The sequence below is a fragment of the Methylobacterium sp. JK268 genome, from assembly GCF_054052225.1.
This window is the reverse complement of record NZ_JBSVZN010000013.1, coordinates 55,622-112,579: the sequence shown is the minus strand read 5'-3', so window position 1 is coordinate 112,579 and position 56,958 is coordinate 55,622. Positions and strand designations below refer to the sequence as shown.

At 72.7% G+C, this 56,958-nt stretch carries 46 protein-coding genes and 1 pseudogene (2 of these 47 only partly in view); 29 read left to right on the top strand and 18 right to left on the bottom strand.

Annotated features, from left to right (window positions below; genetic code table 11):
• From ACW9J6_RS16110 to ACW9J6_RS16095, 4 genes and pseudogenes are all read right to left on the bottom strand, one after another.
• On the bottom strand, positions 1–881 hold the 5' portion of the coding sequence (locus ACW9J6_RS16110; RefSeq protein ID WP_457117496.1) for a hypothetical protein. The gene continues 271 nt to the left of window position 1, outside the view; 881 of the gene's 1,152 nt are visible here — the first part of the coding sequence; the start codon lies at positions 879–881; its stop codon lies beyond the left edge, outside the window.
• Complete coding sequence (locus tag ACW9J6_RS16105) at positions 871–4,575, bottom strand: hypothetical protein (protein WP_457117495.1); 3,705 nt, start codon at positions 4,573–4,575, stop codon at positions 871–873. The genes ACW9J6_RS16110 and ACW9J6_RS16105 overlap by 11 nt, the downstream gene beginning before the upstream one ends.
• Before the next feature lie 86 nt (positions 4,576–4,661).
• Positions 4,662–4,907, bottom strand: coding sequence for a hypothetical protein (locus tag ACW9J6_RS16100; RefSeq protein ID WP_457117494.1), 246 nt, complete (start codon positions 4,905–4,907; stop codon positions 4,662–4,664).
• A 394-nt stretch (positions 4,908–5,301) separates the two neighbouring features.
• Positions 5,302–5,679, bottom strand: a pseudogene (locus tag ACW9J6_RS16095) (IS6 family transposase); the annotation flags it as partial.
• Positions 5,680–5,975: 296 nt separating this feature from the next.
• Between ACW9J6_RS16095 and ACW9J6_RS16090 the strand changes: the two are divergent.
• Positions 5,976–9,284: a molybdopterin-dependent oxidoreductase gene (locus ACW9J6_RS16090; RefSeq protein ID WP_457117493.1), complete on the top strand. Its 3,309-nt coding sequence runs from the start codon at positions 5,976–5,978 to the stop codon at positions 9,282–9,284.
• 88 nt (positions 9,285–9,372) lie between these two features.
• On the opposite strand, the gene ACW9J6_RS16085 is transcribed toward ACW9J6_RS16090, so the two are convergent.
• On the bottom strand, positions 9,373–9,966 hold the full coding sequence (locus ACW9J6_RS16085) for a helix-turn-helix domain-containing protein (RefSeq protein ID WP_457117492.1): 594 nt from the start codon (positions 9,964–9,966) through the stop codon (positions 9,373–9,375).
• A gap of 106 nt (positions 9,967–10,072) precedes the next feature.
• On the opposite strand from ACW9J6_RS16085, the gene ACW9J6_RS16080 reads away from it, so the two are divergent.
• The 17 genes from ACW9J6_RS16080 (at position 10,073) to ACW9J6_RS16000 (ending at position 30,313) form a co-directional block, all read left to right on the top strand.
• On the top strand, positions 10,073–12,118 hold the full coding sequence (locus ACW9J6_RS16080; protein ID WP_457117491.1) for a hydantoinase/oxoprolinase family protein: 2,046 nt from the start codon (positions 10,073–10,075) through the stop codon (positions 12,116–12,118).
• Positions 12,115–13,788 (top strand): hydantoinase B/oxoprolinase family protein, encoded by a 1,674-nt coding sequence (locus ACW9J6_RS16075; protein WP_457117490.1) that lies wholly within the window; start codon positions 12,115–12,117, stop codon positions 13,786–13,788. The genes ACW9J6_RS16080 and ACW9J6_RS16075 overlap by 4 nt, the downstream gene beginning before the upstream one ends.
• A 6-nt stretch (positions 13,789–13,794) precedes the next feature.
• The gene (locus ACW9J6_RS16070) at positions 13,795–15,087 is read left to right on the top strand and encodes an NAD(P)/FAD-dependent oxidoreductase (protein ID WP_457117489.1); all 1,293 of its coding nucleotides are present in this window, start codon (positions 13,795–13,797) and stop codon (positions 15,085–15,087) included.
• A complete protein-coding gene (locus ACW9J6_RS16065; protein WP_457117488.1) occupies positions 15,084–16,226 on the top strand; it encodes an NADH:flavin oxidoreductase/NADH oxidase in 1,143 nt (380 codons plus the stop codon). Before ACW9J6_RS16070 ends, ACW9J6_RS16065 begins: the two co-directional genes overlap by 4 nt.
• 19 nt (positions 16,227–16,245) lie before the next feature.
• A complete protein-coding gene (locus ACW9J6_RS16060; RefSeq protein WP_457117487.1) occupies positions 16,246–17,460 on the top strand; it encodes an ABC transporter substrate-binding protein in 1,215 nt (404 codons plus the stop codon).
• A gap of 19 nt (positions 17,461–17,479) precedes the next feature.
• A complete protein-coding gene (locus ACW9J6_RS16055) occupies positions 17,480–18,343 on the top strand; it encodes a branched-chain amino acid ABC transporter permease (protein ID WP_457117486.1) in 864 nt (287 codons plus the stop codon).
• Positions 18,343–19,296: a branched-chain amino acid ABC transporter permease gene (locus tag ACW9J6_RS16050; RefSeq protein WP_457117485.1), complete on the top strand. Its 954-nt coding sequence runs from the start codon at positions 18,343–18,345 to the stop codon at positions 19,294–19,296. Before ACW9J6_RS16055 ends, ACW9J6_RS16050 begins: the two co-directional genes overlap by 1 nt.
• Positions 19,289–20,041 (top strand): ABC transporter ATP-binding protein, encoded by a 753-nt coding sequence (locus tag ACW9J6_RS16045; protein WP_457117484.1) that lies wholly within the window; start codon positions 19,289–19,291, stop codon positions 20,039–20,041. The genes ACW9J6_RS16050 and ACW9J6_RS16045 overlap by 8 nt, the downstream gene beginning before the upstream one ends.
• The gene (locus ACW9J6_RS16040; protein WP_457117483.1) at positions 20,038–20,751 is read left to right on the top strand and encodes an ABC transporter ATP-binding protein; all 714 of its coding nucleotides are present in this window, start codon (positions 20,038–20,040) and stop codon (positions 20,749–20,751) included. The genes ACW9J6_RS16045 and ACW9J6_RS16040 overlap by 4 nt, the downstream gene beginning before the upstream one ends.
• 270 nt (positions 20,752–21,021) lie before the next feature.
• Positions 21,022–21,924: a LysR substrate-binding domain-containing protein gene (locus ACW9J6_RS16035; protein WP_457117482.1), complete on the top strand. Its 903-nt coding sequence runs from the start codon at positions 21,022–21,024 to the stop codon at positions 21,922–21,924.
• A gap of 226 nt (positions 21,925–22,150) precedes the next feature.
• Positions 22,151–23,701, top strand: coding sequence for an FAD-dependent oxidoreductase (locus ACW9J6_RS16030; RefSeq protein WP_457117481.1), 1,551 nt, complete (start codon positions 22,151–22,153; stop codon positions 23,699–23,701).
• Complete coding sequence (locus ACW9J6_RS16025; protein ID WP_457117480.1) at positions 23,698–24,531, top strand: transporter substrate-binding domain-containing protein; 834 nt, start codon at positions 23,698–23,700, stop codon at positions 24,529–24,531. Before ACW9J6_RS16030 ends, ACW9J6_RS16025 begins: the two co-directional genes overlap by 4 nt.
• Positions 24,532–24,574: 43 nt before the next feature.
• The gene (locus ACW9J6_RS16020) at positions 24,575–25,321 is read left to right on the top strand and encodes an amino acid ABC transporter permease (RefSeq protein ID WP_457117479.1); all 747 of its coding nucleotides are present in this window, start codon (positions 24,575–24,577) and stop codon (positions 25,319–25,321) included.
• A complete protein-coding gene (locus ACW9J6_RS16015) occupies positions 25,318–26,154 on the top strand; it encodes an amino acid ABC transporter permease (RefSeq protein WP_457117478.1) in 837 nt (278 codons plus the stop codon). Before ACW9J6_RS16020 ends, ACW9J6_RS16015 begins: the two co-directional genes overlap by 4 nt.
• Positions 26,141–26,923 carry an amino acid ABC transporter ATP-binding protein gene (locus tag ACW9J6_RS16010; protein WP_457117477.1) on the top strand — a complete coding sequence of 261 codons (783 nt, stop codon included), beginning with the start codon at positions 26,141–26,143 and terminating at the stop codon, positions 26,921–26,923. Before ACW9J6_RS16015 ends, ACW9J6_RS16010 begins: the two co-directional genes overlap by 14 nt.
• Before the next feature lie 448 nt (positions 26,924–27,371).
• A complete protein-coding gene (locus tag ACW9J6_RS16005; RefSeq protein WP_457117476.1) occupies positions 27,372–28,262 on the top strand; it encodes a pyrroline-5-carboxylate reductase family protein in 891 nt (296 codons plus the stop codon).
• Complete coding sequence (locus ACW9J6_RS16000) at positions 28,253–30,313, top strand: oxidoreductase (RefSeq protein ID WP_457117475.1); 2,061 nt, start codon at positions 28,253–28,255, stop codon at positions 30,311–30,313. The genes ACW9J6_RS16005 and ACW9J6_RS16000 overlap by 10 nt, the downstream gene beginning before the upstream one ends.
• Before the next feature lie 492 nt (positions 30,314–30,805).
• On the opposite strand, the gene ACW9J6_RS15995 is transcribed toward ACW9J6_RS16000, so the two are convergent.
• The 7 genes from ACW9J6_RS15995 to ACW9J6_RS15965 all read right to left on the bottom strand — a co-directional run bounded on the left by ACW9J6_RS15995 (position 30,806) and on the right by ACW9J6_RS15965 (position 38,168).
• Positions 30,806–31,555, bottom strand: a complete 750-nt coding sequence (locus ACW9J6_RS15995; protein ID WP_457117474.1) for an HAD-IA family hydrolase — start codon at positions 31,553–31,555, stop codon at positions 30,806–30,808.
• A gap of 104 nt (positions 31,556–31,659) precedes the next feature.
• Positions 31,660–32,607 (bottom strand): LysR family transcriptional regulator, encoded by a 948-nt coding sequence (locus ACW9J6_RS15990; protein WP_457117473.1) that lies wholly within the window; start codon positions 32,605–32,607, stop codon positions 31,660–31,662.
• Between the two features lie 277 nt (positions 32,608–32,884).
• Complete coding sequence (locus ACW9J6_RS15985) at positions 32,885–33,946, bottom strand: alcohol dehydrogenase (RefSeq protein WP_457117472.1); 1,062 nt, start codon at positions 33,944–33,946, stop codon at positions 32,885–32,887.
• 42 nt (positions 33,947–33,988) lie between these two features.
• On the bottom strand, positions 33,989–35,212 hold the full coding sequence (locus tag ACW9J6_RS15980) for an ABC transporter substrate-binding protein (RefSeq protein WP_457117471.1): 1,224 nt from the start codon (positions 35,210–35,212) through the stop codon (positions 33,989–33,991).
• A gap of 60 nt (positions 35,213–35,272) precedes the next feature.
• Positions 35,273–36,508, bottom strand: a complete 1,236-nt coding sequence (locus tag ACW9J6_RS15975) for a CaiB/BaiF CoA transferase family protein (protein ID WP_457117470.1) — start codon at positions 36,506–36,508, stop codon at positions 35,273–35,275.
• Positions 36,505–37,338: an FAS1-like dehydratase domain-containing protein gene (locus ACW9J6_RS15970; protein ID WP_457117469.1), complete on the bottom strand. Its 834-nt coding sequence runs from the start codon at positions 37,336–37,338 to the stop codon at positions 36,505–36,507. Before ACW9J6_RS15970 ends, ACW9J6_RS15975 begins: the two co-directional genes overlap by 4 nt.
• The gene (locus ACW9J6_RS15965; RefSeq protein WP_457117468.1) at positions 37,335–38,168 is read right to left on the bottom strand and encodes an IclR family transcriptional regulator; all 834 of its coding nucleotides are present in this window, start codon (positions 38,166–38,168) and stop codon (positions 37,335–37,337) included. The genes ACW9J6_RS15970 and ACW9J6_RS15965 overlap by 4 nt, the downstream gene beginning before the upstream one ends.
• A gap of 359 nt (positions 38,169–38,527) precedes the next feature.
• Between ACW9J6_RS15965 and ACW9J6_RS15960 the strand changes: the two genes are divergently transcribed.
• From ACW9J6_RS15960 to ACW9J6_RS15930, 7 genes are read left to right on the top strand one after another with little or no spacing between them, the layout of a single operon-like run.
• Positions 38,528–39,688: an ABC transporter substrate-binding protein gene (locus ACW9J6_RS15960; RefSeq protein WP_457117467.1), complete on the top strand. Its 1,161-nt coding sequence runs from the start codon at positions 38,528–38,530 to the stop codon at positions 39,686–39,688.
• A 10-nt stretch (positions 39,689–39,698) separates the two neighbouring features.
• Positions 39,699–41,798 (top strand): acetate--CoA ligase family protein, encoded by a 2,100-nt coding sequence (locus ACW9J6_RS15955; RefSeq protein ID WP_457117466.1) that lies wholly within the window; start codon positions 39,699–39,701, stop codon positions 41,796–41,798.
• The gene (locus ACW9J6_RS15950; protein WP_457117465.1) at positions 41,795–43,318 is read left to right on the top strand and encodes an acetyl-CoA acetyltransferase; all 1,524 of its coding nucleotides are present in this window, start codon (positions 41,795–41,797) and stop codon (positions 43,316–43,318) included. The genes ACW9J6_RS15955 and ACW9J6_RS15950 overlap by 4 nt, the downstream gene beginning before the upstream one ends.
• Positions 43,318–44,112, top strand: coding sequence for an enoyl-CoA hydratase-related protein (locus ACW9J6_RS15945; protein ID WP_457117464.1), 795 nt, complete (start codon positions 43,318–43,320; stop codon positions 44,110–44,112). The genes ACW9J6_RS15950 and ACW9J6_RS15945 overlap by 1 nt, the downstream gene beginning before the upstream one ends.
• Positions 44,113–44,135: 23 nt before the next feature.
• Positions 44,136–45,044: an SDR family oxidoreductase gene (locus ACW9J6_RS15940; RefSeq protein WP_457117463.1), complete on the top strand. Its 909-nt coding sequence runs from the start codon at positions 44,136–44,138 to the stop codon at positions 45,042–45,044.
• 3 nt (positions 45,045–45,047) lie between these two features.
• A complete protein-coding gene (locus ACW9J6_RS15935; protein WP_457117462.1) occupies positions 45,048–46,214 on the top strand; it encodes a thiolase domain-containing protein in 1,167 nt (388 codons plus the stop codon).
• A 3-nt stretch (positions 46,215–46,217) separates the two neighbouring features.
• Complete coding sequence (locus tag ACW9J6_RS15930) at positions 46,218–46,625, top strand: Zn-ribbon domain-containing OB-fold protein (protein WP_457117461.1); 408 nt, start codon at positions 46,218–46,220, stop codon at positions 46,623–46,625.
• 173 nt (positions 46,626–46,798) lie between these two features.
• Here the strand turns inward: ACW9J6_RS15930 and ACW9J6_RS15925 are convergent, their stop codons facing one another.
• Positions 46,799–47,419: a DsbA family protein gene (locus ACW9J6_RS15925; protein ID WP_457117460.1), complete on the bottom strand. Its 621-nt coding sequence runs from the start codon at positions 47,417–47,419 to the stop codon at positions 46,799–46,801.
• Positions 47,420–47,445: 26 nt separating this feature from the next.
• On the opposite strand from ACW9J6_RS15925, the gene ACW9J6_RS15920 reads away from it, so the two are divergent.
• From ACW9J6_RS15920 to ACW9J6_RS15910, 3 genes are all read left to right on the top strand, one after another.
• On the top strand, positions 47,446–48,912 hold the full coding sequence (locus ACW9J6_RS15920) for an FAD/NAD(P)-binding protein (RefSeq protein ID WP_457117459.1): 1,467 nt from the start codon (positions 47,446–47,448) through the stop codon (positions 48,910–48,912).
• Positions 48,913–49,232: 320 nt separating this feature from the next.
• Positions 49,233–49,442: a type II toxin-antitoxin system HicA family toxin gene (locus ACW9J6_RS15915; protein ID WP_457117458.1), complete on the top strand. Its 210-nt coding sequence runs from the start codon at positions 49,233–49,235 to the stop codon at positions 49,440–49,442.
• A 12-nt stretch (positions 49,443–49,454) separates the two neighbouring features.
• Positions 49,455–50,000, top strand: a complete 546-nt coding sequence (locus ACW9J6_RS15910; protein ID WP_457117457.1) for a type II toxin-antitoxin system HicB family antitoxin — start codon at positions 49,455–49,457, stop codon at positions 49,998–50,000.
• Positions 50,001–50,163: 163 nt separating this feature from the next.
• Here the strand turns inward: ACW9J6_RS15910 and ACW9J6_RS15905 are convergent, their stop codons facing one another.
• The 5 genes from ACW9J6_RS15905 to ACW9J6_RS15885 are packed head-to-tail and all read right to left on the bottom strand — an operon-like array spanning position 50,164 to position 56,088.
• Complete coding sequence (locus ACW9J6_RS15905; RefSeq protein ID WP_457117456.1) at positions 50,164–50,961, bottom strand: VOC family protein; 798 nt, start codon at positions 50,959–50,961, stop codon at positions 50,164–50,166.
• A gap of 25 nt (positions 50,962–50,986) precedes the next feature.
• Complete coding sequence (locus tag ACW9J6_RS15900) at positions 50,987–52,648, bottom strand: ABC transporter ATP-binding protein (protein WP_457117455.1); 1,662 nt, start codon at positions 52,646–52,648, stop codon at positions 50,987–50,989.
• Positions 52,645–53,496, bottom strand: coding sequence for an ABC transporter permease (locus ACW9J6_RS15895; protein ID WP_457117454.1), 852 nt, complete (start codon positions 53,494–53,496; stop codon positions 52,645–52,647). The genes ACW9J6_RS15900 and ACW9J6_RS15895 overlap by 4 nt, the downstream gene beginning before the upstream one ends.
• Positions 53,497–53,498: 2 nt before the next feature.
• Complete coding sequence (locus ACW9J6_RS15890; RefSeq protein WP_457117453.1) at positions 53,499–54,476, bottom strand: ABC transporter permease; 978 nt, start codon at positions 54,474–54,476, stop codon at positions 53,499–53,501.
• Between the two features lie 13 nt (positions 54,477–54,489).
• Positions 54,490–56,088: an ABC transporter substrate-binding protein gene (locus ACW9J6_RS15885; protein ID WP_457117452.1), complete on the bottom strand. Its 1,599-nt coding sequence runs from the start codon at positions 56,086–56,088 to the stop codon at positions 54,490–54,492.
• Between the two features lie 284 nt (positions 56,089–56,372).
• Here ACW9J6_RS15885 and ACW9J6_RS15880 point away from each other — a divergent pair, with 284 nt between their 5' ends.
• Positions 56,373–56,958: the 5' portion of an SDR family oxidoreductase gene (locus ACW9J6_RS15880; RefSeq protein ID WP_457117451.1), read on the top strand. Its footprint extends 164 nt past the window's final position; the window shows 586 of its 750 coding nt (coding positions 1–586); the start codon lies at positions 56,373–56,375; its stop codon lies beyond the right edge, outside the window.

The following is a 56,958-nucleotide window of genomic DNA, read 5'->3' as shown; positions in this document are numbered from 1 at the left end:
ATTTCTATGACGGAATGGTAGGGGTGGCGGTGATTGCTCGTAAAACCGGCGCTGATGCCGAGGCTGTTCGGGGTGATTTGACCGGCGAACCAACTCGCAAATGTGAAAGTTCGACTTGCAATGGTCGAGTTATAGTTGTCTGACAGCGTTCGATGGGAGCCATGATGCGGCACACTCAACGTGTAGGTATTCTTCATGCGACCCAGACGATCTCGCATTTTGTAAAGTCCATAAATCGTGCAAGATGTCATGTCGCCGGGCAGCAGTAGAACATTGTATGTATCGTTGTTTTCCACCCAAAAAACACCAATGAGCAGTGAGACCGTGTTCGCGACGATGTCTGGTTTGTTCGCAACCGCCGGAACGTTGCCGATCACGGGCTGGAACGTGATTTCCGGATTGTTCGCGGGGAATTGCGCGAGAGGGGCTTGCGGGTTATTCGCCGCATAGGCGGAGATCTCGGTCGCCGGCAGCAGGATGCGGCCGGCTGCAGGCGCCAGACCCCACAACTGGTTGACGGCGGCTTTCGCGCCCTCGCTGTAATTGGCGAAGTTGCCACCGAACGTCACGGTGCCGATCCGCAGTTGCGGATTGCTGTTGGCGAACCGAGCGATCAGACTCGGGAACAGGCTCCAGTGGTCGTTATCCTGGTGCGACACGACCACCAGGTCGAGATCGGGCCCTGGTTTGTTGGCCGCTCGGTTACCCCGAATATACCGCTCCATGAAATCGACGGACTCTTTCGTCAGCGACGACTGGGCGGTGCCGAAGTCGATCAGCGCCGAGAACTGGATCGCGTTCTGGCCGCGGTTGGTGATGCTGACCAGGTTGCCCATGCCCTGATCGGTGAACAGCATCGTGTAGTAGAGGTCATAGGCCACGGCGCGGCGTCCTGATGCGGCGGCGGAGAGCGGCGCGGCCGGTCGGCCCGCCGCCGTCCTCCGCGTAGCCGGCGAACCAGCCCAGCTTCGTCGGACCGCCGGCGCCGGGGGCTCCGGTGATCAGCACGTTGATATGCCCGGAAGGGAAGGTCTGGCCGATCAGGTGCAGGCCGAAGTCGCGCAGCCGCATCAGGTAGCCAACGCCGCCGTCCGAGGCCGGGTAGGTGTCGATCTGCACCGCTCCGAACCCGAGGCGCAGCACCCCCTGCAGGGCCAATTCGTATCCCGACGCGCCCGCACCCGGCAGCTTGATCCCGAGAAACACCGGCGCGACCTCCGCGTCGGGGTCGATGCCCCAGGCGGCCAGCAGCGTCACGGGGATCCCGGCCGAGCCCCCGAGGTTTCCGAGCGTCCCGAGGTCCAACCGGTATTCCAGCCCGTACCACGGGCCGGAGAGGGAGGCCTGCTGGACTTCGCAGATCACGGGGACGTAGCCCATGTCCTTCGGCGATTGGCCGGAGGCACCGCCCTTGAGGAAGCGCGCTGGCACGGCCGGGAAACGGTTGGCGAGACCGTCGCGACGCGGCGTGCTGGCGGCGGGATCGAAGGCGGCGTCCTCGCTGAACGCGCCGAACACCGGCTTGGGATCCGGCTGGTTCATGTCGAAGGTCATCCGCACGACGAGGCCCCGGTAGGCGAGGGCGCTGACCGGGACGTCCGCGTCGGTGGCCGTGACGTCGGCGGCGCGGCGCGCCTCCTTGGCGGCTCGCGCGGCGCGGACATCCTCGACGTGCCCGATCACGCGCGCCGGGCCGAAGGGCGTGTCGGCCCAGAGCGGCGGTGCGGCGGCGGGAGGTGGGGCCGGCGCCGGCGCCGGCGCGGGTCCGTAGCTGAACATGTCGAAGCCCGTCGCGGCCTGGAACTGGAACGCCCCCGCGAGCGTGAAGTCGGAGACCAGGACGTTGCCGATCGAGAGAGCGTCGTTCAGGGTGAGGGAGGTCGATGTCACGCTCACGAGGGCGAGGGCGCAGCCGGCGAGCTGGAAGTCGCTCTCCTGCGTCGTACCGAACCGGTACCCAACCCGCAGAACGCCGTCGTCGCCCGCCTCCATCACCTTGACGCCGTCGAGGATCAGGTTGTTGCCGCGCTGGGTCGGGTACTTCCGGGCGACGGCGTCGAAGAGTCGGCCCACGCACAACTCGACCTGGCTCGAGAACGTCGTCAGCCGTGATCGCGCGAAGCCCGCGGTCAGATGCAACGCCTTGAACTGGAAGTCGACCGGATTGCCGGGATCGGCCGTCAAGTCGGCGGTGTCCTCGTAGTCGATCACGCCGAAGATGCGGTCGGGGGTCAGCGCGAGGGCGTCGCCGTCGAGCCCGACCAGGCCGGGCTCGAAGCCGATGTGGTGCGCGTAGAACAGCTCCGGCTTCAGGCCGGCGCGGATCACCCGCAGGTCGTCCGGGAGCGCATCGAGCGGCACGGCCGCGTTGAGCACCAGCGTCCCGACCCAGGTCGGCTCGATCAGCACGGTTCCGAGGAAATGCGCGTAGGGGCTGTTGGCCGGGTCCCTCGAGGCCGCGTAGCGGGCCTGGGCGGTCGCCACGACCTGCCGCAGGACGTCGGCCGTGTCGTTCAGCGTGCCGCCCGGCAGGACCGCCGCGGCCGGCCAGGCGGAGTTCTCCAGCTGATCGATCCACTCCCGGAGCGCCACGGTGCGATCAAGCTTGATGATCATGAGACCGTGGCGCGTCTCGGCCTGCCCGTCGCCGGTCTCGCTCGCTGGTGCCGGCGGCCACGTGCGCGGCGCGAGATCGAACCTCCAATCGTCGAGGGTGACCCGCATCTGCCCGGCCAGCCGGCGCAGCAGGTCGAGCCGGTCGCGGAGCGGTTCCGGGCCGGTGCCGAGGAGCGGTTCGACCGCCGCGTCGAACGCCGCCTCGTCGGGGAAGGTGGTGCCGGCCAAGGCCGACAGGGCGCTCCACTCCGCGAAGCCGGAGAAGCAGGCCGGCGGGCTGGCCCGAAGCGCATCGACGGCGGGCCCGCTCAGCCGGTAGGGCACCGTGGCACTCGCCAGAACGATGTCGGGATCGGCCAGCACGACGAAGGGGGCGGCCGCCTGCATCGCTTGCCGGAACGGCGACCCGACCCGGTCGAAGGTGATGTCCGGCCGGCTCGTGCCCTCGACGTTGGCGACGCCCATCCATTGCCAGTCGCCGAGGCTCTTGGGGTCGAAGCCGACCACGAGGCCCTGGGGCGTCAGCCCCCATTCCGGCAGGGGCTGCGGCGGTCCGGCAACCGGTACGGCGGCGAGCAGGGCAGCGCGCGCGGGCCCGAGGATCCTCTGCTCAACGGAGACCGCGGCCTCCATGGCGGCCGCGTCCTCGAGCCCGGCGTGGCCGAGCATCGGGATGGCGGCGAGCGCTGCCGGAATGACGGCGGCCGGCACGTCGATCAGACCCAGGTAGCCGGACGCCGTGGCGTCGCCGTAGAAGGGCGCCGCTTCGGGTTGAGCGCAGTAGACCGCTCCGCCGCCGCCGGAGCCGCCCGGCACCGCGTAGGCGGTGGTGGCCAAGCCCGACAACGCCGCTCCCGGGCTGTCGAGGAAGGCCGGACCGAGCGAGAAGGAGAGCCGGTCCGCGGGCGCGCCGGTGACGTGTTCCATCACTCCGAGGCCGCAGACGATCCGAGGGGCCGGCGCCGCGCCACCACCGGCCGTCACCGCGAAATCGCCGTCCGGGGTGAGGTAAGTGGTGAACGGCGCGTCAGAGACCGTGGACGACGACAGCGGCTGACGAGCCAGAACGAGGCCGCCGGCCCGGTCCCCTGTTCCGATCGGGGTGAGCATCACGGCCCGACCCTCGCAGGTCACGTAGCTCGAAGCGAGGACCGGGCCGGGTGCCGCGCTTGAGTCCGGCGCGAGGAAGGAGAGCCGTCCGAGCGGCGGGGTCGCTCGATCGAAGGGCGCCAGCACGCCCCACAGCCACGTCGTGCCAGCCGGCTGTGCGAGGGTCGGCACGGTGTGGAACGCGACCCGCACGCCGTCGGCGCGCCAGCCGTAGCGCACGCCGATGTCGAGCCGCCGGAAGTCGCTCGGCCGCCCGTCGGTGCCGTCGTTGACCAGGGCGAGGCAGAAGGAGAGGCTTCCGGCTCGCGCCCCCGCCACCGGGATCGTGACAACGTCCCGGACGACCTCGTAGCTCTCCGGACGACTGCCCGAGCGGGCGAACAGGCTCGGACCCGAGATCTCCAGGGCATCGCCCGTCGGCGTCGGAGCGAGACCCGCCCCGATCGGCAGATCGAGGCCGTAGCCTCGGAAATCGAGGTTCAGCGAAGCGGTCAGGAGGCTCGCGCCGGCGGCCGTCGGCTGAGAGGCGACGAGCGGGATCACCGCCGCCGGCGTCGCGCCGTCATCCGCGAGATCGACCCACAAGAGGCGCAGACCACCCCCCGGATCGGGGCTCTCCGCCAGCCACTGGCGCAGGTTTCTCTCAATTTGCGGCCAGTTGGCGGCCGCCGTCGGGGCGGACAGGTTGAAGAAGACGCCAGAGGGATCCAGCGACCAGAGGTCCGCCAGGGTCGCGGTGGCGCCGCTCATCGCCGAGGCCAGGAAGCCGAACGGCCTCGGGGACGCCGCGTCGGCGGACACGTAGAGTCGAGGCTGACCAGCCACTTGGCTGAACACAGCTGCGCCCACGGCTTGCCTCCCGCTCAAGAGCGTGACCGGTCGCGCAAGGTGGAGCGTCCAGGCTGCCGTATCTGATCTGTCTAATCAGATCAAAGTCAAGCGCGTTTTACAATTTTGTTCCTACTCACATGGACATTCCGGGTCGATTGCCGGCCATTGATAAACCACACAGGCTCGAAAATCCCGAAAGTTGCGCAGATGAAACGATCAAAATTTGCTTCTGTTTCGCCATATTGATCCGCTGGCGTCCCAACAACTATATAAATGCAAGGCTTTTTGCTTAAAATAATTCGAATGATAAAATTTCCTAAAGCGCTGGCGATCACCGCTCTGCGGTTCACTTGCCTCTCAGTGCGTATTGTAGCTGGAGAGGATTTCCACCCGGGCGACCGGTCGAATCGGCTCGATCAGTCTGCCAGGCTAGGCTTGTCGCAACCTCGGATGCGCCGCCGTTCACGTGTCGTCAGCCGTGCCTGCCCGGCTTGCCGCCTCCGCCTCGGAGCTGGCCCCTGATCCTCAACGCCCTCGCCCTTAATCTGAAGAGACAGGCTCAAGGCGACTGCCGGGGCCGGCACGTCGCGGCCAGCCTGATCGTGCAGGCCGTCTCCTGGTGCCTGCGCCACGCCCTCAGCGACCGCGGCCTCGAGGAGATGCTCCTGGAGAGGGGCATGGAGGTCGACCACTCCACCATCAACCGGTGGGTGCCGACCTACGCGCCTGCCATCGAGCGGCGCCTGCGTCGGTGTCGCGCTGTGCGGTGAGCAGGACGTCGACCGCCGCGCCGTGCTTGTCGATGGCCCGGTAGAGATACCGCCACTGGCCACGCACCTTGATGGAGGTCTCGTCGATCCGGACCGAGCCGCACTGGGGCCGACGGAACTGCCGCAGGCGCTTCTCGATCAGCGGCGCGTAGGCGAGCACCCAGCGGTTCAGGGTGGAGTGGTCAACCCTCAGACCCGGTTCCAGGAACAGCTCCTCGATATCGCGATAGCTCAGCGGGTAGCGCGGGTACCAGGCGACCGCCTGCACGATGAGTGCCGCCTCGACGTGCCGGCCTCTGAAGTCGGCCTTGGCGCGCTGCTTGAGCTTGGCGGCGATGGCGGACAGGATCATGGGCCGGCTCCAAGGCGGAGGCGGCAGGCTGGGCAGGTGTGGTTAACGATCCTTGAGCGGGGATCCGTTCGCGTTTGCGACAGGCCCGGCCTTGTCGCACCATCGTGCGACAGTGGTGCATCCCACTACGCGTGCCGAGGTTCGGTGGCCGACCGGTCGATGCGCCGGCCCCTCGCGCGCCCCCATCCCGCACGACCGCACCGCGCGCTAAGGTGCTGCGTGCGCGGGGCCGAAGCGGCGGATCCGCGCCGCCCCGGACCCTTCCTGGCCCTTCGACCTGAGAGAGCATGCGGACGATGGCGGTTCGAGAGAAGGTCGGCTTCTGCACGCTGTGCCGCTCGCGGTGCGGGACGGTGAATCACGTCGAGGATGGCCGCCTCGTCGCCGTGCATCCGAACCCTGCCCACCCGACCGGACAGGCGATCTGCGCCAAGGGGCGGGCCGCCCCCGAGATCGTCCACTCGGCCCGCCGTCTCGCAACGCCCCTGCGGCGGACCGCGCCGAAAGGCGCCGCCGATCCGCTCTTCGTGCCCATCGGCTGGACCGAGGCGCTCGACGCGATCGCCGACCGGCTCGACGCGATCCGGCGCGAGAACGGGCCGGAGGCCGTCGCCTTCGCGGTCACGTCAGGTTCCTCGTCCTCTCTGTCGGACGGCATCGACTGGATCCAGCGCTTCATCCGCGGCTTCGGCAGTCCGAACACCTGCTACTCGACCGAGATCTGCAACTGGCACAAGGATCACGCCCACGCCTTCACGTTCGGCTGTGGCATTCCCACGCCCGATTACCGCAACGCGGACCTGATCCTGCTCTGGGGCCACAACCCGGCGACGTCCTGGCTGGCCCAGGCGGAAGCCATCGGGGCGGCCCGGGCGAGGGGGGCGCGCCTGATCGTGATCGATCCCCGGGGCGCGGGCCTCGCGGCCGGCGCCGACCTCTGGCTCCGGGTGCGGCCCGGAACGGACGCGGCGCTCGCGATGGCGCTCGCCCGCCTCATGATCCGGAACGGCACGATCGACACCGACTTCGTCGCCCGATTCAGCAACGGCCCGCTCCTGGTGCGCGACGACACCGGCCGGTTCCTGCGCGGCCGCGACCTCGGCTGGCGTGACGCTCCGGACGCCTACGCGATGGCCTCGGATGCTGGGCTGACGCCGGTGCGGCCGGGCGAGGCTGGGCGGCTGGCGCGAGAGCCAATCACGGCCGGCGGACCGCACGGACCCGTGGCCTGCCGGACGGCGTTCCAGCGTTTCGCCGAAGCCGTCGAACCCTACGACCCAGCGACGGCCGCCCGCCTCACGGGCGTGCCGGCCGAAGCGATCGAGGCCGCGGCCGCGATGCTCGGCCGGGCGGGGGCGATCGCGTATTACTGCTGGACCGGGGTCGGGCAGCACGCGAACGCGGTGCAGACCGACCGCGCCATCGCGACGCTCACCGCGCTGACCGGCGCGTTCGACCGCCGCGGCGGCAACGTCCGCCTGCCGACCCAGCCCGTCCCGGCCCTCCACGCCGTGACGATGATCCCGCCGGAGATCAGGGCCAAAGCGCTCGGTCTCGCCGAGCGGCCCCTCGGGCCGGCGACGGACGGATGGATCACCCCGACCGCGCTCTACGATGCGGTCCTCGACGGCACGCCCTACCGCGTGCGGGCGCTCGTGGGGTTCGGGTCGAACCTCCTCGTCTCGCATCCCGGCGAGGCGCGCGGCCGGCGGGCGCTCGAAGCCCTCGAGTTCCAGGTCCATTGCGACCTGTTCCCGAACCCGACCTCCGCCACCGCCGACATCCTGCTCCCCGTCAGCAGTGCCTGGGAGAACGAGGGGCTGCGGATCGGCTTCGACGTCTCCCTCGAAGGGCAGGAACTGGTGCAGCTGCGCCAGCCGATCGTCCCGCCGGTGGCCGACGGCCGCTCCGACACCTGGATCGTGTTCCAGCTCGCGCGGCGGCTCGGGATGGGGGACCTCTTCTTCGACGGCGACGTGGAGGCGGGTCTCGGCCACCTCCTGGCACCCCTCGGCCTCGATCTCGCGACGCTGCGGGCGCACCCGGAAGGGATCCGGCGGCCGCTCGACCTGCGCTACGAGAAGTACCGGGACACGGGCTTCGCCACGCAGACCGGGCGGGTCGAACTCTACTCGGAACTGTTCCTGCGCCACGGGCAGCCGCCGCTGCCGACCTTCACCGCGTCCGACGCGGAGCCGGACGACGCCTATCCGCTGGTCCTGTTCTCGGCCAACACCGCCCCCTTCTGCCACAGCCAGCATCGCGGCATCGCGTCCCTCCGGCGGCGGCGCCCCGCGCCCCTCGTGGCGCTGAACCCTGAGGCGGCGGCGCGGCGCGGCATCCGGGAGGGCGACCGGGTCGCGGTCCGGACGCGCGAGGGACGGATCGAACTCGTGGCGACCGTCGACGACACCCTGGCCCCCGACACCGCGGCCGCCGATTACGGCTGGTGGCAGGGGGCGCCGGATCTCGGGCTGCCGGACCACCGGCCGGCCGGCGACGCGCCCGGCGCCAATTTCAACCAGCTCGTCGGCGAGCGCCTCCGCGACCCGGTGAGCGGCGCGCTGCCGCTGCGCTCGACGGCGTGCGAGGTCGACCTCGTCCACGCGGCCCGGGCGGACGACTGGCTCACCCTGTGCGTCGTGGCGCGCCGCGACGCGGCGGAGGGCGTCGTGGCGCTGGAACTGGCCGCCGCGGATGGCGGAGTGCTGCCCGGCTTCGCGGCCGGCCAGTTCGTCACGCTCGACCTCGACGGGCAGGCGCGCTCCTATTCGCTGACCGGTCCCGCCTCCCCGGCCCCGCGGCGCTATCGACTCGGCATCGGCCGGGTCGAGGGCGGATCGGTCTCGCCGCTCCTCCACGCGGGCCTGACGGTCGGCGACCGGGTGCGCGCACGCGCGCCGGCCGGTCACTTCCTGATCCCCGCCCGCAACGCCTTCCCGATCGTGCTCATCGCGGCCGGGATCGGCATCACGCCGTTCCTGTCCGCTCTCGAAGGGTTGACGGGTGCGCCGGGCGAGCCGGAGGTGATCCTGCACTACGCCTGCCGGGACGCGGCGCGCCGGCCCTTCCTCGACCGGATCCAGGAGATCGCCGCGCGCTGCGCGACCCTGCGCGTCGTCGCCCATCTCAGCCGGCCGGCTCCGGGCGACGCCTGCGACCACGCGGGCCGCTTCCGGGCGGAGACCCTGCCGGAGGCGCTGATCCGGCGGCGCCCGCGCTTCTACCTCTGCGCCCCCGCGCGCATGATGGACGAGGTCACGGAGGACCTGCGCGCGCGGGGTGTCCCGGCCTTCGAGATCTTCCGGGAGCGCTTCGTCTCGCCGCGACCGCTCCCCGCCGGGCCGCTCGCGCCCCGAAGCGTCACCTACGCGCGCTCGGGGCGGAGCCTCGCCTGGGAGCCGGCATCGGGCTCCCTCCTCGCGCTCGCCGAGGCGGCCGGCCTGCGACCGCCGAGCGGCTGCCGGGTCGGCCTCTGCGAGAGCTGCGCCGTCCGGGTTCTCGAGGGGGAGGTCGCCCATCTCGGTCCGGTGCCCGACCTCGACCCGGGGACCTGCCTGACCTGCCTGGCGGTCCCGCATTCCGACGTGGTGCTCGACGCGTGAGCCGGAGGCGGGCCGGGCGCCTGGAGCGTCCGCCGGCCTCGACGGAACGCTCTCGCGGTCACGCCCACGCGGTGCGAGGGCGTACCGTTCAGTAGACCGCCGGAGCGACCACCCAGAGGAAGTCCACCGGCTCCTCGCCGACGCACCAGTAGCGGTGGAGCGTCGTCGCCTCGAAGGCGAAGGAATCCCCAGCCTGGATGAGGTGCACGGTCCCGGCCAGTTCGAGCGCCAGCACGCCCGACAACACGGTCCCGCACTTGGCGCCGGCCTCGTTGCGCATGGCCTCGCCCAGCCCGCCGCCCGGCCGGATCGTCATGCGCATCATCTGGATGCCCGAGACCGCGTCGGGCGACATCAGCTCCTTGCGCAGGCCCTTCGGGCCGAGGTCGAGCGTGCGGCGCGCCGAGGCGCGCACCACCACGTCGTCGTGCTCGGTCGCCGGAACGTCGAACAGCCAGCCGACCGGCATGTCCAAAGCCGCGCAGATCTGACGCAGCGAGCGCAGCGACGGCATGGTGAGGCCGCGCTCGATCTGGCTCAGGAGGCCGACCGAGATCTCCGCCTGCTCGGCCACCTGCTGCAGCGAGCGGCCCTTGATCAGCCGGCGCTGGCGCAGCTTGCGGCCGATGCCGTCGCTCCGGTCCGCCGCACCCTCCGGCTTCGCCTCGACCTCGCTCACCATCCTCGCGCTCCCGCTCTGCCCTGCTGGCGGGCAGATTTCGCAGTTTCGGTGAAATTTACGCCATAGATTTTCAGCGCCATTGCAATGCTAACGGGATGCTGCTTTCATGTCCACGATCGCAGGGGTTGAGCGCATGCGGGTCGGCATCGAAGTCGGAGGAACGTTCACCGATCTCGTCGCGGTGGACGGCGCCCAGGTCACGGTGGTCAAGGTGCCGAGCACGCCGGCGAGCCCCGACGAGGGTGCCTTCGCGTCGCTGGCCGCGGCGGGGATCGACCCCGCCTCCGTGACCGACCTCGTCCACGGCTCGACGGTCGCCACCAACGCCATCCTGGAGCGCAAGGGGGCCTCGGTCGCCTTCGTGACCACGCGCGGGTTCCGGGACATCCTGTTCTTCCAGCGCCACGGCCGACGGAACATCTACGACCTGCGCTACGCCAAGCCCGCGCCGCCGGTGCGCCGCAAGGACTGCTTCGAGGTCACCGAGCGGCTCGACGCCGCCGGGGCCGTGGTGACGCCCCTCGACGAGGCGGCCGTCCTGGCCGAGCTGGTCCCGGCGCTCGCGGCGGGCGGGTACGAGGCGGTGGCGATCTGCCTGCTCTCGGCCTACGCGGCGCCGGCCCACGAGGCGCGGCTCAAGGCCCTCATCGCCGAGCGGCTGCCCGGGATCCGGGTCGCCTGCTCGCACGAGATCGCCCGGGAGTTCCGGGAGTTCGAGCGCGCCTCGACGACCGTGCTGTCGGCCTACGTCCAGCCGGTGATCGACGGCTACCTCGACCGCTTCGAGGCGACGCTGGCGGCGGCGCGGTTCCGGGGCGGCTTCAGCGTGATGCAGTCGAATGGCGGCCGCCTCCCGGCCGCCGCGATGCGCCGGAACTCGATCACCGCCCTGTTCAGCGGCCCGGCGGCCGGGGTCGTCGGGGCGATCCGGCAGGCCGGCCGCTCGGGACGGAAGAACCTGATCACCTTCGACATGGGCGGCACCTCGACCGACGTCTGCCTCGTCGTCGACGGCGAGCCGTCCGTGTCGCCGGAGACGGAGGTCGACGGGCTGCCGATCCGCACGCCCGTCCTCGACATCGTGACGGTGGGGGCGGGGGGCGGCTCCCTGGTCTGGATCGACGACGGCGGCATGCTCCGGGTCGGGCCGCGCAGCGCCGGCGCGGTCCCGGGGCCGGCCTGCTACGGCCGCGGCGGCACGGAGCCGACCGTGACCGACGCGCACCTCGTGCGCGGCACGATCCGGCCGGACGCGTTCCTGGGCGGCACGATGCACCTCGACCCGGACGCCGCCCACCGCGCCTTCGAGCCCCTCGCGCACCGCCTCGGCCTGTCGATCCGGGACGCGGCCGCGGCGGCGATCCGGCTCGCCGTCGCCAACATCGTGCGGGCGATCCAGCTCGTCTCGACCCAGCGCGGGCACGATCCCCGCACCTACGCGCTCCTGCCCTTCGGCGGCGCCGGCCCGCTGCTCGCCGCCGAGATCGCCGAGGAACTCGGCATCACCGAGGTGCTGGTGCCGCCCAATCCCGGCGTGATCTCGGCGCTCGGACTCCTGTCGGCCGACTACGTGAAGGTCTCGGGCCTCACCCGGCGCATGGAATTGTCCGGAGCCGCGCCGGGCGTGCTGGCGGAGGAGTTCGCGCGGTTCCGCCGCGACGCGGAGGCGGAGTTCCGCGCGCTGGGGCTCGGCAGCGACCTCGCCTTCGACCTGACCGCCGACATGCGCTTCGTCGGCCAGGCCTTCGAGATTCCCGTCGCGGTCGATCCGGCGCGCCTGTCCCGGATCGGCGCGGCGGACCTCGCCGCCGATTTCGACGCCGCCCACCGGCGCATCTACTTCCACGGCGGCGAGCCGGGGCGGAAGATCGAGATCGTCGGCCTGCGTTTCGGCGTCCGCCGCCGCCTCGACGCCCTGCCCGAGAACCGCGAGCGCCCGGCGAAGGGGGCCGGCCCGGACGCGATCACGGTCTGGCAGCCGAGCGGCGCCGTGGCGACCCGGCTCGTCGACGCCTCCGCGATCGCCGCCGGGGACGTCGTGCGGGGCAGCGCCCTCGTCGAGGGCTACAGCTCGACGCTGTGGCTGCCCCCGGCGTGGCAGGCCGCCCGGGACGATGCCGGCAACCTCCTCATGACCCGGATCTCCGCATGAGCGCCCTCTCCCTCGATCCCGTCGACTACGCCGTCGTCAGCCAGTCCATCGTCTCGGCCGCGCGGGAGATGGGCGCCAAGCTCGTCCGCTCCGCTTACTCGACCGTGCTGCGGGAGGCGCAGGACGGCTCGGCCGCCCTGCTCGACGCCGACGGCCACACCATCGCCCAGGCCGAGCTGATCCCCATGCAGCTCGGCACGATCGGGCACGTGATCCAGCCGGCGCTCGCCCTCTACCCGAAGGAGACGCTGGCGGAGGGCGACTTCTTCGTCATGAACGACCCCTATTCGGGCGGGCAGCACCTCCAGGACGTGTTCTTCTTCCACCCGATCTTCTTCCGGGGCGAGCTGCTCGGCTTCTCGGCCTCGGTCGCGCACCACCTCGACATCTCCGGGGGCGATCCGGGGCTGAACACCGCGGCGACCGACGTCTACTCGGAGGGGCTGATCATCCCCCCGCTCAAGCTCAACATGGCGCGCGACTGGCACGGCGGCGCCTTCGAGCGTCTCCTGCGCGCGAACGTGCGGGTGCCGCACCAGACCATGGGCGACTTCGACGCCCAGATCGCCGCCAACGCGATCGGGGCGGCCCGGCTCACCGAACTCGCCGAGCGCTACGGCGCGGAGAAGCTGCGGGCCGTGATGGCGGCTCTGCTCGACTACTCCGAGACGCGCATGCGGGCCGCGATCCGCGCGGTGCCGGACGGTGTCTACCACGGCGAGGACGCGGTCGACGACGACGGCCTCTCGGACGCGCCGCTGCCCGTGCGGGCGACCGTGACCGTCAAGGGCGACGCCATCACGATCGACTTCACCGGGACGGCGCCGCAGGTCCGCCGCAACCTGAACGTGCCCTTCGCCGCCACCGTCTCGGCCTCGCTCTCCTGCGTGAAGGGCGTGCTGACGAGCCCCGACATCCCCTTCAACGCGGGCGCCGCCCGGCCCGTGACGGTGACGGCCCCGAAGGGCAGCCTCCTCAATCCCCGCCACCCGGCCCCGGTGCGCGCCCGCATGGAGGCGAGTTTCCGGGCCTGGAACGCCGTCATGAAGGCGCTCGCGCAGGCGGTGCCCGAGCGCGTCATCGCCTGCGGCTTCGACACCACCACGGTGGGCGTGCTCTCGCGGCTCGGCGACCAGGGCTGGTCGGTCTACCTGGAGATCTTCGGGGGCGGCTACGGCGCCGCCGCGGACGCGGACGGGTGCGACGCGGTCGACTCGCCGCTGTCGAACTGCACCAACACCCCGGTCGAGGCGCTGGACCAGGATTTCCCGTTCTTCCGCGTGGTCGCCTACGCGCTGACGCCGGACAGCTGCGGGATCGGCGAGCACCGCGGCGGGCTCGGCTTCCGGCGCCGCTACGAGATCCTGCGCGAGGGCGTGCGGCTGTCGCTCTACAGCGACCGCTTCAAGCGAGCCCCCGAGGGCCTGTTCGGCGGCGGCCCGGGCACGACGGGCGCCTGCGAGGTGCTGCGGAACGGCGAGGTCCTGTCGCTCCCGTCGAAGACCGCCATCGACCTCCTGCCGGGCGACGTCGTCACGATCGCGGTCGGCGGGGGAGGGGGCTACGGCGCCCCGCACAAGCGCCCGGCCGAGCGCATCCGGCGGGATCGGGAGGACGGGATCATCTCCGACGAACGGGCCGCGTCCTGGTCCGCCGTGGCGGCCGAGTAGGGCGCCATGGGATCCTCGGCCGACAGCCACCACCGCTCGCTCTGGTCGACCACCGCGGCCGAGCCGCCACTCGCCGCGCCGCCCCTCGCGGGCGAGACCAATGTCGACCTCGCGGTGATCGGCGGCGGCATCACCGGGTGCAGCGCCGCGCTCGCGGCGGTCGAGGCCGGCGCGGCGACGATCCTGCTGGAGGGAGCGACGATCGGCTGGGGCGCCTCGGGCCGCAACGGCGGCCAAGTGATCCCCGGGCTGAAATACGACCCGTCCGAGATGCGCGAGAGGTTCGGCGAGGCGGCGGGCCGGCGCCTCACGGCGGCGGTGGGCGCGGCGGCCGACGCGGTGTTCGACCGGGTCGCCAAGCACGCGATCGCCTGCGCGGCCGCGCGCGAGGGCTGGGTCCAGGCCGCCCACGCGGCGCCGGCCCTCGCCCGCGTGCAGCAGCGCGCCCGCGACTGGGAAGCGGAGGGAGCGCCCGTCGACCTCCTCGACGCCGCCGCGGTGGAGCGCCTCACCGGCGCGCGGGGCTACCACGGCGGCTGGATCGATCGGCGGGCCGGCACGCTGCACCCGCTGTCCTACACCCGCGGCCTCGCCCGCGCGGCCCGGGAGGCCGGGGCGGCCGTGCACGAATCCACGCCGGTCGGGGCCCTGGAGCCGGACGGCGATCGCTGGCGGCTGCGGACCCCCGGCGGGGTGGTGCGGGCGCGGCGGGTGGTCGTCGGGACGGACGCCTACTCGACCCCCCTCGTCGCCGGCCTGAACGAGGCGATGCTGCTCGTCCAGAGCGTGCAGGTGGCGACCGAGATCCTGCCCGAGGCGCTCCTCGCCCGGATCCTGCCCGACGGGCGCTGCTGCTCGGAGACGCGGCGCCTCGCCTTCTACTTCCGGCGCTCGCCGGACGGCCGGCTGATGTTCGGCGGGCGCGGCGCGATCGGCGAGGCGGAGAGCCCCGTCTTCCGGCAGGCGCTCGTCGCGGCGATGCGGCGGATCTTCCCGGAGGTCGCGGGCGTGCCGATCGCCGCCAGCTGGTCCGGCCAGGTCGGCCTGACCCTCGACGGGCTGCCGCGGGTGCAGGAGCCGGCGCCCGGCTTGCATCTCGGCTACGGCTACAACGGCCGCGGCGTCGCGATGGCGACCGTCATGGGCGGGTGGCTGGCGCGCCGGGCCCTCACCGGAGAGGCGCCCCCGCTGCCGGCCACGTCCATGGCCCCGATCTCCTGGCACCGCCTGCGCCGCCCGGCCCTCTCGGCCGGCATCGCCTGGGCCTGGCTCCGCGACCGCGTAGGACTGGCCGGATGACGACACACGCACACCTCTTCGCCCCGCTCGCCCTGCGCGAGGTCACGCTTCCCAACCGGATCGTGATCTCGCCGATGCAGCAATACGCGGCGGGGCCGGACGGGCTGCCGAATGCCTTCCACCGGCAGCATTACGGCCGGCTGGCGCTGGGAGGGGCCGGCCTCGTGATCACCGAGGCGCTCGCCGTGGTGCCGGAGGGCCGCGTCACGCACCACGACCTCGGCATCTGGTCCGACGACCACGTCCCGGCCCTGGCGGGGCTCGCCGAGGAGATCGCGCGGTTCGGCGCGGTGCCGGGCACGCAGCTCATCCATGCCGGCCGGAAAGGGAGCGTGTCGCGCCCCTGGGAGGGCTACGCGCCGCTCGTGAGCCAGGCGGGCGAGCCGCCCTGGACCACCGTCGCGGCGAGCGCGGTCCCGGCCAATCCCGGCTGGCACGTCCCGGACGCCCTCGACGCGGACGGCATCGCCCGGATCCTGGAGGACTACGCTGCCGGGGCGCGCCGCGCCGCCGCGGCGGGCTTCCGCGTGCTCAACATCCACGCGGCGCACGGCTACCTCCTGCACAGCTTCCTGTCGCCCCTCGCCAACCATCGCGAGGACGCCTGGGGCGGCGACTTCGAGGGCCGCATCCGCCTCGTGCTGCAGGTCGTCGACGCCGTGCGCGCAACCTGGCCGGCCGACCGGCCGCTGATGGTCCGGCTCTCCTGCGTGGACGACCAGCCGGGGGGCTGGACCCTCGACGACTCCGTCGCCCTGGCGCGCCGTCTCGCGCGGGCGGGCGTCGACGTCGTCGACTGCTCCTCCGGCGGCCTCGGCGAGCGCACCACCACCCGGATGCTCCGGCGCCCCGAGGGCTACCAGGTGCCGTATTCCGAGCGGATCCGGGCGGAGGCCGACGTCCCCACCATGGCGGTCGGGCTGATCACCACGCCGGCCTTCGCCGACGCGGTGGTGCGCGAGGGGCGCGCGGACCTCGTCGCCATCGGGCGCGAGGCCCTGCTCAACCCGCACTGGCCGCTCGGGGCCGCCCGCGCGCTGGGCGTGGACGACAGCTTCGCGCACTGGCCGAAGCCGTGGGGCTGGTGGCTCGACAAGCGCGACCGGGCCGCCAGGAGCGGCACGCCATCGGATCGGTGATCGACGGGAGGGCGACGTGATGATGAACCGCAGACAGATCCTGGCCGGCCTGGCCTCCGCCCCGGTGTCGCTCGCCGCCCCGGGGATCATCCGCCGCGCCAACGCGCAGAGCGTCCTCGACGTGGCCTCCGTCTACTCGCTCTCCGGCACCTTCGCGAATGTCGGCTCGTCCCTCAACGACGGCTCCAAGTGGGCCTTCGAGCAGTACGGCACCGCGGCCGGCAACAGGCTGAACTACCTGCTCCTCGACGACCGGGGCGATGCCGCCGAGGCGGTGCGCAAGGTCCAGGACGCGATGACCCAGCGCAACGTCCGCCACGTCATCGGCTGCACCAACTCGGCCATCGGGCTGGCGCTGCAGAAGGAGGTCTACAACCGCAAGGGCATCTACGTGAACGAGGCCGGCGCGGACGAATCGACCGGAAAGGACTGCAACAAGTCGAGCTTCCGCTGGCCGGTCGCCTGCTACAGCGCCGTCAACGCCACGGTCCGGCCGCTGATCGAGCAGTTCCCGAAGGCGAAGCGCTGGTACACCATCACCGGCCAGTACGTGTTCGGCGACAGCCTCCTGTCCAACTGCAAGGAGGTGTTCAAGGAGAAGGGAATCGAGCACGTCGGCAACAGCTACCACTCGCTGTCGGACCGCGAGTATTCCGGCTACATCGCCAACGCGCTGGCGGCGAGCCCGGACGTGCTGGCGATCTGCAACTTCGGCAACCAGACCGTCGACGTGGTGCGCCAGGCGATCAGCTACGGGATGAAGCGCAACACCAAGATCCTGGCGGTGTGGTCCACCGGCCTCGACCAGTTCCAGGCGCTCGGCCCGGAGAATTGCGAGGGCGTGTATTTCGGCGCCAATTTCTGGCACGGGGTCGACACCCCCGGCGGCCGCCGCGTCGCCGAGATCGTGAAGGCGAAGACCGGTGACGTGCCGAACTACCTGCACGCCTGCGGCTACGCCGTCGCGCAGGTGCTGATCGAGGGCATCACCCGGGCGAACGCGACCGACGTGCCCGCCATCATCAAGGCGCTCGAGGGCCTCAGCTACGAGGGACCGACCGGGACCGAGACGATCCGGGCCGAGGACCACCAGGTCATCAAGGACTACTACCTGATGCTCGGCAAGGCCAAGTCCGCCATGAAGGACAAGAACGACCTCGTCGACATCGTCGCGGCGACCAAGGCCTTCCTGCCGCCGGAGAAGACCGGCTGCCGGATGACGGCCTCCCTCTGATCGCGGGCGCCGCACCGGCATGTCGGCCCAGCTGCTGCTGTTCCAGGTCCTGAACGGGACCGGCATCGGGATGATCTACTTCCTCCTGTCGGTCGGCCTGACGCTGATTTTCGGGCTGCTGCGCTTCGTGAACTTCGCGCACGGGGCGTTCTACCTCGCGGCGGCCTACGTCGCCTACGCGGTCGTGCTCTGGACCGGCACCTTCTGGTGGGCGCTGCTCCTCGGGCCCGCCGTCGTGGCGCTGCTGGCGCTCGCCGTGGAGCGGACCCTCCTGCGGCATACCTACGCGCTGCCGCACGAGGCGCAGATCCTGATCACCTTCGCGGTCGCCCTGATCATCCAGGAGGGGGTGATCCTGCTGTTCTCGCCGCTCGGCCACAACGTGCCGGTGCCCGCCGCGCTCAGCGGAATCGTGTTCCTCGGCCCCTACGTCTACCCGGCCTACCGCCTCGCGGTGGTGGGGGTGGCGGCCGTCGTCGCCCTGGTGCTGTGGGTCGCCATCGAGCGCACGCGGCTCGGCTCGATCCTGCGCGCGGGCTCCGAGAGCGCGGAGATGGTCGGGCTGCTCGGCATCAACGTCGACCGGGTCTTCATGGCGACCTTCGCGCTCGGGGCGGCGCTCGCCGGCCTCGCGGGCGTCCTGGCGGCGCCCCTGCGGGGCGTGGAGCCCTTCATGAGCTCGGAGGCCCTCGGCATCGCCTTCGTGGTGGTGGTGGTGGGCGGCCTCGGCACCCTGTCGGGCGCCCTCGTCGGCGGCCTTCTGATCGGCCTGATCCAGTCGCTGATGAGCACGCTGTGGCCGGAAGGGGCGCAGCTGATGATCTACGCCGCGATGGCGCTGGTGATCCTCGTGCGGCCGACCGGCCTGCTCGGACGCGTCTGATGCGCGACGCCGCCCGCTTCCCCGGCCTCGCGAGCGCGATCGTGCTCGCGGCGCTCCTCATCCTGCCGGTCGTGGTGCCGGTCACGCTGGCGACGCAGATCGCGATCTTCGCGGTCGGCACCCTGTCGGTGACGCTGCTCCTCGGCTCGGTCGGGCTCCTGTCCTTCGGCCAGGGCCTGTATTTCGGGGTCGGCGCCTACGCGGGCGGGCTGCTGCTGCGCGACGGGGGCCTCGGCCTCTTGCCCGCGCTTCTGGGCGCCACGGCAGCGGGCGCGGTCCTGGCGGGCCTCCTCGGCAGCCTGATCGTGCGGCGCCACGGCGTCTACTTCGTCATGCTCACCCTCGCCTTCGCCCAGATGGGCTACTTCGCGACGCTGGCCTTCAAGGACGTGACCGGCGGCGAGAACGGGCTGTCGGGCCTGCCGCGCCGGTTCGGCGTCCTCGGCCTGCCCGTCGACGGGCCGCTCGCCCTCTACGCCGTCGCGGCGGGCGCCTTCCTGATCGTGTTCCTGCTGGTCCAGCGCGTCGTCGCCTCGCCCTTCGGCAGCGTGCTCGCGGCGATCCGCGAGAACGAGCCGCGCAGCGCCGTGCTGGGCTACCCGGTCGCCCGCTACAAGTCCGCCGCGGTGGCGCTGGCCGGCGGCCTCGCCGGGCTCGCGGGCGGCCTCCACGTCGCCGTCCTCGGCTTCGTCCCGCCGAGCGACATCGAGCTCGAGATGAGCCAGCGGCTGCTGGTGATGGCGCTGATCGGGGGCGTCGGCGCGCCCGGCGGGGCGCTGGCTGGCGCGGCCTTCTACATGATCGCCGCCGAGGTGCTGTCAGGGATCTGGCCGCGCTGGATGGCGCTGATCGGCCTCCTGCTGATCGGCCTCGTGCTGTTCCTGCCGGGCGGCCTGTGGAGCCTCGGCTGGCGCCTCGCCGCGCTCCGGGGCCGGGAGGCGGCTCGTGGCTGAGCCGCTCCTGGTCGCGGAGGCGGTCGACGTCCGCTTCGGCGACTTCCAGGCCCTGTCGGGCGTCTCGCTGGCGGTGCGGCCCGGCACGATCCACGCCGTCATCGGCCCGAACGGCGCGGGCAAGACCACGCTCTTCAACGCGCTGACCGGCGTGCGGCGGCCGAGCGGCGGCCGGATCCTGTTCGACGGCCACGCCGTCACGCGCGCCTCGATCCACCGCCGCGTGCATTACGGCATGAGCCGCTCCTTCCAGGTGACGTCGCTGTTCCCGGGCCTGAGCGTGTCCGAGAACCTGCGGCTGGCCGTGCAGGCGCGCGAGGCGGGCGAGGGCTGGGTGTTCTGGCGCGGCCCGGGGCGCCGCGCGGACATCCGGGCGGAGGTCGGCGACCTCCTGGCGCTGATCGGCCTGTCCGACCGCGCGGAGACCCGCGCGGACGGCCTGTCCCACGGCGGCCAGCGCGCGCTGGAGATCGGCATGGCCCTGGCCGGGCGGCCCAAGCTGATCTTCCTCGACGAGCCGCTCGCCGGCATGGGCATCGACGACGTCCAGCGCACCAAGGCGCTCATCCAGTCGCTGCGCGCGCGCATGGCGGTGCTGCTGATCGAGCACAACATGAGCGTCGTCCTCGACATCTCCGACCGGGTGACCGTGATGGCGCGCGGGCGCGTGATCGCCGAGGACGCCCCGGCGGGAATCCGCAGCAACCCGGAGGTCCGGACCGCCTATCTGGGGAGTTCCGCATGAGCGCCGCCCCGATGCTGTCCGTGCGGGACCTCAACGGCTGGTACGGCAAGAGCCACATCCTCCAGGGCATCGACCTCACGGTCGGCGACGGGGAGCTCGTCGCCCTGCTCGGCCGCAACGGCGTCGGCAAGACCACCACGATGCGCGCCCTCGCCGGCATCCTCGCCCGCGCGGAGGGCGACGTGCGCCTCGCCGGGGCGCCCATCCTCGGCCTGCCCGCCCACGCGATCGCGCGCAGGGGCCTCTCGCTGGTCCCCGAGCACCGCGGCATCTTCGGGACGCTCTCCGTTGAGGAGAACCTGACCCTGGCGGCGCGGCGCACCTCGCCCTGGCCGGTCGCGCGCATCTGGACGATGTTCCCGTCCCTCGCCGAGCGGCGCCGGACGCCGGGGGGCAAGCTCTCCGGGGGCGAGCAGCAGATGCTGGCGATCGGACGGGCGCTGGTCACCGGCCCCAGGCTCCTCCTCCTCGATGAGCCGACGGAGGGGCTCGCGCCGGTCATCGTCGATGCCCTGGTCGAGAGCCTGCGCGGGCTGAAGGCGGCCGGGCTGTCCATCCTGCTCGTCGAGCAGAGCCTCGCCGTGTGCACCGCCGTCGCGGACCGCCTCGCCATTCTCGACGGCGGGCGCATCGTCTGGACCGGGGACCGGGACGCCTTGTCGGCGGCCGAGGACGTCCGCGCCCGCCACCTGACGCTCGAACACGCCTGATACCAGCGGTCATTTCCAATGACCGCTGGTTGCGCTCTCGAATTTCCGCCAAGCCCAGAATCCTGAACCTTGGGCTTGGCATCGGAAATTCGAGATGGTCAACGGCCCCGTCGATCTCGGGCTTGCCCGAGATCGAATCGATGCGTCAGCATCCTGGGCCGTTGGTATGAGCGGCGAAACCGCCCGACGGCGCCCCCCGGCTCCGCGCGGCCGCGGCGTGCGCCGGATCGTGTGGTATCGGACGGCCGACACGTCAGCGGGCCGCCGGTCATGAAGCTGCAATACCTCGCCGCCTTCCGGGCCGTCATGCTGACCGGAACGGTGAGCGCGGCGGCCGAGGTGCTCGGGCGGAGCCAGCCGGCGGTGAGCCGCCTGCTCGACAAGCTGGAGGCGGAGCTCGGCGCCAAGCTGTTCGAGCGCCGGCGCGGCCTGGTCGTCCCGACCGCCACCGCACAGCTCCTCCTCGACGAGGTCGAGCGGGCCTACGTCTCGCTCGAATCCCTCAAGACCTTCGCGTCCCGGGCGGCCGCGGGCGAGAGCAGCCGGATCTCGGCCGCCGTGCTGCCCGCGCTCGGGCTGAACTTCATCCCGGCGACGGTCGCGGCCTTCGCGCAGGACTGGCCCGGGACCCGGGTCCTGCTCAACGTGCAGCCCTCGGTGCAGGTGGAGGAATGGGCGGCCTCCCAGCAGATCGACTTCGGTTTCGCGGAGATGCCGGTCAAGCGCTCCGGCTTCCGCACCGAGATCTTCAGCGACCGTCCCTACCTGCTCGCCGTCCCGGCGGATCACCCGCTCGCCGGGAGGAGCCAAGTCGGGCCCTCGGACCTGCGCGGGGTGCCGTTCATCGTCGGTTCGTCCTTTACCGCGATGGGGCAGCTGCTGCCCCAGGCCTTCCGGGCGAGCGGCGTGCCGCTGGAGGCGCGCTACGAGGCCCCGCTGTCGATGGTCGTCTACGAGCTGGTGAAGCAGGGCGTCGGCGTCGGTCTCGTCGACCCCTATACCGGGCTGATCCAGCACGACGCGCGGGTGCGGCTCCTGCGCTTCGTGCCCACCATCCCCTTCAACGTCGCGCTCCTGCGTCCCGAGTCGCGCCCGGCCAACCCGGCCGCCGAGGCCCTCCTGACCCTGATGGCCGCCGAGCGCGACCGCCTGATGGCGCGCTTCCCGGACTGAAGAGGTGCCGGCGCCGCAGCCAATCAGGATGGCACGTCGTTCCAACCCCTTGTCCGGAAAAGGCGGGAGAGTTCGACGCGAACCCGCACGCCCTCGGACCGCCCGGTGATCCGGCGTGTGTCTCAGCCTGTATGCGAAACGCGCATAACGATCCGCGAACATTCAATTTTGCGCATTCCGGATTTCGGGGTTCACTCCGTGGTGTCGCAGGTTTCGAGGACGGGCGGTGGGTTTTTCCTCACGGCGCGAAGCACAGAGTGGGAGCCGCTACGACGTCGTCGTCATCGGGGGCGGCATCAACGGCACGAGTGCGGCGCGCGAACTGACCGCGGCCGGCTACAAGGTCCTGCTCGCCGAGAAGTCCGACCTCGCCGCCGGCGCGTCGAGCCGGTCGTCACGGATCCTGCACTGCGGGTTGCGCTACTTCGAGACGCCGCGCCCGCTGCGCACCTTCCTGTCCTCACCCCGCCGCCTCGCTGGCGCGGCCGGGATGGCGCGGGCGGCGATGCAGGCGCGCGCCGAGCTCAGCGCCCTGCGGCCGGAGATCTGCAAGCCCTTCACGATGTGCTTCCCCGTCTATCGCGGCGATGCCGTCAGAGGATGGCACCTCGATCTCGGCTTCCGCCTGCTCGCGCGCCTCGGCCCGGCGCATCCGTCCCTCGACTACCGGCGGGTCGCGCGGGACATCGACCGGCACCTGCCCTTCGCGGGCGACCTCCGGGACCGCGACCGCCTGCGCTCCGTCGCCACCTACCGCGAGTACATCATCGACTCGCCCGACCGGCTCTGCGTCGACGCCGCCCTCGAGGCGGAGAGCGGCGGAGCGGAGCTGCGCCTGTTCACGCGGGCGGCCATCGCCGGACGCGGCGCGGGGGGCTGGCGCCTGCGCCTGTCGGGCGACGGCCGCGCCGAGACGGTCGAGGCCCCGGTGGTGCTCACCCTCGCCGGGACGTGGTCCGACGAGGTCGTCGCCGGGATCGCGCCGGGGCTGCAGGCGCCGCTCGTGACGGGCACCAAGGGCGCGCACGTCGTCGTGCGGCTGCCGCCGCGCTACGCGGGCCACGGCATCGCCTGCCTGCACCGCGGCGGCATGCCGTTCTACTGCCTCCCCGTCGGGGGCGACCTGTTCTGCTTCGGTCCGACCGAGACGCCCTACGCGGGCGACGCCGCCGACGCCGTCGCCACGGACGAGGACGTCGCGTTCCTCCTCGGCGAGGCCAACTTCCTCCTGCCGGGTCTCCGGCTGCGGCCCGCCGACGTCGTCTTCACCTGGGCCGGCGTGCGGCCGCTCGGCTACGACGCCTCTCAGCCGATGGGGCGCCGGGTGCGCGAGATCCACGACCTCGCGTCCCGCGGCCTGCCCGGGATCTTCGCGATGACCGCCGGGCCGGTGATGTCCCACCTGAGCGCGGGCCGCGACCTGCGGGCCGCGGTCGCGCGCGTGCTGGCGCCGTCGCGCCCGCCGCCCGCGCGGCGCCTCACGGCGCCGCGGCCGGACCCTCAGGCGGGGGAGGCGGCCCGGCTGCGCCACGCCATCGTCGCCGAGCACGCCCGCGACCTCGCGGGCATCCTCTACACGCGCACGGGACTTGCGTGGGGCCGTCACCTCGACCGGCCGGCGGTCGAGGTGGCCGCGGAGGCCGTCGCCGACCTGCTGGGATGGTCCCCGGGCGACGTGACGGTGCAGGTCGACCGCTTCATGCGCGAGCAGAACACCACGTTCGCGCGGCGAGGGACTGATAGAGTGTCGGTTGAACCGGTGGAGGCCAGGACATGACGACGGGCGATCTGATGAGGACGACGGCTCTCGCGGCGGCGCTGCTCGCCGCCTCGCCCGCCGGGGCGGCGGAGGGCCGGCTGAAGGAGATCCTCGATCGCGGCGTGGTGCGGGTCGGCGTGCAGGGCGCGTTCAAGCCGTGGTCGTTCCCGGCGCCCGACGGCACCCTCCAGGGGATCGAGGTCGACCTCGCCAAGGAGGTGGCCGACACGCTCGGGGTCAAGTTCGAGCCGGTCATCATCACCTCGGCCAACCGGATTCAGTACCTGCAGCAGGGCAAGATCGACCTGATCCTCGGCGGCATGTACGACGCCAGCGACCGCCGCAAGATCATCGGCATGATCGAGCCGGCCTACTGGTCGTCCGGGCCGACGCTGCTCGCCAAGAAGGGCGCGATCAAGGACTGGAAGGACATCGCCAACAAACCGGTCTGCGGCAAGCAGGGCAACTTCTACAACAAGCAGGTCCAGACCGAGCTGCACGCCAACCTGATCGCCTTCGCGGGCAACACCGAGGGCAAGGAGGGGCTGCGCGCCGGCAAGTGCATCGCGTGGCTCTACGACGACGTCAGCATCATGGCCGACCTCGCGCTGCCGGACTGGGAGGGCTACGAGATGCCGGTCCCGGTCCTCTACAACAACCCCTGGGCCGCCGCCGTCCCGCTCGACGAGCGCGACAAGGCCTGGGGCACATTCATGACCGGCATGGCCTATCGCTGGCAGGCCGACGGCAAGCTGATCGAGCTCGGCAAGAAGTGGGGCGTGACCCTGTCCGACTGGTTCACGCAGCAGAATCAGAAGCTGCACTGGGACACGTCGTACCTCAAGTGAGAGCGGCCTCCCGCGGGTTTGCGTCGAGCGCTGAGGTGTCGGAATGCTGGATCTGATCGGGCCGTTCTTCCGCAGTCTGTACGATCGGACGGGGTGGAACTTCACCATCTTCTACGATCCGTACGAGTACGGCCGGTTCATCGCGGGCGCGTCGACGACCCTGCAGCTGATCGCCGGGTCGCTGGCCCTGTCCCTGGTGATCGGCGTGCTCGGGGCCTGGGCCCAGGGCGCCCGGTCGCGGGCGCTGCGCTGGGCCGTCGACGCCTACATCCAGGCGTTCCGCAACACCCCGCCGATGATCCAGCTCCTGTTCTTCTACTTCGGCCTCGGCGCCTTCACGCCCGCCATCGACATGGGCGGCTATTCGCAGCCGCTGATCTCGTCCTTCGCCTGGGCGGTGATCGCGCTCGGCATCTTCGGCGGCGCCTTCAACGTCGAGATCTTCCGGGCGGGCATCGAGGCGGTGCCCGACGCGACCCTGGAGGCGGCCGAGAGCCTCTGCTTCTCGCGCCTTCAGACCTACCTCTCGATCACGCTGCCGCTCGCCTTCCGCATCAGTCTGCCCGCGCTGACCAACAACCTGGTGAGCTTGGCCAAGACCACGTCGCTCGCCTACATCATCACGGTGCCGGAGATGACCTACGTGCTGAACCAGGTCTGGTCCGACAACCTGAATACGTCCGAGATGATGCTGGTCCTGTTCGGGTTCTACATCCTCGTCGTGACGCTGCTGGCGGCCGGCCTGCACGCGGTCGAGCGCCGGCTCGTGCTTCCGGGATACGGCCGATGAGGCAGCCGGCCTTCCAGATCAGCATGGCGCGCCTGCGCGAGGGCCAGGTCCTGCGGGGGCTGCGGGCGTGGCACGTCGTGGCCGTGCTCCTGGCGCTGGCGGTCTCGCTCGCGGCGGCCACCGCGCGCTCTGCCGCCCTCGGCGCGCCCTCGAAGGCGCTGGCGACGCTCATCGCGTACGCCCCGTTCATCCTGCAGGGCTTCGCGCTCAACCTCGCCATGAGCATCCTCTCCATGGCGCTCGCGACGGTGCTGGGGATCGGCCTCGGCCTCCTGCAGATCAGCGAGGCGGCCCTCGTCCGGCTGCCGGCCCGGTTCGTCACGCACCTGCTGTGCAACTCGCCCTGGCTGGTGATCCTGTTCCTGGTGACCTACTTCATGCCGCTCGCGGTCCGGCTGCCGGGCGGCGGGCAGATCCCGGTTCCCGACTGGAGCAAGGCCACCCTGGCATTCGCGCTGCCGGTCATGGGCAACATCAGCGAGATCCTGCGCGGGGCGGTGCAGTCGATCCCGACCGGACAATGGGAATCGGCCGAGGGGCTCGCCTTCACCCGGTCGCAGACCCTGCGCTACGTCATCCTGCCCCAATGCGTCCGCCGCTGCATCCCGCCCTGGATGAACTGGTACGCGATGCTGACGCTGTCGACGCCGATGGCCTCGATCTTCAGCGTGCACGAGGCGGTGGCGAACGCCCAGGCGAGCATGGAGGCGGCCGGCGCGCGTCCGGAGCTTCTGCTGCCGTTCTACTTGTTCCTGCTCTGCCTGTTCTTCGTCTACATCTACCCGATTGCGCTTTACACGCGCGTGCTGGAGCGCCGCTATGCTGTTGGCTGAAGCATCCGCCGCGGACGAGACCCCGGCCGGCGCCGGCCCCCGCGCCCTCGTCTCGCTGCGCAACGTCCGCAAGTCCTACGGCGCCTTCGAGGTTCTGAAGGGCATCAGCCTCGACGTCGGCCGGGGCGAGGTCGTGTGCATCATCGGGCCCTCGGGCTCCGGCAAGTCGACCCTGATCCGCTGCATCAACGGGTTGAGCGCCATCCAGGGCGGCTCGATCACCGTCGACGGGCAGGAGGTCAACGACCCGAAGCTCGACAAGCTCGCTCTGCGCCGGAAGGTCGGGATCGTCTTCCAGCAGTACAACCTGTTCCCGCACAAGACGGTGCTGGAGAACGTCATGATGGCGCCGCTCAAGGTGCTGCGCGAGCCTCGGGCGGAGGTGGAGGAGCGGGCGCGGCGGCTGATCGCCAAGGTGCGCCTCACCGGCAAGGAGAACGCCTATCCGGGGCGGCTCTCGGGCGGGCAGCAGCAGCGCGTGGCCATCGCCCGCAGCCTCGCGATGCGGCCCGAGGTGATGCTGTTCGACGAGGTCACGGCGGCGCTCGACCCGGAGACGGTGAAGGAGGTGCTGGCGACCATCCGGGAACTGGCCGCCGACGGCATGACCTGCATCCTGGTGACCCACGAGATGGGCTTCGCGCGCGAGGTCGCCCACCACGTCTACTTCACGGATGGCGGCGTGATCGTCGAGGACGGGCCGCCCGACCAGATCTTCCGGGACGCCAAGGATCCGCGCACCCGGCAGTTCCTGAGCCAGATCCTCTGATGGGTCATAAATAGGCGATGAACAGCCATGCAATTCCGACATTAAAACTGACGTCGGCAGATGTCGAAATGAGGCGTCGAGGTGAAAACAGGCTCCCCTTTCCCGGACGACTGAAGCGACAGCGGAAGGAGATCCGGGAACCAGCACGAGGACTCGCCGCGTAGCGGCTCAGAATTCCGGCACCGTTGCTGAAAGCCGCCGCTTCGCGGAGTCCTGCGCGGGTTTCCGGGTCGCTTTCCGCTGGCGCTGCATGCGCCCGGACAAGGGATGTCGTTAGGGCGCAGCCGCGCCGTCTTTGCGGGCGTCCAGGCTTGTTCGAGATGGCGGCGCCCCGCGTGCTCACCCCACGCCGGCGGGCGGAGCGCTGCCCCATGCCCGATCGCCCCGGAGCGGCACCCCGCCCCGCGGCCCGCCACGAGGGAGGCTCGATCCCGGTGAGGTCCGATCCATGACGTCCCACAGCCCGCCCTCCGATCCCGCGCCGACGATCGGCCTGATCGGGCTCGGCCGGATCGGGACCGTGCTGCTCACGGCCCTGCGCCGCTTCGCGCCGGAGGCGCGGGTGCTCGTGGCCAGCCGCGATCCGGCCCGGGCCGCCGCGGCCGCATCCCGGCCGGGCGTCGCCGCCCGCAACGCCGCGCGCCTCGCCGCGGAGGCCGACATCGTGGTGCCGTGCCTGCCCCCGGAGGCCTACCGCGACGGTGTCGCGGCGCTCGCACCGCACCTGCGGCAGGGCGCGATCCTGGTCAGCGTCACCAACGCGGTGCCGCTCGCCGACCTCGGCCGCCTCTGCGCCCGCCCGATCGTCAAGGTGGTGCCGTCGCCCGCGCTCGCCGCCGGACGGGGCGTCGCCCTCGTCACCCCGGGTCCGGGCGCCGGGCCCGCGGAGGTCGCGCGCGTCCGCGCGCTGTTCGGACGCTTCTGCCGGCCGATCCTCACCGATCCGGCGGACGGGCGCGTCGCCTCGAACCTCGCCGGATCGGCGCCCGCGATCCTGGCCGCCTTCTGCGCGGCCTTCCTGGAGGCCAACGCCGCCCGGGCGCGGCGCTTCGGGCCCGCGGAGCTGCGGGCCATGCTGGCGGAATCCGTCGCCGCCCTGGCGGTCCTGCTCGACGAGGGCGCGACCTTCGAGGACGTCGTCGCCCACACGGCCACGCCCGGCGGCACCACCGAGGCGGCGATCACGGCGCTCACCGCCCCCGCCCTCTGCGCGGGAATCGTCGAGGCGACGTTCCTGCGGGAGGCGGCGCTGCTGGGCCTTTCCCCGGTGGAGCGACCGCCGCCCGCTCTCGCGCCCGCCTCGTCCCACACCGTCTCCGGAGACTCCCCATGGCCCTAGCCCGAGCGACCACCCCGTCCCCCGCGAGCGCCCGCGATCCCCTGCTCCAGCCGCTGCGGATCAAGAGCCTGGTCCTGCGCAACCGGGTCATGAGCACCAGCCACGCCGCCGGGCTGGAGGAGGGCGGCATGCCCAAGGAGCGCTACCAGCTCTACCACCTGGAGAAGGCGAAGGGCGGCATCGGCCTCAGCATGTTCGGCGGCTCCTCGAACGTGGCGCCGGACAGCCCCAACATCTTCCGCCAGCTCAACGTCGGCACCGACGAGATCATCCCCTGGCTGCAGCAATTCTCGGCGCGCATGCACGCGGAGGGCGCGGCGCTGATGGTGCAGATCACCCATCTGGGCCGCCGCGGCGAGCCCTACGGCGACCAATGGCTGCCGACCATCGGCCCCTCGGCGATCCGCGAGACGCTGCACCGCTCCTTCCCCAAGGAGATGGACGAGCACGACATCCGCCGGGTGGTGAAGGCCTACGCGGCCGCGGTGCGGCGCTGCCGGGAGGGCGGCCTCGACGGCGTCGAGACCCTGGCGGGCGGCCACCTCATCGGCCAGTTCCTCTCCCCCTCGACGAACCGGCGGACGGACCGCTACGGCGGCTCCCTGGAGAACCGCTGCCGCTTCGGGCTGGAGGTGTTCGAGGCGATCCGCCGGGAGGTCGGCGACGATTACGTGGTGGGCATGCGCTACGTCGTCGACGAGGGCGAGTCCGGCCTGTCGATGGGCGACGCGATCAAGGTCGCGCACATCTTCGAGCGCACCGGCATGCTCGACTTCTTCAACGCCATCGTCGGCCGCATGGACACCGAGCGGGCGCTCGCGGTCGACAACATGCCCGGCATGGCCTCGCCGATCGCGCCCTGGCTGCGGCAGGTCGGCGCCTTCAAGCGGGAGGTCGGGCTGCCGGTGTTCCACGCGGCCCGGATCTCCGACATCGCGACGGCGCGCCACGCGATCCGCGAGGGGCTCCTCGACATGGTGGCGATGACCCGCGCCCACATCGCCGACCCCCACATCGTGCGCAAGATTGCGGCCGGGGAGGAGGAGCGGGTGCGGCCCTGCGTGGGCGCGACCCACTGCCAGTCGCCCCACCGCCCGCACTGCCTCCACAACCCCTCCACCGGGCGGGAGGGGCAGCTCCCCCACGAGATCGCCCGCTCCGACCGGCCCGGCCGCAAGGTCGTGGTGGTGGGGGGCGGCCCCGCCGGCCTGGAGGCGGCCCGGGTCGCGGCCCTGCGCGGGCACGCGGTCGTGCTGCTGGAGGCCGGGGCCAAGCTCGGGGGCCAGCTCCTGCTGAGCCAGCGCGCGAGCTGGCGGCGCGACGTGATCGGCATCGTCGACTGGCGCGTCGAGGAGATCCGGCGCCTCGGCGTCCGGGTCGAGGTCAACCGCTACGCCGAGGCCGAGGACGTGCTCGCGGAAGAGCCGGACGCGGTCGTGGTGGCCACCGGCGGCGTGCCGGACATCGACTGGATCCCCGGCGCCGAGCATTGCGGCAGCGTCTGGGACGCGATCGGCGGCAGCCTGCCGCTGGCCGGGGAGGTCCTGGTCTACGACGGCACCGGCCGCCACCCGGCGCCCCAGGCGGCGGAAGCCGCCGCGCAGGAGGGCCGCAAGGTGCAGGTCGTGTCGATCGACGCCCAGCTCGCCCAGGAGCTGACCTACGCCGAGCGCATCATCTGGAAGAAGCGGATCTACGAACTCGGCGTGCCGACGACCTTCGACCACGAGATCGTCAAGGTCGAGCGGCGCGGCAACCGCCTCGTCGCGACCTTCCGCAACCTCGCCTCCGAGCAGCTCACCGAGCGCACGGCCGACCAGGTTCTGGTGGAGCACGGCACGCGGCCCGCGGACGACCTTTACCACGCGCTGCGCCCCCACGCGGCCAATGACGGCGTCACCGACCTCGACGCGCTCCTCGCCGGCGCCCCGCAGCCGCTGACCTGGCGCCCCGAGGCGCGCATCGAGCTGCATCGGGTCGGGGACGCGGTCGCCAGCCGCAACGTGCACGCGGCGGTGCTCGACGCGCTGCGCCTCTGCCGGGCGTTCTGACACCAGCGGTCATTGGACATGACCGTTGGTTCCGCTCTCGAAGTTTCGCCAAGCCTCTCGCTCGGCACCGAAAATTCGAGATGATCAACGGCCCCGTCGATCTCGGGCCTGCCCGAGATCGAACCGATGCGTCAGCATCCTGGGCCGTTGGTATGAGCCATGCGGGTGAGGCAGTCCGCGTCTGCCTGGTCGAGAGCGGTCGCGCCCGCGTCGGGTCCATCGGCGATCGCTCACTCCGACATCCCCGCTTTTCCGGACGACTGCAGCGTCAGCGGAAGGAGATCCGGAAACCAGCACAGGGATCGCCGCGAAGCGGCTCCGAATGCCAGTAACGGTGCTGAAAAGCGGTCGCTTCGCGGAGTCTTGCGCTGGTTTCCGAATCTCGTTCCGCTGGCGCTGCTCTCGTCCGGAAAAGGGTGGAGGTGGGCGCGGACATCCACTGTCCTTCAGCGATGCTGGCCCCGCCCCGCCCCACCCCGCCGGCGCGGTCCGTCAGGCGGCGCGACTGGCCGCCGCGAAGGCCGCGTCGGCGGCGTCCGCGAGCTTCTCCAAGGTCGGGAAGTGGTAATCGGGCGCCGTCATGCGGGGCGGCGTCGGCGTGCCGCCGAAGCCGTCCAGCCCCTGGCGGCGCTCGATCCAGCACACCGTGTAGCCGAGGTCCCGGGCGACGCCGATGTCGTGATACTGGCTCTGGGCCACGTGAAGTATGTCGCTCTGCTTGAAGCCGTGGGCGGATTGGCGGCCGCGGTTGAAGGCGAAGAATTGCGGGTCGGGCTTGGCCACGTCGGTGTCGTCGTAGGTGACGCTGTCGTGGAACGGCGTCCCGAGGGTCTGCGCGTAGAACGAGAACGCGGACCGGTCGGCGTTGGTCATCGCGACGAGCCGGTAATGACGGCGCAGGCGCCTGAGGGCGGCCGCCGAATCCGCGAAGGCCGGCCAGCGCAGCACGGAGAGCTGGAACGCGTCCGCCGCCGCGTCGCCCGCGGGGAAATCCAGTTCCCGGGCGAGGTGGCGATAGACGTCGCCGAAGACCTCGCTCGACCGCTCATGGTACAATTCGCGTCCTCGCAGGTAGACCTCGAAGATGCGCTCGTCGCTGAGCTCCTGCGGGCTGCGGCCGGAGACCGCGCGCAGGTGATCGAGGATCCCCTTCTCGAAGTCGATCAGGGTGCCGACGACGTCGAAGGTGAGAACCTTGAAGCTGTCGAGTGACGCGGGCACGGGCGTTCCTTTCGCGCTCATGATGCGGGCGGTCGCGGCGGGGGACCGTCAGGGCCGCTCACCCAGGCTCACAGAACCCGCACGTCCGTTCAACGTCGGAAAATGCCCGCCCGCATAACCACAGGTTATGGGCTGCCGAAGCAGGCCGTCTCGATGTCGAGGTCCGGATAGCGCTCCGCGACCTTCGCCACGTCGGAGCGCATCTCCGCGACGATCCAGTCGCGGACGGCCGCGACCGAGCGGCGCAGGGGCCGCGCGCGCAGGTGCACGAGGTGGCAGACGCGGGTGGTGCGGGTGAGACGCTCGCTCGCCGGCACGAGGTCGCCGGTGGCCAGCCAGTGCGACACGACGTTCAGCCAGCCGAGCGCCACGCCCTGTCCGATCAGCGCAGCCTGGACCACCACCGCATAGTCCGAGAAGTTGAGGGACGCGCGGGTGCCGGTCCAGCCCGGCCCGGGATCGACCTCGCGGGTGCGGCCCGGGGCGGTCGCCGTGAGGTTGACCATGGTGGTGCGGCCGCCGCTGGCCGTGCTGCCGGCGAGGTAGGCCGGGCTGCAGACCGGAAGCATCACCTCGTTCATCAGGAACAGGGCCTCGTGGTCGAGGTCTGGTCCCTCCCCATAGCGCATGCCGAGGTCGACGCTGTCCACGGGACCACCGAGCGCGCCGGGGATCAGCTGGAACCGGAAGTCGACCGCCGGGAAGGCCTCCTGGAGGGTGTCGATGCGCGGCATCAGCCAGTGGGTGGCGAAGGCGGACGAGAGCGACAGCGTGACGGTGTCGGTGCCTGTGCGCCGGATGTCGATCTCGCGCAGGGCGCCCTCGATGCCCTGGAACCCGTCCGCAACGCGCCGAAAGAGCAGGCCGCCATCCTCGGTGAGCGCGATGCCGTCGCTGGAGCGGTCGAGGAGCCGCACGCCGAGATGGCGTTCGAGCTGCGTGATCGCCTTGCTGACCGCCGGCTGGGTCACGTTCAGCTCTGCGGCGGCCCGCGTGAAGCTGGCGTGGCGCGCCACGGCCTCGAACACGAACAGGGCGTGGCTGGAGGGCAGCATCCGGCGCAGAGGGGGCATCCACGAGCGTCCTTCGGGGGCCGCCCGTCGCGGCGGTCCGGCACGAGGTCGCGGCCATCACGGCTCCGGCAACGGATCGTGCAGGGCGACGGCCCCCAATACGGGTTGTTGCCCGTCGTCGACAGGGTGAAGTCGCGGCCTTGCCCGGGACCGGGTGCGAGGATTGGGTGCCGGCTCGATCCCGGGCGACGGGTCGAGACCGGGGCGCGATCCCGGCCTCGCCGCCGCGTCGCTAAGGCCCGCGGCGAGGGATCGCGACCCGCCGCGGATGCGGGGCTCACTCCGCGTGCGCGAGGACGATCCGCCCGGGCACCGCGCCGGCTTCGAGCCGCTGCAGGGCGGCCTCCGCCTGGTCGAGGGGCACGGTCTGCGTCTCGACGAGGGTGAGCCCGCGCTCCCGAACCAGGGCGACGAGGTCGCGCAGCTCGCCGAGATTGCCGACGTAGGAGCCCGTCAGCGTGAGGGCGCGGATCGGCAGGAGCGGCAGCGAGACGGTGATCTCGCCGCCGAACATGCCGACCACGATGTAGCGGCCGCCCCGGCGCAGACCGTCGAGGGCGAAGCGCGCCGTCTCGGCGGTGCCGACGAAGTCGATCGCCGCCGCGAGCCCGGCTTCGAGGCCCTGGAGCTCGGCCAGCGCGCCCGGATCGGCCGGGTCGAGAACGCGGTCGGCGCCGAGCGCCAGCGCTCGCTCGCGCTTGGCCGGGGCCGTGTCGGCGACCGCGATCTGCGCGTGACCGAGCGCCCGGGCGAGGCGCAGCGCACTCTGCCCGAGCCCGCCCGCGCCGACGAGCAGGAGCCAGTCCCGGGTGGGCTCGCCCCCGACCTTGCGCAGGGCCGAGTAGGTGGTGAGTCCCGAGCAGGCGAGCGTCGCCGCGGCCGAGGGATCAAGACCCTCCACGTCGATCAGGTAGCGGGGATGGGGCACCACGACCTTCTCGGCGTAGCCCCCGGGCCGGTGCACGCCGAGGAAGCGCGGCGCCGCGCAGAGATTCTCCTCGTCCGCCTGGCAGCGGTGGCAGGTGCCGCAACCGATCCACGGATAGGCCAGCACGCTGCGGCCGATCGGGCCGGCCGCCGCGCCCGCCTCCGGCCCCACCGCCGCGACGCGCCCGAGGATCTCGTGGCCGAGCGTGACCGGCAGCGCCACCCCGCGGTCGCCGAGCGTCAGGCGCTTGCCGCCCCCGAGGTCGTAGGAGCCCTCGCGCAGGTGGAGATCGCTGTGGCAGACGCCGCAGCGCTGCAGGTCGAGCACCACCTCGGTGCCCCGCGGCACGGGGTCCTCCTCCACCAGCGCGCAGAGGGGGCGGCCGAACTGCGTCACGGCGAAGCGTCTCATGAGCGGTCTCCTCGAAGGTGTGGGTGGGGATGGGGCCGGGCGTCAGCGCACGAGCGGGCAGCCGCCCTCGCTCAGCGGGCGGAAAGCCTCGGCGCCGGGGATGCGGCGCACGAGCTTGTAGAGATCCCACCCGCCGGTGGATTCCGCCGGTGTCTTGGCCTGGAACAGGTACATGTCCCGCACCACCCTGCCGTCCGCGCGCAGGGTGCCGCCGTGGGTCATGAAGTCCTCGATCGGCGTGCGGCGCATCTGCGCCATCACGGCGTCCGGATCCTTGCTCCCGACCGCCTTCACGGCCTTGAGGTAGTGCAGCGTGCCGCTGTAGGCGCCGGCCTGGGTCATGCTCGGCATGCGCTTCATCCGGGCGAAGAAGCGGCGCGACCACGCCCGGGTCTCCTCGTCCTGATCCCAGTAGAAGGCCTCCGTCAGCAGGAGGCCCTGCGCCACCTTGAGCCCGAGGCTGTGCACGTCGCTCAGGAAGGCGATGAGGGCCACGAGCTGCATGCTGTCGGTGAGGCCGAACTCCCGAGCCTGCTTGATCGCGTTGATCGTGTCGGTGCCGCCGTTGGCGAGCCCCAGGATGCGGGCCTTCGAACTCTGGGCCTGGAGCAGGAAGGACGAGAAATCGTGCGTGTTGAGGGGGTGGCGCACCGTGCCGAGCACGCGCCCGCCGCTCGCCTCGACGACCGCGGCGGTGTCGCGCTCGAGCGCCTGCCCGAACGTGTAGTCGGCGGTCAGGAATGTCCAGTCGGTGCCGCCCTGCTTGACCACGCTGGCGCCGGTGCCCTTCGCCATCGCGTAGGTGTCCCAGGTCCAATGCGCCGCGTAGGGCGAGCAGAACTTGCCGGTGATGTCGGACGAGCCGGCGCTGGTGACGAGGGCGAGCTTCTTCTTCTCGTTGGCAAGGGTGATGACCGCGAGCGCCATGGCGGACGAGGGCAGGTCGGTGATGACGTCGACGCCCGAATCGTACCATTGCCGGGCGATGGTGGCGGAGACGTCCGCCTTGTTCTGCCCGCCCGCGAACACGACCTCGATCGGCTTGCCGAGCACGCTGCCGCCGGCATCCTCGACCGCCATCCTGACCGCCTCGACGGCGCCCATCCCGCCGATATCCGCGTAGGTGCCCTCCAGGTCGACGAGCACCCCGATGCGGACCGGCCCCTCGTCGGCGGCGCGCGCCGCCGGAACGCCGAGCGCCGCCATCAGCCACGCCGCCGCGAGCCGCCCGGCCCATCCCCGGCTCCCCGATCCCTGCCGTGCCATTCGGTCTCCTCCCTGGTGCGATGGGGCGGCCCGCGGCGTGTTCGCCGTCGGGTCGGGGCGTCAGCCCGTGTCGGTGCCGGGCGCGAAGGCGGCGCCGGAGGCGATGAGCGCGTCGCACTCCTCCTCGCCGAGGCCGAGGTCGCGCAGCACCCCGCGGGTGTCGAAGCCGGGCGGCGGCGCCGGGCGCCCCGCGGGCGCGGGCACGCCGTCCTGCAGGATCGTCGGCCGGATGGTGCGGACCCGGCCCTCGGTCGGGTGCGCCTGCGTGCCGAGCAGCCCGACCGCGGTGAGGTGCGGGTCCCGCTCCAGGGTGTCGAGGGTGTGGCAGGGCATCGCCGGGACGTCCGCCTCGGCGAAGATCGCGAGCCACTCGGCGGTAGTGCGGCTCGCCAGCGCCTCCCCGCGGACGCGGAACCACAGGTCGACGTTGCGGAAGCGGTCGGCCACGGTGCGCAGCCGCGGATCCTCGATCAGGTCCGCCCGCCCGACCGCCCGCAGGAAGGCGTGCACCTGCGCGTCGGAATTGGCGGTCAGGCTGATCCAGCCGTCGGCCGTGGCGAGGGGGCGGTTCTCGGGGTTGAGCACGCGGGCGTCGCCCGCCGGGCCGAGCGGCGGGTCGAAGCTGCGGGGGCCGAGATGCTCCTGGAGCACGAAGGCCGCCATGGTCTCGTGCATGGGCACTTCGAGGGTGGCGCCGGTCCCGGTCCGCTCCCGGGCGACGAGGGCCGCCAGGATCGCCGAGGCGGCGATCTCGCCGGTCACGTGGTCGGCCAGCAGCAGCGGCACGTAGAGCGGTCGGCCGTCGCGGCGCTCGGCCAGCCCGGCGATGCCGGAGACGCCCTGCACCACGCTGTCGTAGGCCGGGCGCCCGCGATACGGCCCGCCGGGGCCGAAGCCGGTGATCGTGCAGTGGACGAGGCGCGGATGCCTCTCCCGCAGGGTGCCCGCGTCGAGGCCGAGCCGGTCCAGCGCCTCCGGGCGCATGTTGGCGACGAGGACGTCGCTCGTCGCGATCAGGCGCCCCAGCACCGCCCGGGCGCCGGGCGCCTTGAGGTCGAGGCCGAGCGCGCGCTTGCCCCGGTTCAGGTGCAGGTAGGAGCCGGCGTGGCGCCCGCCCGGAGAGGGACCGCCGAGGCAGCGCAGCATGTCGCCGGCGGGCGGTTCGACCTTGATGACCTCCGCGCCGAAGTCGCCGAGGCGCAGGGTGCAGGCCGGCCCGACCACGACGCTGGTGAGGTCGACGACCCGGATGCCCGCGAGGAGCCCGCCGGCAGGGGAGGGGGGCGCGTCGCTCATCGGAACGTGGCGTCGAGGGCGACCCGCCCGGCCCCGTCCTCGGCCCAGACCCGCCACGCACCGTCGTCCTCGCGCGCCTTCAGGTGCATCGGGCGCCCGCAATAGAGCGGGTGAAGCAGGCGGTAGCCGAAGGCGGCGGGCTCGCGGCCGGCGGCCTCCCGGGCAAGTTCGAGCGCCAGGAAGGCGGTCAGGGGGCCGTTGACCACCAGGGCCGGGTAGCCCTCGCGGCCCGTGGCGTAGGGCGCGTCGTAGTGGATGCGGTGGGCGTTGTAGGTGACGGCGCAGAACCGGAACAGCAGCGTCTCGTCCGGCGTGAGCGTGCGCGCGACCTGCGCGGGCCGCGGCGCCGGGGCGGGGGCCGGCGGCGCGGCCTCGGTCACAGCGTCGGTGGCCGCTTCCCGCAGCACGTAATCCTCGTGCTCGGTCACCACCGGCCGCCCGTCGATGTCGAGAGCGCTGCAGACCGTCACCACGGCGATCCGGCCGCTGCGACCGGTCTTCTCCGCCACGCGCTCGATCGTGGTGTGCCGCCGCACCGTGGCCCCGACGGGAATGTCGCCCGCGTAGGTGGCCCGCCGCCCGCCCAGCATCACCCGGGGCAGGCCGAGATCCGGCAGCGCGATGCCCGGCCCGGCGTAGCCGTCCGGCCGAAGCGCCGATTGCGGCAGGCCGTTCGGGAACAGGCCCACGTGCCAGCCCCGCGGGATCACGGTGCGGCGCGCCTCGTCCTGCCCGTCGCGGTCGAGCAGGGCCGCCATCCGGCGCAGGAAGCCCGGCGTGGCGACGTCGTCCATCCACGCCTGCGCGCGCGTCGCGTCCACCTGGCTCATCGGCTGCTCCTGCGGCGCGGCGGCGCCTCGGCGACGGAGGCGTCGGCGGTGCCGAACATGGCGGGTTGCGCCGTGCGCACCAGCGCCGCGAGGGCGAGGCCGAGCCCGTCCAGCCCCTCCTCGGCGAGCTGGCCCTGGAACAGGTGGGCCGCCACGACGAGGCGCGGGCGCCCGGTCCGGTCGCAGAGCGCGGCGGCGACCGAGGTGACGCCACGGATCAGCCGCCCGACATCGACGGCGTAGCCCCGCGCAGCGCTCGCCTCCACCTCCGCCAGGAAGGTCTCGAAGGGCACCGGCACGTGCCAGCGGATCGCGCCGTAGCGCGCCCGGATGGTGGCGCGCGGGATGCGGCCGGCCGCCGCCACCGCCCGGCCGATCGCGCCCGCGTAGGCCGGGATGCGGGTGGCGAGCCGGAACTCGATATGGATGCCGTTCGCCGGCACGATCCGCCCGAGGAGCAGCGCCTTGTCGTCCGGGGCGACCTGCCAGACGCTCGCCGTCGCCTCGAACTCCGTGGCGACCTGCTGCAGGCCCGGCTGGAGCAGCTCGACGTCCGACCGGTTGAGGAGCGGGCGCGCCACTTCGAGGAGCCCGAGACCGAGCCGGTAGGTCTTGGTGTCCGGCGCCACCGTGACGAAGCCCTCGCCGACCAGCGTGCGCAGGATGTTGAGGGTGGTGGAGGGGCTCACCCCCGCGGCGCGGGCGATCGCCGTGACCCCGAGCGCCTCCCGCGCGACCGCCACGGCCCGCAGGATCGCCACGGCCTGGGTCACCGCCCCGACCTCTCGGCCGACCTCCATCACCGCGATCCGCTCGCCGGCCTGGCTCATGCCGTCCGTCCTCGCCCGAGATCGCCCCTTGCACTCCGGTGCGTTTACGGATGAGAATATCGTTCAGCGGGTGAAATGGAAGCACCATTTTGCCGGAGGCCCGGGAAACGGGCTCGGACGCGGCGGGAGGAACCAGGATGGCAGTCAGGCGGTGGAATCGCGCCTCGTGGCGCGCCGGGCGGATGGTCATCAACGCCTGGGCCGAGTCCAGGCTCCCCCTTTTCCGGACGACTGCAGCGCCAGCGGAAGGAGATCCCCTGGCGCTGCAGTCGTCCGGAAAAGGGGGTGGAGTAAAAGGCCGAGAGCCGAAGGTCTCAATTCTCGCGGTTCTGACATGGGCGCTGCCCGTCCTGGCGGCGATGGCCGCCCCCGCGGCCCGGGCCGACGGCGACGTGCTGCGCATCGGCATCATCACCGACATGAGCGGCCAGTACAGCGAGGGCAACGGCGAGGGCTCCGTCGCCGCCGCCGAACTCGCGGTGGAGGATTTCGGCCCGACGGTGCTCGGCCGGCGCATCGAGATCATCTCGGCCGATCACCAGAACAAGCCCGACATCGCCTCGGCCATCGTGCGCAACTGGATCGACACGAAGGGCGTCGACGTGGTGGCGGAGGGCGTGAACTCGGCGGTGGCCCTCGCCATCCAGGCGGTCACGCGCGAGCGGGGCAGGATCTTCCTGATCTCGGGCGCCGGATCCTCGGACCTCACCGGCAAATCCTGCTCGCCCACGAGCGTGCAGTGGACCTACGACACCTACGCCGCCTCGAACGCCACCGCCAAGGCGGTGATCGCCCGCGGCGGCAAGAGCTGGTTCTTCCTCACCGCCGATTACGCCTTCGGCCACGCGCTGGAGCGCGACGCCTCCCGGGCCGTGGAGGCGGCGGGCGGCAGCGTCGCCGGCAAGGTCCGCCACCCCTTCGGCACGCCGGACTTCTCGTCCTTCCTGCTCCAGGCCCAGGCCTCGCCCGCCAAGGTCATCGCGCTCGCCAACGCGGGCAGCGACTTCGCCAACGCGATCAAGCAGGCGCACGAGTTCGGGATGACGCAGTCCGACCGGATCGTCGCGGCGCTCCAGGTGACGCTGACGGACGCGGCCTCGCTCGGCCTCGACGTGGTGCAGGGCGCGCTGTTCACCGACAGCTTCTACTGGGACCGCACCGACGCCACGCGCGCCTATGCGCAGCGCTTCTTCGCCCGCCGCAAGGCGATGCCGACCGCCTACCAGGCCGGCGTCACCTCGGCGATCGGCCACTATCTGAGGGCCGTGCGGGATGCCGGCACCACCGAGGCAGGGCCGGTGATGGCGACGATGCGCGCCACGCCGGTCGACGACTTCTTCGCGCAGGGCGGGAAGGTCCGGGAGGACGGCCGCATGGTCCACGACATGTACCTGATGCGGTTCAAGACGCCCGCGCAGTCGAAGAGCCGCTGGGACCTCTACGACCTCGTCGAGACGGTGCCGGGCGACCAGGCCTTCCGGCCGCTGGCCGAGGGCGGCTGCCCCTCCATCCGCAACTGAGGCCTCGACCATGGCAGAGCAGACCGCCGACCTCGCGGCCCTGGTGCGGCCGGACTCGGTCGCGATCATCGGCGCCTCCGCCGACGCGACCCGCATCGGCGGCCGGCCGATCGCCTATATGCGGCGCGCCGGATTCCGGGGCGCGATCCTGCCGGTCAATCCGAACCGCGCCGAGGTGCAGGGCCTGCCCTGCTTCCCGTCGATCGCCGACCTGCCGCGGGCGCCCGACGTGGCGGTGATCGCGGTGCCGGGCGAGGCGGCCCTGCGGGCGGTAGAGGAACTCGGCGCGCGCGGCACCCGCTTCGCCGTGATGTTCACGGCGGGCTTCGCCGAGGTGGACGAGGCCGGGGCGGCGGCGCAGCGGGGCCTCGTCGCCGCGGCGCGCGCGCACGGGCTGCGCCTCCTCGGACCGAACTGCCTCGGCCTGTTCAACGCGGCGACCGGCTTCTACCCGATCTTCTCGGCGTCCCTGGAGGGCGGCTTCCCGCTTCCCGGCCGCATCGGGATCGCCAGCCAGTCGGGGGCCTACGGCACCCACCTGTTCGCCGCCTGCCGCAACCGCCGCATCGGCACCGCCATGCTTGTCACCACCGGCAACGAGGCCGACCTGTCGGTGGCGGATGCGATCGGCTGGATGGCGCGGGACGACGACCTCGACGTGATCATGGCCTATGTCGAGGGCGTGCAGGACGGGCCCGCCTTCGCGGCGGCCCTCGCGGCGGCGCGGCGCGCCCGCAAGCCCGTCGTGGCGATGAAGGTCGGGCGCAGCGCGGTGGGCAGCGCGGCGGCGCGCTCGCACACCGCCTCGATCGCCGGGGACGACGCGGTGTTCGGTGCGGTGCTCGCCGAGCACGGCGCGATCCGGGCGCGCTCCACCGAGGAGCTGATCGACATCGCCTACGCGGCGACCCGTCGGATCTACCCGGTGCCGAATACGCTCGGGGTCATCACCATCTCGGGGGGCGCGGGCGTGCTGATCTCGGACGCGGCCGAGGCGGCGGGCCTGCCCATGCCGGAGATGCCGCAGGCCGCCCAGGCGCAGCTGACGGCGATCCTGCCCTTCGCGGCCCCCCGCAACCCGGTCGACTGCACCGCGCAGGCCTTCAACGACCTCTCGCTGATCGGGCGCTTCACCGAGACGATGATCGCGGAGGGCGGCTACGCCTCCATCCTCGCCTTCTTCACCCAGATCGGCGGTGCCCCCAGCATGGCGCCGGCGATCCGCGCCCAGCTCAACGCCGTCAAGGCACGCCACCCGGACCGGCTCTACGCCCTCTCGGTCCTCGCCAGCGAGGAGCGCAACCGGGAATACGAGGAGGACGGCTACCTGCTCTACGAGGACCCGGCCCGGGCGGTGGTGGCCCTCGACGCGATGGGCCGGTTCGGGGCGAGCTTCGCGGCGCCGGACCCCGCCGCACCTCCGGCCGTGCCCGAGATCCCGCTGCCGGCGACGACCCCGAGCGAGGCCGAGGCCAAACGCCTCCTCGCGCGAGCCGGCATCGCGGTGGTGCCCGAGGCGGCCTGCGCCGACCCGGAGGCGGCGGTGGCCGCTGCCGAGACCTTCGGCTTCCCGGTGGTGATGAAGATCCTTTCGCCCGACATCCTGCACAAGACCGAGATCGGCGGCGTGCTGCTCGACGTCGCCGATGCCGAGGCGGTCCGCCGGGGCTTCGCCACCCTGATCGAGCGCGCCGCCCGCCGCGCCCCGGCCGCGCGGATCGAGGGCGTGCTGGTGGCGCGCCAGATCCGGGGCGGCGTCGAGTGCATCCTCGGCATCCAGCGCGACCCGGTCTTCGGCCCGGTGGCGATGGTCGGGCTGGGGGGCGTCTTCGTCGAGGTGATGCGGGACGTGGTGGTCCGGCGCTGCCCGTTCGGCGAGGACGTGGCCGAGGCGATGATCCGGTCGATCCGCGCCGCGCCCCTGCTGCTGGGCGCCCGCGGCCGGCCGCCCTGCGACGTGCCGGCCCTCGCCCGGATGCTCTCGCGGCTCTCGGTCCTGGCCGCGCAGGCCGGCCCGCGTCTCGCCGCGATCGACCTCAACCCGGTGCTGGCCCTGCCGGACGGCGCCTACGCGGCCGACGCGGTGATCGAGATCGGGGAGGAGGCGTGACCGACCCCGCGCGCATCCCCGTCATCGTCGGGATCGGCGAGGTCGCCGACCGGCCGGACGCGCCGGGGCGGGGGCCGCTCGGCCCCGAACCCGCCACCCTGATGGCCGAGGCCCTGCGGCGCGCCGATGCCGACGCGGGCGGCGGCTTCCTCGGCCGCCTCGGCTCCCTCGACGTGATCAACGCGGTGTCCTGGCCCTATGCCGACCTGCCCGGCCGCGTCGCCGACCTGATCGGCCACCGCCCGGCCCGCCTCGCCTACGGCCCGGTCGGGGGCGAGACGCCCGTGCGCTTCCTGCACGAGGCGGCGCAGCGGATCGCCCGCGGCGAGGGCGAGGCCGCGGCCCTCTGCAGCGGCGAGGCGGAGCACAGCGCGGCCGCGGCGCGCAGGGCCGGGCTCGCCCCCGAGCGCGACGCCCTCCCGCCCTGGACGATGCCGGACCCGGCCTGGACCAACCCGCGGGTGCGCGACTACCTCCACCCCCAGGCCTTGCGCCACGGGCTGTCGCAGCCGGTCTTCGTCTACCCGCTCTACGAGAACGCCTGCCAGGCCGCCTGGGGCCAGACCCCGCGGGAGGGACGCGCGGAATCCGCCGCCCTCTGGGCGGCGATGGCCCGGGTCGCGGCCGACAACCCCTCCGCCTGGCTGCGCCGGCCCGTCACCCCGGAGGAGATCGCCGAACCCTCGGCCGGCAACCGCCCGATCGCCTGGCCCTACCCGAAGCTGATGGTGGCGAATCCGGTCGTGAACCAGGGCGCGGCCGTGATCGTCGCGAGCCTCGCGGCCGCCCGGGCGGCCGGCCTGCCCGAGCACCGCCTGATCCATGTCGGGCCCGGCGCCGCGGCGGGCGAGCCCCGGGACTGGCTGTCCCGCGACGCCTTCGACCACGCGCCGGCCCAGGACGCGGTGCTCGCCGGGGCGCTCGGCCGGGCCGGCCTCGCGCCGCCCGACCTCGCGGCGATCGAGCTCTACAGCTGCTTTCCCTGCGTGCCCAAGATGGCGCGGCGCAGCCTCGGCCTGCCTTCCGGGACCGTGCCGACCGTGGCGGGCGGGCTGACCTTCTTCGGCGCCCCCCTCAACGGCTACATGGCGCACGCGGCCTGCGCGATGGTCCGTCGCCTGCGCGAGGCGCCGGGCGCGGCCGGGCTCCTCTACGGCCAGGGCGAGTTCGTGACCAAGCACCACGCCCTGGTGCTGGCGAGCCGGCCGCTGCCCGCCTGCACGGCGCCGGCCTCCGTGCAAGAGGAGGCCGACCGGCGACGCGGCCCGGTCCCGCCGGTCGCCGAGGGGCAGGCGGGCCTCGCGATGGTCGAGACCCACACGGTGCTGTTCGACCGCGAGGGCGCACCGCGGGAGGGCGTGGTCGTGCTGCGCCAGGGCGGCGCGCGCCTGCTCGCGCGGGTTCCGCCCGCCGACCGGGACACGCTCGCGGTCCTCACCGCCCTCGACCGCTCGCCCGTCGGCCGCGCCGGGACCTTACGCACGGCGCCGGACGGGCTCGCCGAGTGGGAGGCCGCGTGATGGCGCAGGATTCCGCTCCGATCGAGCCCGTCCTGACCGAGCGCGTCGGGGAGCACGTCGCCATCGTCACCCTGAACCGGCCGCGGGCACGCAACGCCGTCGATCCGGCCCTCGCCCGCGGTCTCGCGGCGGCACTCGCCTGGACCGAGGCCGAGGCGGCGATCCGCGCGGTGGTCCTCGCCGGCTCGCCCTGCGGGGCCTTCTGCGCGGGCGCCGACCTCAAGGTCGTGGCGGCGGGCGGGGCCGACAGCCTGTGGCTCCCGGAGGCCGGCTTCGCGGGCTTCGTGCACGCGGCGCGGGCCAAGCCCTGGATCGCCGCCGTCGACGGCCTCGCGCTCGCGGGGGGCTGCGAGATCGCGCTCGCCTGCGACCTGATCGTGGCGGGGGAGGGGAGCGGCTTCGGCCTGCCCGAGGTACGGCGCGGGCTGATCGCGGCAGCGGGCGGCCTCGTCCGGCTGCCGCGGGCGCTCCCGCGCGCCGTCGCCCTGGAGGTGATCCTGACCGGCCATCCCCTCGACGCGGGGCGCGCCCACGCGCTCGGCCTCGTCAACCGGCTCGTCCCGGCGGGCCGGGCGCGGGAGGAGGCGGTGACGCTGGCGGAGGTGATCGCCGCCAACGCGCCGCTCGCGGTGCGCGAGAGCCTCGCGGTCGCCCGCTTCGCCGCCGACGCGGACGAGGCGGACCTCAGGGCGGCGAGCGCCGCCGCGCGCGCGCGGATCCAGGAATCCGAGGATTACCGCGAGGGCCCGCGCGCCTTCGTGGAGAAGCGCCCGCCGCGCTGGACCGGGCGGTGAGGACAGGGAGGAACCGGATGGGGATGCTGGACGGACAGGTTGCGCTCGTCACCGGGGCCGGCGGCGGCATCGGGCGCGAGATCGCGCTCGCCATGGCGCTCGCCGGCGCCCGGGTGGTCGTCAACGACGTCGGGGCGAGCCTGAGCGGGCTCGGCGAGACCTCCTCCACCCCCGGCGAGCAGACCCGCCGGATCATCGAGCAGCGCGGGGGCGAGGCCGTCCTCAGCACCGACACGGTGGCGGAGTGGGAGGCGGCGCAGCGCATCGTCGCCACGGCGCTGGACGCCTTCGGGCGCATCGACATCGTGGTCAACAACGCGGGCATCCTGCGCGACCAGATCTTCCACAAAATGTCGCCGGACGAGTGGCTGTCGGTGATCAACGTCCACCTCAACGGCAGCTTCTTCGTCGCACGGGCGGCGGCCGAGCCCTTCCGGCGCCAGAGCGCGGGCGCCTACGTGCACATGACCTCGACCTCGGGGCTGATCGGCAATACCGGCCAGGCGAACTACGCGGCGGCCAAGCTCGGCATCGCCGCCCTGTCGAAGTCGATCGCCCTCGACATGGCCCGCTTCGGCGTGCGCTCCAACTGCATCGCCCCCTTCGCCTGGAGCCGCATGACGAGCGCGATCCCCGCCGAGACGCCCGAGCAGAAGGCCCGGGTCGCCAAGCTGCAGGCGATGGGGCCGGAGAAGAACGCGCCGCTCGCGGTCTTCCTCGCCTCCGAGGCGGCGCGCGACGTCACCGGCCAGATCTTCGCGGCGCGCCACAACGAGCTCTTCGTCTTCAACCACCCGCGCCCGGTGCGCGGCGTGCACCGCGCCGAGGGCTGGACGCCGGAGACCATCGCGGCGCACGCCCTGCCGGCCCTGCGCGCCCACCTCGCCCCCCTCGACCGCAGCCCCGACGTGTTCTCCTGGGACCCGGTGTGACCCATGACCATCAACGGACGCGCCTACATCGCGGGGGCCTACGAGCACCCGACCCGCAAGGCCCCGGACAGATCCGTGGCCCAGCTCCACGCGGAGGTCGCCGCCGGCGCGCTCGCCGATGCCGGGCTCACCAAGGACGACGTCGACGGCTATTTCTGCGCCGGGGACGCGCCCGGCCTCGGGCCCCTGGCGATGGCCGATTACCTCAACCTGAACCTGCGCCACCTCGACAGCACCGACCTCGGCGGCGCGTCCTACATCGCCCACGTGGCGCACGCCGCCCAGGCGATCGCGATGGGCGCGTGCACCGTCGCCCTGATCACGCTCGCCGGGCGGGCGCGCAGCGCCGGCCATTCCGGCACGGCGGCGCGGCCCGTCATCGCGGACGCGCCCGACAGCCCCTGGGAGGCGCCGTTCGGGCCGACCACGGTGAACCTCTACGCGCTCTGCGCCCGCCGGCACATGCACGAGTTCGGCACGACGCCGGAGCAGCTCGCCTGGATCAAGGTCGCGGCCTCGCACCACGCCCAGCACAACCCGCACGCGATGCTGCGCGACGTGGTGAGCGTGGCCGACGTGCTGGCCTCGCCGCTCATCGCCGACCCACTCCACCGGCTCGATTGCTGCGTGGTCAGCGACGGCGGCGGCGCCCTGGTGGTGACGAGGCCCGAGATCGCCCGCAGCCTGAAGCGCCCGCTCGTGCGCGTGAGGGGCGCGGGCGAATCCGCCAAGGGCCAGTGCGGCGGCGAGGTCGACCTGACGTGGTCGGCCGCCCGCCGCTCGGGACCGACCGCCTTCGCGGAGGCGGGCGTGACGCCCGCCGACATCAAGTACGCGTCGATCTACGACAGCTTCACCATCACGGTGCTGATGCAGATCGAGGATCTGGGCTTCTGCGAGAAGGGACAGGGCGGGCGCTTCGTCGCCGACGGCAACCTGATCGCCGGGAGCGGGCGGCTGCCCTTCAACACCGACGGCGGGGGCCTGTGCAACAACCACCCGGCCAACCGGGGCGGCATGACCAAGGTGATCGAGGCGGTGCGGCAGCTGCGCGGCGAGGCGCATCCCGCCGTGCAGGTCCGCGACTGCGATCTCGCCGTTGCGACCGGGATCGGGGGGCTCCTCGGCAGCCGTCACGGCGCCGCGACGCTGGTGCTCGGGAGGGAGTGAGCGATGGTGCCGATCGACAGCCGGGACGGGCTCTGGCCGGACCCGCCCGAGAGTCCCGAGAGTGCCCCCTTCGTGGCGGCGGCGCGCGAGGGCCGCTTCCTGCTGCGGCGCTGCGGGTCCTGCGGCAAGGCCCACTGGTACCCGCGCGCCCTGTGCCCGTTCTGCCTCGGCGAGACCGCCTGGGAGGAAGCGTCCGGACGCGGCACGCTCTACAGCTACACGGTGCTGGCCCGCGAGGCGCCGCCGCGCACGGTCGCGTACGTCGCCCTGGAGGAGGGCCCGATCATGATGACGAGCCTCGTCTCGTGCGACGCGGACGCGCTGGCCGTCGGCCAGGCCGTGACCCTCGTGTTCGAGCGCTCGCGGAGCGGAATGCCCATCCCGTGCTTCCGCCCGACGGAGGACACGTGATCCCGGCTCCGTGACCGCTTCGGTCGAAGCGCGTCCCGTGGGCCGCGCCGGACGGCCGGCTTCATCGCGGACCTCGAGCAGTGTCCGATGACAGTGAATCGGACACTGCTCGAGGTCATTGATTTTTCCGCATTTTCTGCGACGACCCGGTATCCACTTCGTCGGAAAATGCTCTAGCGCGAGGCGCGGGCGAGCGCCCGGTCGACGAAGCCGAGCCGGTCCTGACCCCAGAACAGCTCGCCGTCGAGCACGATCGTGGGTGAGCCGAAGACGCCGAGGCGCTCCGCGTCCCGGCTGTTCTCCCGGTACTCCGCCTGGACGGGATCGCTGCCCTCCGCCGCGAGCAGGGCCGCGCCCGGCAGCCCGTTCTCGTCGGCGATGGCCTGCCGCACGCCCGGGTCGGCGATGTCGCGCTCCTCCGCCCACAGGGCGCGCAGGAGCGCGTGCGAGAGGCCGAACGCATCGAGGCCGGCCTGCTGGGCGGCGATGACCATGTAGCCGGCGGGCTTGTTCCAGCCCTCGGGCGGGTTCTCCATCGGGTAGTGGCGCGGGGTGACGTGGAGCGGCAGGCCGAGGTAGTCGCGCCAGCGCGCCAGCTCGACGGCGTGATAATCGCGTCGCGGCTGCGGCCGGGTCCGGATCGGGACGCCCCCGGTCCGCGGCACCACGGCCTGGAAGTCGAAGGGCTTCAGCACCAGCCGGGCGCGGTGGCGGCGCACGATGTCCTGAAGCTGCGGCCCGCCGAGATAGGCCCAGGGCGACGACAGCGTGTAGAAGCAGGACAATGCGGGCATCGGGGTGCCTCCGGGACGGATCGGGCATGGATATCCACCACGACGACGCGTCCGTGAAGAGGCCGGCCGGTTCGGGGTTGGCGGCCTTGGCGGCCGAGGTGCGGCGCGACCTCGCGCGCCTCAACCACCCACCGGCGGCCTGGACGCTGCCGGCCGAGGGGCCCGACGGGCGGCCGGCCCTCGACGTGCTCGTGGTCGGCGCCGGCATGTGCGGGCAGACCGCCGCCTTCGCGCTCTTGCGGGAGGGCGTCTCCAACATCCGGGTGATCGACCGGGCCCCGCGCGGGGCCGAGGGGCCGTGGGGCACCTTCGCCCGCATGGAGACCCTGCGCTCGCCCAAGCACCTGACGGGGCCGGATCTCGGCATCCCGTCCCTGACCTTCCGGGCGTGGTGGGAGGCGCAGGTCGGCGAGGCCGGGTGGCGCGACCTCACCAAGATCCCGCGCCTCGACTGGCTGCGCTACCTGCTCTGGGTGCGCGAGACAGCGGGTATCCCGGTGGAGAACGACACCGCGCTGGAGCACCTGTGGCCGGCCGGCGGGCTCGTCGGCGCCGCCCTCGCGGGGCCGGCGGGACCCGAGACGGTCCACGCCCGCAAGGTGGTGCTGGCCTGCGGCCGGGACGGCTCCGGCGGGCGGCGGATGCCGGCCTTTGGCACGGAGGGGTCCGGCCGCCTGTTCCACGCCTCCGACCCGATCGACTTCGCCCGCTTCCGCGGCGGCCGGGTGGCGGTGCTCGGCGCCTCGGCCTCGGCGGCCGACAACGCCGCCGCGGCCCTGGAGGCGGGCGCGGCCGAGGTGGTCCTGTTCGTGCGCCGGCGCCACTTCCCGCAGGTGAACAAATCCAAGTGGGCCTCCTTCCCGGGCTTCCTGCGCGGCTACGCCGCCCTCGACGACCGGCAGCGCTGGGCGATTACCACCTACATGATGGGGGAGGGCACGCCGCCGCCCCACGAATCGGTCCTGCGCTGTACCCGCCACCCGGGCTTCGCCATCCGCTTCGGCGAGGGCTGGACGGGCATCGCCGAGGCGCCGGGCGGGCTCGTGGTGGAGACGGCGCGCGGCCGCACCCCGGTCGACGCCGCCGTGGTGGCGGCGGGCTTCGAGGTCGACCTCGTGCGGCGCGCCGAACTGGCGGCGTTCCGGGACGCGATCCTCACCTGGGGCGAGCGGGTCCTGGCCGCGGAGGCCGCCGCGCACCCGGAGGCGGCGCGCTTCCCGTATCTCGGCGACGGCATGCAGCTCCTGGAGCGGGAGCCCGGCGCCTGCCCGGATCTCGGCCGGCTCCACGTCTTCAACTGGGGCGTCACGCTGAGCCACGGGGCGCTCGCGGGCGACATCCCGGGCCTCGGCATTGGGGCGACGCGGCTGGCCCAGGCCCTCGTGCGCGACCTGTTCGCGGCGGATGCCGACCGCTACGTCGAGCGGATGCGGGCGCACGAGGACGACGAGCTCGGGCCGACCGGGTACTTCGTGCCGCCCGGGGAGCGGTGAGGCTGCCGGGCCGCGTCGGCCTCCGGCTTCTCAGTCCTCCGGCCCCGCCACTCGGCGGGCACGTCGTTTCAAGGGGCTTTGGCGTCCGTTGAGAGACCCCGGCGGCTTACGCGTCTACGGGTCTCATGCAGGACAAGCGCGGATTGGCTCGCTGTTCCCCCGCCGACGACGTTACGAAGTGGCCGCGCCTGCGGTCGACCCCTATCGCGCCGTGCACCCAACCTGACCAGTCGGCCGTTCGCGTCAGCACATTCAAGACGCACCATCCTTGACTGCCGCCACGTCAGTGCGCATCAATGCGCATCTGACGGAGCAGAGCGATGTCCCGCACCGACCACTCTGCCAAGATGCGGGACATCCTGAAGCGGCTTCGGGAAGACGGATGGGTCGAGGCCCGCAAGGGACCGGGCGATCATGTCCAGTTCAAGCACCCGACCATGCCCGGCCGGGTGTCGGTCGATACCGGCCGCAAGGAGGTCCCGGTGGGGACGCTGCGCAACCTCTACCGGCAGGCCGGGTGGGATTGGTGAGGAGAAGCCGCCATGGCGAAGGTCGTCGTTCTGATCCACGGCACCCGTGGCAACTACGGGGCGTCGTTCCCCGACTTCCCCGGCGCGATCACCGGAGCGGATGATCTCGACACGCTCTATCGCAAGGCGGCCGAGGTGCTGACCTTCCACGTGGGGGGCATGGTCGAGGACGGTCTCGAGGTGCCCGCGCCGCGCAGCCTGGACGAGTTGAGCGCGGACGCCACGTTTCGTGAGGACGCGGCGGATGGCATGGTGGGACTGGTCGACGTCGATCTCCCGGGGAAGACGGTGCGGGTCAACCTGACCATGGATGAGCGCGACCTGCGCCGGATCGATCGCGCCGCGGAGGCGGCCCGCGAAACGCGATCGGGCTTTCTCGTGCGGGCGGCGGACATGCGGATCGGCGGAGAGGTCCGACCTTCTCGCGCTGACGGCGTGAGTGCGACGATCACCGCCCAGGGAATCGGTCGCTCGGACGCCGAGGTGACCGGCCGCGGACGGAAGGCCCGCCCGCCCACGCGACGTCGGCACGCCCGGACGACGGTGGTCGACGCCTGAACGAGGAACGCCCGGGTCCGGTTCTAGAACCGGCTGCCCGACGCCGGCGACGGTCGCGGCGGATGCCGGCCGCGCCATCGCGCGGATGCGGGCGCACGGGGGCGGCGACCTCGGGCCGGCCGGGCAGCCGTGAGGCCGCCGGGCCGTGGTGCCGTCCGGCGTCTCACCCCTCCGGCCCCACGACCGCCAGCCGCGCCCCGTGGCTCAAGCCCACGTCGAGGTCGCCGGCCGCGCGCCCGGCCCGGAACACCACAGCGAACGGGCCCTCGCCCCGCTCCGCGAGCGCCTCGGCGAGGGCGCCCCCGGCGCCGACCGGGCTCGCCAGGGTGACGGTGGTGCCGTCGCCGAGCGAAAGCGTCACGATCCGGGCGGGGGCGCCCGCCACCTCGGCCTCTCGGATCGGAGCGTCGGCGCCGGCGCCCAGCAGCGCCGCGTAGCGCGCCCGCGAGGCCGCGACGTCGCGGACCGCCACGGTGAGGCGCGCGACCCCGGTGACGCCGTTCGCGTGACGGCGCACGTCGCCTTCCTGCACGCGCAGGGCCCGGGGCGTGACGTCGCCGCACAGGAACGGCACGTCGGAGCCGGGCGCCCGGGCGGTCTTCCAGTCGAGGCGCGCCCCGTCCGGCCGGTGCCGCCCGCCGGGCACCGGGTCCGCGATGTCGAGCCCGCGCGCCTGCGCCGCCGCCACGTCCGCCTCGATGGCGCCGGGCAGGAGCGCGTGGTCGAGGAAGCCCTCGCCGGCCCGGTGATAGACCTCGGACCAGCGGTTGCCCGGGTCCGGACGCTTGAAGGCGATCAGCTCCAGGTAGGCGCCATCCTCCAGCACCACCAGCACGTTGTGGGTGATGCCGTTCTGATGCTCGCCGCCGCGGATCACCGTGAAGCCGAGCGCCGCGTAATCGGCGAGGGCTCGGTCGAGGTCGGCGACCGCGATGACGACGTGGTCGAGGGTGAGCGGCATGGCGGGACCTCCTAGGGATACGTGTCTACGCGGCGGGCACGGGGGCGTCGCGGTCCTGCGGCCGGCCAGGGATCCAGCTGCGGCCGGGCACGGCCTCCAGCAGCGCCCGTGTGTAGGCGGCCTGCGGGTCGCCGAAGACCGCGGCGGTCGGCCCGGCCTCGACCACGGCGCCGTCCTTCATCACCGCGACCGCGTCGCAGATCTGGCCCGCCACCCGCAGGTCGTGGGTGATGAACAGCATCGACAGGCCGAGGCGCGCGCGCAGGGAGTCGAGCAGGGCCAGCACCTGGGCCTGGACCGAGACGTCGAGGGCCGAGACCGGTTCGTCGGCCACCAGCACCTCGGGTTCGAGCGCGAGCGCCCGGGCGAGCCCGATGCGCTGGCGCTGCCCGCCCGAGAACTCGTGCGGGAAACGGTCCATCGCCGCCGGATCGAGTCCGACGAGCCCGAACAGCTCCCGCGCCCGGGCGAGCGCCGCGGACCGGGACACGCCCTGGAGCATCGGCCCCTGCGCCACGAGCTCGCCGGCCCGCCGCCGCGGGTTGAGGGACGCGAAGGGATCCTGGAACACCATCTGGACGCGTCGCGCCTGGGCGCGCATCGCCCGGCGGGAGAGCGTGGCGAGGTCGGTGTCGCCGAGGAGGATCCTGCCGGAATCCGGGTCGAGGAGGCGCACGATGCAGCGCGCCAGGGTCGACTTGCCCGAGCCGCTCTCGCCCACGATGCCGAGGGTCGTGCCGCGCGGCAGGGCGAGGCTCACGTCTCGCACCGCGCGGGTCACCCGGCGGCGTCCCGGCAGCAGGCCGCCGGTGCGGTAGGTCTTCGAGACGCCCGTCAGGGTCAGGATCGGCGGCGCGCCGCTGACCTCCCGCGGCGCCCGCGGCGCGAGGGGCGGGACGGCGGCGATCAGCGCACGGGTATAGGGTTCGCGCGGGCGGTTGAGCACCGCGTCGGCCGGGCCCGCCTCGACGAGGCGCCCCGCCTGCATCACCGCGACCCGGTCGGCGATCTCGGCCACCACCCCGAAATCGTGGGTGATGAACAGGACCCCCATGCCGCGCCGGCGCTGGATGTCGCGGATGAGCGCCAGGATGCGCCCCTGCGTGGTCACGTCGAGGGCCGTGGTCGGTTCGTCGGCGATGAGCAGGGGCGGCTCCAGGGCCAGCGCCATGGCGATCATCACCCGCTGGCGCTGGCCGCCCGACAATTCGTGCGGGTAGGCCCGCAGCGCCGCCTCCGGGTCGGGCAGGCGCACCTCGGCGAGGAGCGCCAGGGTGCGGGCCCGGATCTCCTCGCGGCCGAACCGCGTGTGGATGCGGAAGACCTCCGCGACCTGGTCGCCGGCCCGGCGCAGCGGGTTGAGCGCCGTCATCGGCTCCTGGAAGATCATGCCGATCCCGGAGCCGCGGATGCGGCGCATCTCGGGCTCGGGCGCCGCCAGGAGGTCGCGCCCCCGGAACGCGACGCGGCCGCACTCAGGGATCACGCCCGGCGGCAGCAGGCGCATCACCGTGTTGGCGAGCACCGACTTGCCCGAGCCGCTCTCCCCCACCACGCACAGGATCTCGTCCTCCGCCAAGTTCAGGGTGACGCCCGAGAGCGCGTGGGTCCGGTCGGCGCCGGGCGGCAGCCGCACCGAGAGGTTGTCCACCGCGAGGAGCGGGACCGGCGGGACGGGGGCGTTCACGGCGCGGCCCTGAGCGGGGTCGACCCGCGCAGGCGCGGGTTGAGGGCGTCGTTGAGGCCCTGGCCGACGAGCGAGACCGCCAGCACCGTCACCAGGATCGCGAGGCCGGGGATTGCCGACACGTACCATTGCGTGCGCAGGACTCCGCGGCCCGCCCCGATCAGGTTGCCCCAGGAGGCGACGTTCGGGTCCGACAGGTTCAGGAAGGCGAGCGCGCTCTCGAGCAGGATCGCCACCGCCATGACGACGCTGGCGTAGACGATCACCGGCGGCAGCGCGTTCGGCAGGATCTCCCGGAAGATGATGCGCACGTCGCCCATGCCGAGCACCCGGCAGGCCTGCACGAATTCGCGCTGGCGCAGGGTGAGGAACTCGGCCCGGGTGAGCCGGGCCGGGGCCGGCCAGGAGACGAGCCCGATCGCCACCGTGACGGTCGTGATCTCCGAGCCGAACACCGCGACGAGCACGAGCAGCAGCAGGAAGTTGGGCAGGGTCTGGAACGCCTCGGTGACCCGCATCAGGGCGTCGTCGACGAGGCCGCCGTAATAGCCGGCGAGCGCCCCGACGACGACCCCGATCGCCACCGCGATCACGGTCGCGACGAGCCCGATCAGCAGCGAGACCCGGGCGCCGTGGAAGATCTGGGCGGCGATGTCGCGCCCGCTCGCATCGGTGCCGAGCCAGACCCGGGCATTGGCGAAGGGCCATTGCAGCGGCCGTCCGGCGAGGCCGAGCGGGTCCTTCGGGAACAGCAGAGGCGCGGCGAGGGCGGTGGCGATCACCAGGAGGAGCAGGATCGCACCGAGGAGGGCGGCGGGGTTGCGCAGGAAGCGCCGCAGGGCTGCCATCCTCATCGCCCCGCCGCGATGCGCGGGTCGAGCCGCCCGTAGACGAGGTCGACCGCGAAGTTGACCGCGATGACCAGCAGCGCCGAGACGAACACGATGCCGAGCAGGGTGTTGAGGTCGCGCTGCACCACCGCCTCGTAGGCGAGGCGGCCGAGGCCCGGCAGCGCGAACACGCTCTCGACCACCACCGAGCCGCCCAGCATCGTGCCGGCCTGGAGCCCGACCAGCGTCACCATCGGCAGCAGCGCGTTGCGCAGGGCGTGCCGGACCACGATGGCGGTCTCGGTCTGGCCCTTGGCCCGGGCGGTGCGGACGAAGTCGAGGCTCATCACCTCCAGCATCGAGGCCCGCATGATCCGCAGGTAGGTGGCGAGGAAGACGAGGGCCAGCGTCAGGGTCGGCAGGACGAGGTGGCGGGCCATGTCGAGCGCCCGCGCGAGCCCGGTGAGGCCCGCGCCCACCTCCTCGATCCCGCCGGCCGGCAGCCAGCCGAGGCGGATCGCGAACAGCACGATCCCCATCAGGCCGAACCAGAACGACGGGGTGGCGTAGAAGACGAGGCCGAGCGTCGAGATCAGCGTGTCGGGCCAGCGCGCGACGCGCCGCGCCGCCACGATGCCGAGCAGCGTGCCGCCCGCGAAGGCGAGGGTCAGGGCGGCGCCCATCAGCGTCAGGGTCACGGGCAGGCGCTCGGCGATGACGGTGGCGACGGGCTTGCCGTAGATCGCCGACTGGCCGAGGTCGAGCTGCACCAGCCGCCAGAGGTAGCGCCCGAGCTGGGCGGCGGTCGAGAGGTCGAGCCCGTAGAAGCGCCGCAGCTCGGCGGCAGTGGCCGGATCGCCGCCGCCCATCTGGGCCATCAGCGCGTCGACCGTGTCGCCGGGGGCGAGCTGGAGCAGCAGGAACAGCCCCGCCAGGATGACGAGGAGCGTCGGCAGGCTGGCAGCGAGGCGGCGCAGGGCGAGGAGCAGGATGGCCATGAGCGCGAGCGGGTCACGCCTCGATCCAGGTGTCGTGCCAGTCGCCCGAGCCCCAGCGCGGCATGTTGTGGTCGTTGTGCAGGCGCCGGCTCGTCGCCGACAGGAAGGTGCGCTCGGTCATCATCCAGACCGGGATCTCGTCGTTCACGGCCTTGACCCACTGGGCGTAGAGCGCCTTGCGCTTCGCGGGGTCGAGCTCGCTCGCCGCCTCGTCGACGAGCCGGTCGACCGCGTCCGACTGCCAGCCGTACTGGTTGGTCCAGGGCGCGCCCTTGGGCGAGCCGGAGCGGTACCAGACGGTGGTCGAGACGGCGGGGTCGCCGCGGTACTGGTGCCAGCCGGTCGCGAGATCGAAGTTCCAGTCGCGGTAGACCGTCGCGAGCGCGCCGGCGGTGTCGATGTTGACGATGTCGACCCGGATGCCGACCGCCTGCAGCGACTGCTGGATGAAGGTGGCGAGCAGCGGCACGTCCTCGCCGTTCATGATCGGCACGAGCTTGAGCGTGAAGCGCGTGCCGCCGGCGCCGCGCTTGAACCCGGCCTCGTCGAGGAGCGCGGCCGACCTCTTCGGGTCGAAGGCGTAGGGGGCCGGGTTGTCGGGGTAGAACGCCGTCGGGGAGGACGGGATCGGCCCGGTGGCCGGCTTGCCGAGCCCGTAGATGAAGTTCTCGATGAAGAACGGCACGTCGATCGCGTGCGCGATCGCCCGCCGCACCCGCACGTCGGCGAGTTCCTTGCGGCGGGTGTTGAACTCCAGGGTGTTGTTGAAGGCGTTGGCCTCCAGACCCTTGCTGGAGACGGTGAAGCGCGGGTCGGATTTCAGCCGGTCGAGGTCGGCGAGCGCCAGCGCGTTGTAGGTCGAGAGCTGGACCTGGCCGGTCTCGAGGGCAGCGGTCGCCGCCGCCTTGTCGACGATGAAGCGCCAGACGATCCGGTCGAGGTAGGGGAAGTCGGGGCGCCAATAGGCCGGGTTGCGCTCCGCGATGACGTGCTGGCCGCGCTCGTAGGCGACGAAGCGGAACGGACCGGTGCCGATGGGCGCGGTGTTGGCCGGATTCTCCAGCACGTTGGTGCCCTCGAAGACGTGGCGGGGCGCCACGTAGCCGAGGTCGCACAGGGCCCGCAGCAGCAGGTTGAGCGGCATCGGCCGGGAGTAGCGGAACACGGCGGTGTGCGGGTCCGGCGTGTCGACCGCCTCCAGGTAGAGCTGCAGCTGCGTGCCGTAATTCAGGTACTTCTTCCACATCTCCATCGCGGTGTACTGGACGTCCGCGGCCGTGAACGGTTTGCCGTCGTGCCAGGTCACGCCCTCGCGCAGCCGGAAGGTCACGGTCCTGCCGTCCGGCGCCGCCTCCCAGGCGGTCGCCAGCACCGGCGCCGGTTTTCCGTCGTGGTCGAGGTCGACGAGCGGCTCCATGATCTTCGAGGTGATGATGTAGACGCCGGTCGAGGCCCGGATCGCCGGGTTCAGCACGCGCTGCTCACCGTTGAGCTGGACGGTCAGCACGCCGCCGCGGCGCGCGCCCTCGGCCCGTGCGGCGGTCCCCCGGGAGGCGGCACCGAGCGCCAGGGCGCCGGCGGTCATGAGCGCTTCGCGGCGGTTGATGATCATCGGGGCACCTGCTCTGACAGCGCTGCCATCCTCGCGGCTCGACCCCGCGCCCGCAATGGACGAGTCCGTGCGTTTTGGCGGCTGCGAGGAGACTGCGCGTCTCCCGGACGGTCAAGAGGCGGTGGACTTCATCGTCGGCGGCGTCCCGAGGTGGCCGGCCGCGGGTCACCCCGTGACGCGGGCCGCGGCGGCGCGGGGCGACCGGGTGGAACACGGGTTGCGTGCGGGGGGGCGCCGCGGTGACGAGACGCTCGTCCCCGGGACGCCGAGCACGGGGAGCGCCGATGAGGCTGCAGGACAAGGTCGCGGTGATCACCGGGGGCGCCTCGGGCATCGGCGCGGCGACGGCGCGCCTCTTCGCCCGGGAGGGCGCCCGCGTGGCGGTCGTCGACCGCGACGGCGAGGGCGCGCGCGGCGTCGCTGCCGCCCTCGCGGACGCGGTGGCGCTCGCCTCCGACGTCGGCGATCCCGACGCTGCCCAGGCGGATGCCGCCGCGGTGCTGGCCCGGTTCGGCCGGATCGACATCCTGGTCGCGGCGGCCGGCTTCTCCTGCGGCGGCACCGTCACGACGACCGATCCGGCCGACTGGGAGGCGGTGTTCCGCGCCCATGTGGGCGGCACCTGGCTGTGGAGCCGCGCCGTGATCCCGGCCATGCAGCGCCGGGGCGGCGGAGCGATCGTCACCGTCGCCTCCCAGCTCGCGCTCGCCGGCGGCCGGGGGAACAGCGCCTACATCGCCGCCAAGGGGGCGATCCTGAGCCTGACCCGCACCATGGCGCTCGACTACGCGCCGGACAACATCCGGGTGAACGCCGTCGTCCCGGGGGCGATCGAAACCCCGCTCCTGCGCCGCAGCTTCGCCCGCCACC

Coding starts and splice junctions, on each gene's coding strand:
- ACW9J6_RS16090 (WP_457117493.1), top strand. CDS start 5,976: ATGGCGGTTCGAGAGAAGGTCGGCTTCTGCACGCTGTGCCGCTCGCGG.
- ACW9J6_RS16085 (WP_457117492.1), bottom strand. CDS start 9,966: ATGGTGAGCGAGGTCGAGGCGAAGCCGGAGGGTGCGGCGGACCGGAGC.
- ACW9J6_RS16080 (WP_457117491.1), top strand. CDS start 10,073: ATGTCCACGATCGCAGGGGTTGAGCGCATGCGGGTCGGCATCGAAGTC.
- ACW9J6_RS16075 (WP_457117490.1), top strand. CDS start 12,115: ATGAGCGCCCTCTCCCTCGATCCCGTCGACTACGCCGTCGTCAGCCAG.
- ACW9J6_RS16070 (WP_457117489.1), top strand. CDS start 13,795: ATGGGATCCTCGGCCGACAGCCACCACCGCTCGCTCTGGTCGACCACC.
- ACW9J6_RS16065 (WP_457117488.1), top strand. CDS start 15,084: ATGACGACACACGCACACCTCTTCGCCCCGCTCGCCCTGCGCGAGGTC.
- ACW9J6_RS16060 (WP_457117487.1), top strand. CDS start 16,246: ATGATGAACCGCAGACAGATCCTGGCCGGCCTGGCCTCCGCCCCGGTG.
- ACW9J6_RS16055 (WP_457117486.1), top strand. CDS start 17,480: ATGTCGGCCCAGCTGCTGCTGTTCCAGGTCCTGAACGGGACCGGCATC.
- ACW9J6_RS16050 (WP_457117485.1), top strand. CDS start 18,343: ATGCGCGACGCCGCCCGCTTCCCCGGCCTCGCGAGCGCGATCGTGCTC.
- ACW9J6_RS16040 (WP_457117483.1), top strand. CDS start 20,038: ATGAGCGCCGCCCCGATGCTGTCCGTGCGGGACCTCAACGGCTGGTAC.
- ACW9J6_RS16035 (WP_457117482.1), top strand. CDS start 21,022: ATGAAGCTGCAATACCTCGCCGCCTTCCGGGCCGTCATGCTGACCGGA.
- ACW9J6_RS16025 (WP_457117480.1), top strand. CDS start 23,698: ATGACGACGGGCGATCTGATGAGGACGACGGCTCTCGCGGCGGCGCTG.
- ACW9J6_RS16020 (WP_457117479.1), top strand. CDS start 24,575: ATGCTGGATCTGATCGGGCCGTTCTTCCGCAGTCTGTACGATCGGACG.
- ACW9J6_RS16015 (WP_457117478.1), top strand. CDS start 25,318: ATGAGGCAGCCGGCCTTCCAGATCAGCATGGCGCGCCTGCGCGAGGGC.
- ACW9J6_RS16010 (WP_457117477.1), top strand. CDS start 26,141: ATGCTGTTGGCTGAAGCATCCGCCGCGGACGAGACCCCGGCCGGCGCC.
- ACW9J6_RS16005 (WP_457117476.1), top strand. CDS start 27,372: ATGACGTCCCACAGCCCGCCCTCCGATCCCGCGCCGACGATCGGCCTG.
- ACW9J6_RS16000 (WP_457117475.1), top strand. CDS start 28,253: ATGGCCCTAGCCCGAGCGACCACCCCGTCCCCCGCGAGCGCCCGCGAT.
- ACW9J6_RS15995 (WP_457117474.1), bottom strand. CDS start 31,555: ATGAGCGCGAAAGGAACGCCCGTGCCCGCGTCACTCGACAGCTTCAAG.
- ACW9J6_RS15990 (WP_457117473.1), bottom strand. CDS start 32,607: ATGCCCCCTCTGCGCCGGATGCTGCCCTCCAGCCACGCCCTGTTCGTG.
- ACW9J6_RS15985 (WP_457117472.1), bottom strand. CDS start 33,946: ATGAGACGCTTCGCCGTGACGCAGTTCGGCCGCCCCCTCTGCGCGCTG.
- ACW9J6_RS15980 (WP_457117471.1), bottom strand. CDS start 35,212: ATGGCACGGCAGGGATCGGGGAGCCGGGGATGGGCCGGGCGGCTCGCG.
- ACW9J6_RS15975 (WP_457117470.1), bottom strand. CDS start 36,508: ATGAGCGACGCGCCCCCCTCCCCTGCCGGCGGGCTCCTCGCGGGCATC.
- ACW9J6_RS15970 (WP_457117469.1), bottom strand. CDS start 37,338: ATGAGCCAGGTGGACGCGACGCGCGCGCAGGCGTGGATGGACGACGTC.
- ACW9J6_RS15965 (WP_457117468.1), bottom strand. CDS start 38,168: ATGAGCCAGGCCGGCGAGCGGATCGCGGTGATGGAGGTCGGCCGAGAG.
- ACW9J6_RS15960 (WP_457117467.1), top strand. CDS start 38,528: ATGGCCGCCCCCGCGGCCCGGGCCGACGGCGACGTGCTGCGCATCGGC.
- ACW9J6_RS15955 (WP_457117466.1), top strand. CDS start 39,699: ATGGCAGAGCAGACCGCCGACCTCGCGGCCCTGGTGCGGCCGGACTCG.
- ACW9J6_RS15945 (WP_457117464.1), top strand. CDS start 43,318: ATGGCGCAGGATTCCGCTCCGATCGAGCCCGTCCTGACCGAGCGCGTC.
- ACW9J6_RS15940 (WP_457117463.1), top strand. CDS start 44,136: ATGCTGGACGGACAGGTTGCGCTCGTCACCGGGGCCGGCGGCGGCATC.
- ACW9J6_RS15935 (WP_457117462.1), top strand. CDS start 45,048: ATGACCATCAACGGACGCGCCTACATCGCGGGGGCCTACGAGCACCCG.
- ACW9J6_RS15930 (WP_457117461.1), top strand. CDS start 46,218: ATGGTGCCGATCGACAGCCGGGACGGGCTCTGGCCGGACCCGCCCGAG.
- ACW9J6_RS15925 (WP_457117460.1), bottom strand. CDS start 47,419: ATGCCCGCATTGTCCTGCTTCTACACGCTGTCGTCGCCCTGGGCCTAT.
- ACW9J6_RS15920 (WP_457117459.1), top strand. CDS start 47,446: ATGGATATCCACCACGACGACGCGTCCGTGAAGAGGCCGGCCGGTTCG.
- ACW9J6_RS15915 (WP_457117458.1), top strand. CDS start 49,233: ATGTCCCGCACCGACCACTCTGCCAAGATGCGGGACATCCTGAAGCGG.
- ACW9J6_RS15910 (WP_457117457.1), top strand. CDS start 49,455: ATGGCGAAGGTCGTCGTTCTGATCCACGGCACCCGTGGCAACTACGGG.
- ACW9J6_RS15905 (WP_457117456.1), bottom strand. CDS start 50,961: ATGCCGCTCACCCTCGACCACGTCGTCATCGCGGTCGCCGACCTCGAC.
- ACW9J6_RS15895 (WP_457117454.1), bottom strand. CDS start 53,496: ATGGCAGCCCTGCGGCGCTTCCTGCGCAACCCCGCCGCCCTCCTCGGT.
- ACW9J6_RS15890 (WP_457117453.1), bottom strand. CDS start 54,476: ATGGCCATCCTGCTCCTCGCCCTGCGCCGCCTCGCTGCCAGCCTGCCG.
- ACW9J6_RS15885 (WP_457117452.1), bottom strand. CDS start 56,088: ATGATCATCAACCGCCGCGAAGCGCTCATGACCGCCGGCGCCCTGGCG.